42 protein-coding genes and 1 other RNA gene are annotated in these 56,849 nt (G+C 56.3%); 29 read left to right on the top strand and 14 right to left on the bottom strand.

Annotation, left to right across the window (positions count from 1 at the left end; all coding sequences use genetic code 11):
* A partial coding sequence (locus B3520_RS13610) for an NAD(P)-dependent alcohol dehydrogenase (protein WP_286876280.1) occupies positions 1–801 on the top strand: 801 nt, incomplete at its 5' end.
* Positions 802–842: 41 nt separating this feature from the next.
* On the opposite strand, the gene B3520_RS13605 is transcribed toward B3520_RS13610, so the two are convergent.
* The 3 genes from B3520_RS13605 to B3520_RS13595 are packed head-to-tail and all read right to left on the bottom strand — an operon-like array spanning position 843 to position 4,968.
* Positions 843–2,672, bottom strand: a complete 1,830-nt coding sequence (locus tag B3520_RS13605; RefSeq protein ID WP_286876278.1) for an SLC13 family permease — start codon at positions 2,670–2,672, stop codon at positions 843–845.
* A 7-nt stretch (positions 2,673–2,679) separates the two neighbouring features.
* Entirely contained in the window at positions 2,680–3,603 is a 924-nt protein-coding gene (locus B3520_RS13600; RefSeq protein ID WP_286806468.1) for a hypothetical protein, read from the bottom strand.
* Positions 3,604–4,968, bottom strand: a complete 1,365-nt coding sequence (locus tag B3520_RS13595) for a deoxyguanosinetriphosphate triphosphohydrolase (protein WP_286876276.1) — start codon at positions 4,966–4,968, stop codon at positions 3,604–3,606.
* Between the two features lie 319 nt (positions 4,969–5,287).
* On the opposite strand from B3520_RS13595, the gene atzF reads away from it, so the two are divergent.
* The 12 genes from atzF (at position 5,288) to B3520_RS13535 (ending at position 21,918) form a co-directional block, all read left to right on the top strand.
* Positions 5,288–7,063, top strand: coding sequence for an allophanate hydrolase (gene atzF, locus B3520_RS13590; protein ID WP_286876274.1), 1,776 nt, complete (start codon positions 5,288–5,290; stop codon positions 7,061–7,063).
* A 74-nt stretch (positions 7,064–7,137) separates the two neighbouring features.
* Positions 7,138–10,776 carry an urea carboxylase gene (uca, locus tag B3520_RS13585; RefSeq protein ID WP_286876272.1) on the top strand — a complete coding sequence of 1,213 codons (3,639 nt, stop codon included), beginning with the start codon at positions 7,138–7,140 and terminating at the stop codon, positions 10,774–10,776.
* Positions 10,777–10,993: 217 nt separating this feature from the next.
* Entirely contained in the window at positions 10,994–11,695 is a 702-nt protein-coding gene (locus B3520_RS13580) for a GntR family transcriptional regulator (RefSeq protein WP_286804953.1), read from the top strand.
* A gap of 98 nt (positions 11,696–11,793) precedes the next feature.
* A complete protein-coding gene (urtA, locus tag B3520_RS13575; protein WP_286804955.1) occupies positions 11,794–13,104 on the top strand; it encodes an urea ABC transporter substrate-binding protein in 1,311 nt (436 codons plus the stop codon).
* 83 nt (positions 13,105–13,187) lie between these two features.
* Positions 13,188–14,810, top strand: coding sequence for an urea ABC transporter permease subunit UrtB (gene urtB / locus B3520_RS13570; protein ID WP_123639076.1), 1,623 nt, complete (start codon positions 13,188–13,190; stop codon positions 14,808–14,810).
* Positions 14,811–14,844: 34 nt separating this feature from the next.
* Positions 14,845–15,990 carry an urea ABC transporter permease subunit UrtC gene (gene urtC, locus B3520_RS13565; RefSeq protein ID WP_123639077.1) on the top strand — a complete coding sequence of 382 codons (1,146 nt, stop codon included), beginning with the start codon at positions 14,845–14,847 and terminating at the stop codon, positions 15,988–15,990.
* On the top strand, positions 15,987–16,811 hold the full coding sequence (gene urtD / locus B3520_RS13560; RefSeq protein WP_286804957.1) for an urea ABC transporter ATP-binding protein UrtD: 825 nt from the start codon (positions 15,987–15,989) through the stop codon (positions 16,809–16,811). The genes urtC and urtD overlap by 4 nt, the downstream gene beginning before the upstream one ends.
* Positions 16,812–16,941: 130 nt before the next feature.
* Entirely contained in the window at positions 16,942–17,637 is a 696-nt protein-coding gene (gene urtE, locus B3520_RS13555; RefSeq protein ID WP_286804958.1) for an urea ABC transporter ATP-binding subunit UrtE, read from the top strand.
* Between the two features lie 143 nt (positions 17,638–17,780).
* On the top strand, positions 17,781–18,926 hold the full coding sequence (locus B3520_RS13550; RefSeq protein WP_286804959.1) for an OmpA family protein: 1,146 nt from the start codon (positions 17,781–17,783) through the stop codon (positions 18,924–18,926).
* Positions 18,927–19,109: 183 nt separating this feature from the next.
* Positions 19,110–19,467: a transfer-messenger RNA gene (gene ssrA, locus B3520_RS13545) on the top strand.
* Between the two features lie 185 nt (positions 19,468–19,652).
* Positions 19,653–20,894, top strand: coding sequence for an integrase domain-containing protein (locus B3520_RS13540; RefSeq protein ID WP_286804961.1), 1,242 nt, complete (start codon positions 19,653–19,655; stop codon positions 20,892–20,894).
* A 517-nt stretch (positions 20,895–21,411) separates the two neighbouring features.
* Positions 21,412–21,918, top strand: coding sequence for a putative molybdenum carrier protein (locus tag B3520_RS13535; RefSeq protein ID WP_286804963.1), 507 nt, complete (start codon positions 21,412–21,414; stop codon positions 21,916–21,918).
* A 512-nt stretch (positions 21,919–22,430) separates the two neighbouring features.
* Here B3520_RS13535 and B3520_RS13530 read toward each other — a convergent pair.
* The 7 genes from B3520_RS13530 to B3520_RS13500 all read right to left on the bottom strand — a co-directional run bounded on the left by B3520_RS13530 (position 22,431) and on the right by B3520_RS13500 (position 34,267).
* On the bottom strand, positions 22,431–23,069 hold the full coding sequence (locus B3520_RS13530) for a hypothetical protein (protein ID WP_286804965.1): 639 nt from the start codon (positions 23,067–23,069) through the stop codon (positions 22,431–22,433).
* A gap of 166 nt (positions 23,070–23,235) precedes the next feature.
* The gene (locus B3520_RS13525) at positions 23,236–26,337 is read right to left on the bottom strand and encodes a type III restriction-modification system endonuclease (RefSeq protein WP_286876270.1); all 3,102 of its coding nucleotides are present in this window, start codon (positions 26,335–26,337) and stop codon (positions 23,236–23,238) included.
* 106 nt (positions 26,338–26,443) lie between these two features.
* On the bottom strand, positions 26,444–28,102 hold the full coding sequence (locus B3520_RS13520; RefSeq protein WP_286804969.1) for an RNA-binding domain-containing protein: 1,659 nt from the start codon (positions 28,100–28,102) through the stop codon (positions 26,444–26,446).
* A gap of 11 nt (positions 28,103–28,113) precedes the next feature.
* On the bottom strand, positions 28,114–30,072 hold the full coding sequence (locus B3520_RS13515; protein WP_286804970.1) for a site-specific DNA-methyltransferase: 1,959 nt from the start codon (positions 30,070–30,072) through the stop codon (positions 28,114–28,116).
* Positions 30,065–30,808, bottom strand: coding sequence for a DUF4391 domain-containing protein (locus B3520_RS13510; RefSeq protein ID WP_286804973.1), 744 nt, complete (start codon positions 30,806–30,808; stop codon positions 30,065–30,067). The genes B3520_RS13515 and B3520_RS13510 overlap by 8 nt, the downstream gene beginning before the upstream one ends.
* Positions 30,808–34,077 carry a helicase-related protein gene (locus B3520_RS13505; protein WP_286876268.1) on the bottom strand — a complete coding sequence of 1,090 codons (3,270 nt, stop codon included), beginning with the start codon at positions 34,075–34,077 and terminating at the stop codon, positions 30,808–30,810. The genes B3520_RS13510 and B3520_RS13505 overlap by 1 nt, the downstream gene beginning before the upstream one ends.
* Positions 34,064–34,267, bottom strand: a complete 204-nt coding sequence (locus B3520_RS13500; protein ID WP_286804677.1) for a helix-turn-helix domain-containing protein — start codon at positions 34,265–34,267, stop codon at positions 34,064–34,066. Before B3520_RS13500 ends, B3520_RS13505 begins: the two co-directional genes overlap by 14 nt.
* A gap of 326 nt (positions 34,268–34,593) precedes the next feature.
* Here B3520_RS13500 and B3520_RS13495 point away from each other — a divergent pair, with 326 nt between their 5' ends.
* From B3520_RS13495 to radC, 5 genes are all read left to right on the top strand, one after another.
* Complete coding sequence (locus B3520_RS13495; protein WP_286804676.1) at positions 34,594–34,767, top strand: hypothetical protein; 174 nt, start codon at positions 34,594–34,596, stop codon at positions 34,765–34,767.
* 71 nt (positions 34,768–34,838) lie between these two features.
* On the top strand, positions 34,839–35,798 hold the full coding sequence (locus B3520_RS13490; protein ID WP_286804675.1) for a DUF932 domain-containing protein: 960 nt from the start codon (positions 34,839–34,841) through the stop codon (positions 35,796–35,798).
* Between the two features lie 104 nt (positions 35,799–35,902).
* The gene (locus B3520_RS13485) at positions 35,903–36,910 is read left to right on the top strand and encodes a YqaJ viral recombinase family protein (protein ID WP_286804674.1); all 1,008 of its coding nucleotides are present in this window, start codon (positions 35,903–35,905) and stop codon (positions 36,908–36,910) included.
* Positions 36,911–37,025: 115 nt separating this feature from the next.
* Complete coding sequence (locus B3520_RS13480; RefSeq protein WP_286804673.1) at positions 37,026–37,907, top strand: hypothetical protein; 882 nt, start codon at positions 37,026–37,028, stop codon at positions 37,905–37,907.
* 84 nt (positions 37,908–37,991) lie between these two features.
* Positions 37,992–38,501: a RadC family protein gene (gene radC, locus B3520_RS13475; RefSeq protein ID WP_286804672.1), complete on the top strand. Its 510-nt coding sequence runs from the start codon at positions 37,992–37,994 to the stop codon at positions 38,499–38,501.
* A 127-nt stretch (positions 38,502–38,628) separates the two neighbouring features.
* Here the strand turns inward: radC and B3520_RS13470 are convergent, their stop codons facing one another.
* Genes B3520_RS13470 through B3520_RS13455 form a run of 4 tightly spaced genes read right to left on the bottom strand, consistent with a single transcriptional unit; the run spans position 38,629 to position 45,289 of the window.
* Complete coding sequence (locus B3520_RS13470; RefSeq protein ID WP_286804671.1) at positions 38,629–41,751, bottom strand: efflux RND transporter permease subunit; 3,123 nt, start codon at positions 41,749–41,751, stop codon at positions 38,629–38,631.
* Positions 41,744–43,411 carry an efflux RND transporter periplasmic adaptor subunit gene (locus B3520_RS13465; protein ID WP_286804670.1) on the bottom strand — a complete coding sequence of 556 codons (1,668 nt, stop codon included), beginning with the start codon at positions 43,409–43,411 and terminating at the stop codon, positions 41,744–41,746. The genes B3520_RS13470 and B3520_RS13465 overlap by 8 nt, the downstream gene beginning before the upstream one ends.
* On the bottom strand, positions 43,395–44,750 hold the full coding sequence (locus tag B3520_RS13460; protein WP_286804669.1) for a TolC family protein: 1,356 nt from the start codon (positions 44,748–44,750) through the stop codon (positions 43,395–43,397). The genes B3520_RS13465 and B3520_RS13460 overlap by 17 nt, the downstream gene beginning before the upstream one ends.
* Positions 44,747–45,289: a DUF411 domain-containing protein gene (locus tag B3520_RS13455; RefSeq protein ID WP_265367062.1), complete on the bottom strand. Its 543-nt coding sequence runs from the start codon at positions 45,287–45,289 to the stop codon at positions 44,747–44,749. The genes B3520_RS13460 and B3520_RS13455 overlap by 4 nt, the downstream gene beginning before the upstream one ends.
* Positions 45,290–46,219: 930 nt before the next feature.
* Here B3520_RS13455 and B3520_RS13450 point away from each other — a divergent pair.
* The 11 genes from B3520_RS13450 to B3520_RS13400 all read left to right on the top strand — a co-directional run bounded on the left by B3520_RS13450 (position 46,220) and on the right by B3520_RS13400 (position 56,770).
* Entirely contained in the window at positions 46,220–46,648 is a 429-nt protein-coding gene (locus B3520_RS13450) for a MerR family transcriptional regulator (protein WP_265367061.1), read from the top strand.
* A gap of 51 nt (positions 46,649–46,699) precedes the next feature.
* Positions 46,700–47,320: a methyltransferase family protein gene (locus tag B3520_RS13445; protein WP_265367060.1), complete on the top strand. Its 621-nt coding sequence runs from the start codon at positions 46,700–46,702 to the stop codon at positions 47,318–47,320.
* A complete protein-coding gene (locus tag B3520_RS13440; protein WP_255357626.1) occupies positions 47,321–47,446 on the top strand; it encodes a hypothetical protein in 126 nt (41 codons plus the stop codon).
* Between the two features lie 19 nt (positions 47,447–47,465).
* Positions 47,466–49,940, top strand: coding sequence for a heavy metal translocating P-type ATPase (locus B3520_RS13435; RefSeq protein WP_286804668.1), 2,475 nt, complete (start codon positions 47,466–47,468; stop codon positions 49,938–49,940).
* Between the two features lie 49 nt (positions 49,941–49,989).
* Positions 49,990–50,265 carry a DUF2933 domain-containing protein gene (locus B3520_RS13430; RefSeq protein WP_008930133.1) on the top strand — a complete coding sequence of 92 codons (276 nt, stop codon included), beginning with the start codon at positions 49,990–49,992 and terminating at the stop codon, positions 50,263–50,265.
* Positions 50,262–50,627 (top strand): hypothetical protein, encoded by a 366-nt coding sequence (locus tag B3520_RS13425; protein WP_008930132.1) that lies wholly within the window; start codon positions 50,262–50,264, stop codon positions 50,625–50,627. The genes B3520_RS13430 and B3520_RS13425 overlap by 4 nt, the downstream gene beginning before the upstream one ends.
* Before the next feature lie 23 nt (positions 50,628–50,650).
* A complete protein-coding gene (locus B3520_RS13420; protein ID WP_286804667.1) occupies positions 50,651–52,165 on the top strand; it encodes a thymidine phosphorylase family protein in 1,515 nt (504 codons plus the stop codon).
* A 54-nt stretch (positions 52,166–52,219) separates the two neighbouring features.
* Positions 52,220–53,110 carry a ribose-phosphate pyrophosphokinase gene (locus B3520_RS13415; RefSeq protein ID WP_286804666.1) on the top strand — a complete coding sequence of 297 codons (891 nt, stop codon included), beginning with the start codon at positions 52,220–52,222 and terminating at the stop codon, positions 53,108–53,110.
* A gap of 6 nt (positions 53,111–53,116) precedes the next feature.
* Complete coding sequence (locus tag B3520_RS13410; RefSeq protein WP_265367056.1) at positions 53,117–54,040, top strand: DMT family transporter; 924 nt, start codon at positions 53,117–53,119, stop codon at positions 54,038–54,040.
* A 702-nt stretch (positions 54,041–54,742) separates the two neighbouring features.
* Positions 54,743–55,024 carry a DUF5676 family membrane protein gene (locus tag B3520_RS13405; RefSeq protein ID WP_008930126.1) on the top strand — a complete coding sequence of 94 codons (282 nt, stop codon included), beginning with the start codon at positions 54,743–54,745 and terminating at the stop codon, positions 55,022–55,024.
* Positions 55,025–55,087: 63 nt separating this feature from the next.
* A complete protein-coding gene (locus B3520_RS13400; RefSeq protein ID WP_008930125.1) occupies positions 55,088–56,770 on the top strand; it encodes a BCCT family transporter in 1,683 nt (560 codons plus the stop codon).
* Positions 56,771–56,849 lie beyond the last annotated feature (79 nt).

Genomic DNA, 56,849 nt, shown 5'->3' with positions numbered 1-56,849 from the left:
GTGGGTGTCGGCTGCATGGTGGATTCCTGCCGCACGTGCACCGCCTGCAACGCGGGTCTGGAGCAATACTGTCAGGAAGGCATGGTGGGCACTTACAACGGTAAAGACCGACACGATGGCAGCGTGACCTACGGAGGCTACTCAGACCACGTGGTGGTCAGTGACCGCTTTGTGCTGCGCCTGCCGGAAGCGCTGGACCCCGCCGCAGCCGCCCCGATTCTGTGCGCGGGCATTACCACTTACTCGCCTCTGAAGCACTTTGGTGTCAAGGCCGGAGACAAAGTGGGCGTGCTCGGCATGGGAGGCCTGGGGCATATGGGCGTCAAATTTGCCAAAGCGCTGGGCGCCGAAGTGACCATTTTCACCCGCTCCGAGAGCAAGGTCGGCGAGGCCAAACAACAGGGGGCCGACCATGTGGTGGTATCCACGGACGAGCAACAGATGGCGGCGGCTGAAGGGCAGTATGACTTTCTTCTGGACACCATTCCGGTGCAGCACGACCTGACACCCTATCTTAACTGCCTGGGCGTGGATGGCACCCACGTGCTGGTGGGGCAGATCGACACCATCGAGCCGAGCATCCACACCGGCGCCCTGATCGGCAAACGCCGGACCCTGGCCGGCTCAATCATCGGCGGTATCCCGGAAACCCAGGAGGTGCTGGATTTCTGCGCCGAGCACAACATCACCTGCGATGTGGAAATGATCAACATTCAGGACATCAACACCGCCTATGAACGCATGAAAAAAGGCGATGTGAAGTACCGGTTTGTGATCGACATGAAAAGCCTGAAGGGCTGATGCACCAACGCTCCGGGTATGGACTTATGGCTTGAGGGTCATCACAGTGGCCATACCCAGAGCAGCAGCGGCGTGCCCACCAGTACCACAATGATTTCCATGGGGAGGCCCAGCCGCCAATAATCCCCGAAGCGGAAACCACCCGGCCCGAGAATCAGGGTGTTGTTCTGGTGGCCGATGGGGGTCAGAAAGGAGCAGGAGGCACCGATTGCCACTGCCATCAGCAGGGTATCGGGGTTGACGCTGAGCACGGCGGCACTGCTGATAGCGATCTGGCACATGACCGCCGCTGTAGCCGCATTGTTCATGAAATCGGACAGGGTCATGGTGATGACCATCAACAGCACCACCGCCACGATGGCATTGCCGCCGGCGACATTTTCCAACAGGATTTGTGCCAGTAAATCCGCCGCGCCGGTCGAGGCCATGACCCCGGCAACCGGAATCATGGCGGCCAGCAACACGATCACCGGCCAGTCGATAGCCTCGTACATCGAACGCATCGGCAGAACACCGCTGACCATAAAGCCAAGCACCCCGGCGGCAAAGGCCACCGCCGCGGGCACCCAGCCAATGGCCGCGGCCAGAATGGCCAGCCCCATGATGCTCACCCCCAGGGCGGCCTTGCCTTTATCGGGAACACCAATGGAGCGCTCGGCCAACGGAATACAACCAAATTCCCTGCCAAAGGCACTGATCGCATCGCTTGAGCCCTGCAGCAACAACACGTCCCCGGCCCTGACCCGAATGGAGCGCAGGCGCTTGACCGAGCGCTTGCCCTGACGGGAAACGGCCAACAGGTTGATACCAAAGCGGGTCCGCAGCCGGATGTCGCTGGCACTGCGCCCGAGCAACGTTGAACCGGGCAATGCGGCCCATTCCTGGAGAGCACTGCCACTGTCGTCCCCCGACTCTTTCTCACTCTCTTCGTCGTCGGACGTCGGCGCTGAGGCTTGCTCCGTCTCATCGTCTGATTCGGTCTCAACGTCCTCTTCCAGCGCCAGGCCCAGACTGGAGAGCACCGCTGACAGCGCCTCAGGCTCCGCCTCGAGAACCAGGATATCCCCGGCCCGCAGCACGCGGGCCGGATTGGGCGCCTGGACTCTCAGGTCATTGCGCACCAGCCCGACGATCTGTGCTTCATCATTATCGAGCAGCGCCTCGGCCTCGCGCAGCGGTTTACCGACCACCTTGTTCTTCTCAGTGACCCGCACTTCGGTGAGGTAATGGCCGGTCTCAAAACTTTCGACCCCCGCCGGCTCGCGCCGGGGCACAAGCCGCCAGCCGATGACGGTGATAAACGCAACACCGGTCAGTGCGACCAGGGCCCCGACCGGGCTGTAATCGAACATGCGAAACGGCTCACCACTGAGATCAGCGCGGAAGCCGGACACAATCAGGTTGGGAGGTGTCCCGATCAGGGTGGTCATCCCCCCCAATATGGTGCCGAACGCCAGCGGCATCAGTACCACGCCAGGGGGGACCTCCTGCTTGCGGGCCAGTTGAATCGCTACCGGCATCAATAGCGCGAGCGCCCCGACATTATTCATAAAGGCCGACAGAAACGCGCCCAGGGCTGTCAGCATGGCGGCGCCAATGGCCAGGCCCGCATTTTTGGGCAAGAGCTTTTGGGCAAGTACATCTATCGCACCGGTGGACTGCAATCCACGGCTCAGAACCAGTACACAGGCAACCGTAATCACCGCACCGTGGCCAAAGCCGGCAAACGCGTCCTGCCCCGGAATCAACCCGGTGAACACACAGGCCAGCAAGGCCGCCAGAGCCACCATGTCATGCCGCCAGCGTCCCCACAGGAACAGGCCAATACTGGCGGCCAGGATTGAGAGAATCAGCGTTTGATCCAGGGTCATTGAGACGCTACTCCGTGGGCTCCAGGCGCAGGTTATCGAGATAGATCCAGCGGGGCTCGGTCACCCCTGAGGTAAAGAGTAGCAGACGGATCATCCGGGCCAGATTCATCCTGCGGGTTTCTGGCGCCGAGGCAATGTCCTCCAGCGGAATGCGGTAGTGGTTCCAGCCGGGAGCGACCTCCAGCCGGCCGTTGTACCGATCCGAAAACAGTCCTTCATTGCGATCATGGGTGGCGTCATTGATCCGCAGGGTCATGCGCAGCGTGTCATCGCCGGGGTTGAAAATGGACAGGCTTAGCGCCTGATAACCGCGCCAATCATCCACCAGCCGGCTAAGATGCGTGCCCGCGTAGGGGTTCTTGTCGGTACTGATCAGTCGCACCGCCAGACTGTACTCCCCCTGGGCCACGGGTTGGCGGACACGCTGTACATCGCCCTCCCAGAAAGGCACATCCCAGCGGGATTCAAAATCACCGAGAACCGGAAACTGGCGATGCTGCCGGTACTCGGCCAGGCCAAGCACCAGCACCGACTGCAATTGCCAGAGCACCAACACAGTGGCGATAACCCGACCGGACCAGACCCAGCGGGTCGCCGGCTGGCCCCAGAAAAGGCCCATCCAGGTACCGACCACGTTCAGGAGAATATCCTTCCCACTCGCCTGCCGATCCACCAGAGTCTGCAGGCCCTCGATCAGAGCGCTCAGCACCACGACCACCAACGTGAGTGCCAGCCATTGATGGGGCGCCCGCAGCGGCCAACGCCCCTGCCACCAGAACATCAGGCAGGCGAAGAACACCCAGTGCCCCTGCTCCCAAGCTTCCCGAATGACGGGCGCGGAGAGCCAGTCCGGCCCGCCGATAAAAAACAGCGGGCTGGCAATCAGTACGGGAATCAACAGCCAGTCGCGATGCTCCTTCAGGCGCTGCATTCAGTAGCGGACCTCGCCCATGCCATTGAATTGCTTGGCCAGGTTGGTGGCATAGTTGTCGGTCATGCCACTGATGTAGTCGATCACGGCCATCAGGGCCTGGTATTTATAACGCCCTTCCTGGGCGAACACCGAGGGGTGAAAGTTGTTGTCGCCCATCAGTGCCAGCACCCGATTGTCTTTGTAGGTGACCTGATCCGGATCACCCAGTAGGGCATCAACGGCCCCGCACAGGGTGCTCAGCAGGGTGCCGATGGTGTTGTAGGCACCGATTTCCAGCTCGACCCGTTTGGCGTGGTTGAAAATGCGCTGCTTGGCCAGATCCTTGGCGGCCTGCACGGCGGTACGGACATTGTCATCGCACAGCGAAATCAGATCACCCTTCACAGTCCCGGCCAGAAAATCTGCACGATGCTCCATGAAGGCGTCGGTACCGGAGTCAATCAGGGCTTCAATCACCTTGCCGCGCAAGATCGCCGGCTTGCGTCCGTCATCCACCTTATTGAGATTGCGTTCCAGTTCGGGAATCTGCACTGGAGGAATCACCCGGCGCAGAATGTCATAGATTTCCGGCCAACTGAGAATGCCCATCTCCAGGCCATCCTCCAGGTCCAAAATGCCGTAACAGAAGTCGTCCGCTGCCTCCATCAGGTACACCAAGGGGTGCCGGCAATACCAGTGCTCGCCGATCGGCAACAGACCGGTGCGCTGAGCGATTTCGTGAAAGTAGTCCAGTTCAGTCTGGAAGATTCCGTACTTGTTATTTTTGGGGCGTTGGTTCTGGACGCTGGGCGTCGCCGTCCAGGGGTATTTGATGGAAGCGCCCAGGGTCGCGTAGGTCAGGCGCATGCCTTCTTCGTATTGGTAGTACTCCAGCGTGGTCAGCACTCGCAGACTCTGAGCATTGCCCTCAAACAGTCGAACATCATCTCGCTCGGCTTCGGTCAACCCCTCCAGGTACACGCGCCCTTCTTTTTGAAACCAGTTTCGAATGGCCTCTTCGCCGGTGTGGCCGAACGGCGGGTTACCGATATCGTGGGCAAGACAACTCGATTGGACGATATCGCCGATGTCGGTGGGGAGTAACGGTCCCGGCAATTCCCCCCGGGCCTGCAGGGCATTGCCCACACGCATGCCCAGCGTGCGCCCGACACAAGCCACCTCCAGACTGTGCGTCAGGCGATTGTGCACATGGTCATTGGCCGCCAGCGGATGCACCTGGGTTTTGCGAGCGAGCCGCCGAAACGCCCCGGAGAAAACGATTTTGTCGTGATCCGAATAAAAGGGTGAACGCCCTTCTTCGCTTTTGGCCGGGCGCTGCCCGAGCCGCTCGGCACACAACAGTTGCTCCCAATTCATTGCCATAGCAGGTCCTCTGTACCCTTGGCCCGATTCTTCCGCAATGTACCCCATGTGTCTGGCGCGGCACAAACCAAACCGCCCCGTCCGACAGGCCGAGCGATGCACCAGCATTGCCCAGCCATCCTCCAAGCTGCCCAACCAGGGCGCACCCAACGCGCTTCCACCGGTGCACCACCCTCGGCTCCGGCAGCACCCAACCGTCATTAAGCCACTGATTCTAAAGCGGTTTAGGGGCCGAGCTAAACGCCGGTCAAACGCTGGCACAGTTTCTGCTGAATACCATCTTGCATACAAGATTGGCGATTAACGATGAGGAACCCCGATGACGTTACCCACCGGCTGGACGTTGAGCGAATGGCAGCACGCCTATGGCAAAGCGCAACTGGACCCCAAAACCACCCTTGGCGAGCTGCGCGATACACTCTCGGCCGATGACCCCGCCTGGATTCATATTGTTTCGCAAACCGAACTGAACGCCCAGATCGCCACCCTGACCTCCCCCAGCGAACAGCCCCTGTTCGGCATACCCTTTGTGGTCAAAGACAATATCGACGTGGCCGGTTTACCCACCACGGCCGCCTGTCCCGCCTATTCGTACACCGCCGAGCGGGACGCCACCACCGTGGCCCGACTCAAAGCGGCGGGTGCCATTGTTCTGGCCAAAACCAACCTGGACCAGTTCGCCACCGGACTGGTGGGCACCCGTTCGCCCTACGGGGCCGTACCCAACAGTTTCAATCCCGACTATGTGTCCGGCGGTTCCAGCTCGGGCTCGGCCGTGGCCGTCGCGCGTGGCCTGGTGCCCTTCAGTCTCGGCACCGATACCGCCGGCTCCGGGCGCGTACCCGCCGGGTTCAACAACATTGTCGGGCTGAAACCCACCAAGGGCCGATTCAGTATTCAGGGCGTGGTGCCCGCCTGTAAAAGCCTCGACTGCGTGTCGGTGTTTGCGTTGACGGTGGATGATGCCGATACGGTGGCCTCGGTACTGGAAGGATTCGATCCCGCCGATGGTTATTCGCGCCAGCCGCCGCACTCGGCCCGCTACTGGTCAAACCGACCCCGCTTTGGCGTACCCGATCGACACGACTGGTTTGGTGATTCCGAAGCCCAACGCGCCTGGGAGGCCAGCCTGAAAACCCTGCAGGCGGACGGTGTGGAGCTGGTGCCCATGGACTTCACCCCCATGCAGACGCTGGCGCAATTACTCTACGGCGGCCCCTGGGTCGCCGAGCGCCATGCGGCCATCGCAGAATTCATGGCAGAGCACGCCCAGGAAATGAACCCGGTGGTGCGCGGCATCATTGAACAGGCACAGAACTTCTCCGCCACCGATGCCTATCGGGCGGAGTACGCCCGGGCCGATCTGGCGCGTGCCATCCAGACCGCCATGGCCGAGGTCGATGCACTACTGGTGCCCACGGCACCGCGCCTGCCCACCATCGCTCAGGTCGAGGCCGACCCGGTCGGCGTGAACAGTCAGCTCGGCACCTGGACCAATTTTGTGAACCTGGCCAACTGCAGTGCGCTAGCCCTGCCCGCCGGTATTCGCGCCGACGGTTTACCCTTTGGAATCACCCTTGTTGCCCCCGCTTGGCAGGACCGGGCCCTCACGGATTTTGGTCGTCACTGGGAAGCCATTGCGCCCTGGAAGCGGGGCGCAACCGACCTGCAATCACCCGCTCCCACCGCGCCTTCAAAAGCGCCGCAGGATCACGTTCGCCTGGCCGTCGTCGGCGCGCACCTGAGCGGTATGCCGCTGAATCATCAGCTCACCGAGCGTCACGCCCGGTTGGTAGAACGCACCCATACCGCACCCACCTATCGACTGTACGCACTACCGGACACCATCCCGCCCAAACCGGGTCTGATCCGGGCCGATGAGGGCGCAAGCATCATTGTTGAGTTGTGGGATATCCCGGTCGACCAGTTCGGCAGTTTTGTGGCGCTGGTACCCGCACCTTTGGGCATCGGAACCCTGACGCTCGACGACGGACGCGAGGTCAAGGGATTCATCTGCGAAGGCGCCGCCGTGAAAGGCGCCCAGGACATTACCGAACTGGGCGGCTGGCGCGCGTTCATTGAGTCCCGAAGTTGAAGCCACATTGAACGCGCCATCCGAGCAACGCCCTATCCGCCCCGAACCCATACGCTGATACACGGAGAACACACATGTTTCACACCGTCCTGATCGCCAACCGCGGGGAAATCGCGGTTCGCATCGCCCGCACTCTGAAAACCATGGGCATCAAATCCGTCGCCGTCTACTCTGATGCCGACCGCAACAGTGCCCATGTGGATGCGGCCGATGTCGCCATCGCCCTGGGCGGTGAGAGTGCCGCCGACAGTTATCTCAAAGTGGACAAGATCCTGGCGGCCGCCAAAGAAACCGGTGCCCAGGCCATCATTCCGGGGTACGGCTTTCTGTCAGAGAACGCGGACTTCTGCGAACAGTGCGAAGCCGCCGGCATTGCCTTCTGTGGTCCCACGCCCCAGCAGATTCGCGAATTCGGTCTGAAACACACCTCCCGGGAAATTGCCGAAAAAGCCGGCGTGCCACTAACTCCCGGCACAGGCCTGCTCAACTCCCTGGACGAAGCGAAAAGCGCCGCCGAACGCATCGGTTATCCGATAATGCTCAAAAGCACCGCCGGTGGCGGTGGTATCGGCCTGACCCGCTGTGATAATGAGGCCGCACTCATTGAGGCGTTCGACAGTGTGAAACGCCAGGGCCAGAATTTCTTCAGTGACAGCGGCGTTTTCCTGGAACGCTTTGTCGACAACGCGCGTCATGTGGAAGTGCAGATTTTTGGTGACGGAAAAGGCAGTGTGCTCGCACTTGGAGAGCGGGACTGCTCACTGCAGCGTCGCAACCAGAAGGTGGTGGAAGAAACCCCCGCGCCGAGTCTGCCCGCCGCTACCCGGGAAAAACTGATGGCCGCTTCGGTGAGTCTGGGCAAGGCGGTGAATTACCGCTCGGCCGGCACCGTGGAATACATCTACGATCCGGTGCGGGACGATTTCTACTTCCTCGAAGTGAACACCCGCCTGCAGGTGGAACACCCGATCACCGAAGCCTGTACCGGAGTGGATCTGGTCGAATGGATGATCCGCACCGCCGCGGGTGATGCCCCCGACCTGAACCAGGCAATCGACCCCAAAGGCGCGGCCATTGAAGTACGCGTCTACGCCGAAGATGCAGTACGGGATTTTCAGCCCTCCCCCGGCACCCTCACCGACGTTCACTTTCCCGAGAACGCCCGTATCGACACCTGGGTATCCACCGGCACCGATGTGTCGCCCCACTATGACCCGATGATCGCCAAGATCATCGTCACCGGTAACGACCGGGCCGAGGCCATCGCCAACATGGTGGCAGCACTGGACGAAACCCGCATGGCCGGCATCGCCACCAACCTGGATTATCTGCGCCAGATCGTGGCGTCGGACTTCTTTGCCTCAGGCGATGTGGCCACCAACAAACTGGCCAGCTTCGAGTACCAGCCGCCGGTGGTGGAGGTCATGCAGCCAGGCACCTACACCAGCATTCAGGATTACCCCGGTCGGGTCGGCTACTGGGGCATCGGCGTGCCCCCTTCCGGGCCCATGGACGACTACGCTTTCCGCCTGGCCAATCGCATTGTGGGCAACCACGAGCACAGCGCCGGACTGGAGTTTACGATTGTCGGCCCCACCCTGCGCTTTCATACCGATACTGTGATCGCCCTGACCGGTGGCCGCACACCGGCGACGCTCGACGGCGAAGCCATAGAGTTCTGGCAGCCGGTCGGAGTAAAAGCCGGCCAGGTATTGGAAGTCGGCAAAGCCGTCAACGGCTGCCGGACTTACCTCGCGGTGCGCAACGGCTTTGATGTGCCCGAATATCTGGGCAGTCGCTCGACCTTCGCACTGGGTCAGTTTGGCGGCCACGCCGGGCGCGTTCTGCGCGCAACGGACATGTTACGGGTGAGCGACCCGGCGCTGCCCGCTTGCACCACGGCAGCGCCCACCCATTCACCCCAACCCTGCCCCACCGCACTGATTCCAGAGTACGCCCAGGAATCCGACGAGGGTCCGCGCGAATGGCACATCGGCGTGCTTTATGGCCCCCACGGTGCCCCGGACTTTTTCAAGGAAGAGTCCATTGAGATGTTCTTCAACACCGCCTGGGAAGTGCACTACAACTCCAACCGCCTGGGCATCCGGCTCAATGGCCCCAAGCCGAGCTGGACCCGCAGTGACGGCGGAGAAGCGGGCTTGCACCCGTCCAACATTCACGACACGGAATACGCCGTCGGCTCCATCAACTTTACCGGCGATATGCCGGTCATTCTGACCAAAGACGGTCCCAGCCTGGGCGGGTTTGTCTGCCCGGTGACCATTGCCAAGGCGGAGCTGTGGAAAGTCGGCCAGGTGAAGCCCGGGGACAAGCTTCGCTTCAAACAGTTGAGCTTTGATGAGGCGCTGGCCATGGAAAAGGCTCAGGATAAAGCGATCACCGATCTGTCCGAGCCTGAACCGGTGGGTGATTTCACTATTCCTGTACCGGACCACTCGCTCTCTCCCTGCATTCTTGCCGCCCTACCGGCCGCCCAAGGGCGCCCCGAAGTGGTTTACCGTCAGGCAGGCGATAAATACATCCTGATGGAGTACGGCCCACTGGTCATGGACCTGCGCTTCCGGTTGCGGGTACACGCCATGATGGAGGCCCTCAAGGAAAAGCCCATTGAGGGCATTATTGAACTGTCACCCGGTGTTCGCTCCTTACAGGTGAATTATGACAGCCGGGTTCTGCACCAGCGCGAGCTGGTCACACAGCTACTATCCATCGAAGAGACACTGCCGCCCGTGGACCAGATGCGCGTACCCAGTCGCATCATTCACCTGCCGATGGCATTCGAAGATTCGGCAACGCTCGAAGCGGTAGCCAAATATCGGCAATCGGTGCGTGATACCGCTCCCTGGCTGCCCAGCAACACCGAGTTCATGCGCCGGATCAACGGACTGGAATCCATCGATCAGGTGCGCGAGGTTCTGTTCAATGCCAGCTACCTGGTACTGGGGCTGGGAGACGTTTACCTTAGCGCCCCCTGCGCCGTGCCCATTGATCCCCGTCACCGACTGCTGACGTCCAAGTACAATCCGGCCCGCACTTACACCGCCGAAGGTACGGTCGGTATCGGCGGTGTCTACATGTGTATCTACGGTATGGACTCTCCCGGCGGCTATCAGCTCGTGGGTCGGACGCTACCTATCTGGAACAAGTTTCTGAAAAGCCCGGTATTTATCCATGGTGAGCCCTGGTTACTGCGTTTTTTTGATCAGGTGCGCTACTACCCGGTCACCGAAGCCGAACTCACCGAGCAGCGCGAAGCCTTTCGCGAAGGTCGTCTGAGCATCGACATAGAGGAGACCTGGTTCGATATTGCCGAGCATGAACGTTTTCTGGAAGAGAACGCTGAGAGCATCGCCGCGTTTCAGCAAAAACAGCAGGCTGCGTTTACAGAAGAGGTCGCGCTCTGGCAGGCCGATGAAGAAAAACAGGTGGAAGCCGCTCTGCAGGCCGGCCCCGCCATTGACCCCAACGATGTGGACGGTCATGCCGTGACCGCCGACATCAGCGGCAATATCTGGAAGCTCCTGGTGGAGCCGGGGCAATCGGTGGAGCCGGATCAGCCGTTGCTGATTGTGGAGGCCATGAAAATGGAGTTTTCCATCTATGCCGACCGTAAAGCCACCGTCAGTGCCGTGCACTGTGCCCCCGGAAAGCCGGTCAATGCGGGCGACATTCTGATGGTACTCGAAGACTGATCACCGTCAGCCTCGGGGCGAACATGAGGCAAATGACGTATTGCACGCATCATTTAAGTGCACACCCGGGAGCGCCTTAGAGCGCTCCTTTTTTTATTCTCCATAAAACCTGTTGTTTTCTCAGTCACTTACCGGATTTCACCACCAGATTTCGAGTTTGGCACAGTTCCTGCTGAATACCATCTTGCATACATGATCATATTCAAGGCGGACAGCAGTGAATCAAAAATCGGATCGCCCAAGTTTGACCGAGCGGGTCTACAGCGCCCTCAAGCAGGAAATTTTTGATTTCGTGCTGCTGCCCGGAGACCGCTTTACCGAAAGCGAAATCGCCCAACGCATGTCCGCCAGTCGAACCCCCGTGCGTGAAGCCCTGACGCTTCTGCAGAGAGAGGGTTTTGTCGATGTGATGTTTCGCGCGGGCTGGCAGGTCAAGCCGTTCGATTTTGAAAAGTTCGATCAGCTGTACGAGTTACGGATCGTGCTTGAACAGGCCGCAGTGCGAAAGCTCTGCGAGATGGAGGGAACCCCGGACCTGGACGCACTCAAGGAATTCTGGCTGGTGCCGGTCAGCGACCGACTGGACGACGGGCCCACGGTGAGCCTGATGGATGAACGCTTTCACGTTCATCTGGTGGAGGCTTGCGGCAACGAAGAGATGGCCCGGGTCCACCACAACATTACCGAACGGCTGCGCATCATCCGGCGCATTGATTTCACCCAGCGGCCACGGATTGAGGCGACCTATCAGGAACACGCAAAGATTCTGCGCACCATCATCAAGCGCCGCTCGGACGAAGCCCAACGCCTGCTGAAAACGCATATTGAGGAAAGTCAGGCCGAAGTCAGAAAGATCACGCTGCACATGTTGCACGAAGCCCGTCAGGGGCACCAGTTACCGAAGACATCCAACCCCTGACCGACAACCCGATTTCAGGAGAACGTACGCCACTGTACCCACAACAGGATGTTTACCCAGCAATACACCGTAAAACCGACATCAATGGAGAATGACTCATGAAGCTAGCTCAACTACTCAAACCCATTGGCACCCTGGCGGTCGCCTGCAGTATGGCTCTGACGGGTCTCACGGCCCACGCCCAGGAAGAAGACACCATTAAGGTGGGGGTTCTTCACTCCCTATCCGGCACCATGGCCATTTCGGAAACCACGCTGAAAGACACCATGCTGATGCTGATCGAAGAACAGAACAAGAAGGGCGGCCTGCTTGGTAAGCAGCTGGAGCCGGTGGTTGTCGACCCAGCCTCCGACTGGCCACTGTTTGCGGAGAAAACCCGCGAGCTGATCACCCAGGAAGAAGTCGATGCCATTTTCGGCTGCTGGACATCGGTTTCCCGTAAATCGGTTCTTCCGGTGATTGAAGAGCTTAACGGTATTCTTTTCTACCCGGTGCAGTACGAGGGTGAAGAGTCTTCGCGCAATGTGTTCTACACTGGCGCGGCGCCCAACCAACAGGCAATTCCCGCCGTGAACTACCTGATGAATGAAGTAGGGATCAAACGCTGGGTACTGGCCGGCACCGACTATGTGTACCCCCGGACCACCAACAAGATTCTGGAAGCCTACCTGAAAGCCAATGGCGTTTCCGACGAAGACATCATGATCAACTACACCCCGTTCGGTCATTCCGATTGGCAGAACATTGTGTCGGACATCAAACGCTTCGGCAGCCAGGGCAAACCGACGGCTGTGGTATCCACCATCAACGGGGACGCCAACGTGCCGTTCTATCGCGAACTGGGTAACCAAGGGGTATCGGCGGAAGACATCCCGGTGGTCGCTTTCTCCGTGGGCGAAGAGGAGCTGTCCGGTATCGACACCAAGCCTCTGGTCGGCCACCTGGCCGCGTGGAACTATTTCATGAGCGTCGATACCGATCAGAACGAAGCGTTCATTGAAAAATGGCACGACTTTATCGGTAGTGAAGAGCGCGTCACCAATGACCCGATGGAGGCGCATTACATCGGCTTCAACATGTGGGTGAAAGCGGTCGAGAAAGCGGGTACTACCGACACCGACGCTGTGATCGATGCCATGGTGGGTGTAAAGGTACCCAACCTGACCGGCGGCATCAGTGAAATGCTGCCCAACCATCACATCGAAAAGCCGGTTCACATTGGTGAGATTCAGGATAACGGACAGTTCCTGACCGTATGGCAAACCGAAGACCTCGTGCCCGGTGATGCCTGGTCCGACTACCTCGAAGGAAGCAAGGACCTGATTGCCGACTGGACCGACCCGGTCAACTGCGGCAACTACAACACCAAAACCAAACAGTGCCTGGGCGCCGCGCCAGCCGCGGAATAAACCAGAACGACAGGCCACAAGAAGCACCACCGCCCGGCGCAGCCCGGGCGGTGCACCCATTCTGGCAATAAGAGCACGCTGTTATGATTACCACTGGTCAACCAAGGACCCACGTTGGGCAACGGTTACTGCATTTTTTACTGCCACTGTTGCTGTGCATTGCAACGCCGGCGCTCGCTCAAGAGGAGAACGCCCTGGCCGAACAGACTCGAGCGGTCGCCCAGGCCAGTCTGATGCAACGGGACGACGCCATTGACGCCCTGGCGCAAGTCGCTCACCCGAGAGTTCCGATCGTACTGACGGCCCTGCTGGAAGGGAACCTGTACAGCGATGACGAAGACGAAAGCCGCATTCTGATTGAACGGCCCGATGGCAGCCTGGAGAACGCACTCACCGGAGCAAGCCTGGACGCCGCGATCGATACTAAACGCATTCCCGTCACAACGCGGATGCGCACCCAGATTCGCAACATACTCGCGCGCCTGAACCTCGATTCCGAAGATACCCAGACCCGCTACGAAGCAGTACAACGGATGATCAAAGAGGGCATCGACGAAAACAACATCGAACTATTGCAAGCTCGCAGCGATATCGAAGAGACGCGCCTGGTAAATGAAACCATTGAAACCGCCCTCTCTCTTTACGACCTCAAGAGCGACAACGAGCGAGTTCGCCTGTCCGCCATCCAATCGCTGCGTGGCTCACTGGTGGGCGAAGCCCGCAACGAACTGCGCCGTCTGCGCGATGACGACCCGGCGCCCGCCGTGCAGGAAGCCGCCGGAGAAGCACTGGCCTCTATCCAGACCAAACTCGAATTTTACCAATTCGTCGAAAGCATTTTCTTCGGCTTGAGCCTGGGCTCGGTCCTGTTACTCGCCGCCATTGGTCTGGCCATCACTTTCGGGGTAATGGGCGTGATCAATATGGCCCATGGCGAGCTGATGATGATCGGTGCCTACACCACCTGGGTGATTCAACAGCTGTTCCCGGGACAGATTGCCTGGAGCCTGGCCATGGCCGTCCCCGCGGCCTTCCTGGTCGCCGGACTGGTGGGCATTGCCATTGAACGAGGGGTGATCCGCTTTCTGTACGGCCGCCCCCTGGAAACCCTGTTGGCCACCTTCGGTATCAGCCTGATTCTTCAACAAGCGGCTCGCACCATTTTTTCGCCGCTGAACCGTAGCGTGACCTTACCTGACTGGATGAGCGGCTCGATGGTCATCAACCCGGCGCTCTCGCTCACCTACAACCGCCTGTACATTCTCGCCTTTGGCCTGATCGTGTTCTTCATGCTTATGGCCATTCTCAAACGCACCTCGCTGGGCCTCAAAGTGCGAGCGGTATCCCAGAACCGCCCCATGGCGCGCGCGGTGGGAGTGCGCGCCAGTTGGGTCGACGCCATGACCTTCGGCCTCGGCTCGGGCGTGGCGGGCGTGGCCGGTGTCGCCCTGTCGCAGCTGACCAATGTCGGCCCCAACCTCGGCCAGGCCTACATCATCGATTCATTCATGGTGGTGGTGTTCGGTGGTGTAGGCAACCTCTGGGGCACCCTGGTGGGCGCCATGGGGCTGGGCGTACTCAACAAATTCATGGAGCCCTGGGCGGGCGCGGTGCTGGCCAAAGTGCTGGTATTGGTGATGCTGATTCTGTTCATTCAGAAACGCCCCAAAGGCCTGTTCCCTCAAAAAGGACGGGCAGCGGAATAACCCCTGCCCTGCTGAAAGGTTTCGAGAGACACTTATGTTGACACAACGTTTACTACTCAGTGATCGGGGCGGCATGCTGGTATTGGGGCTGGTAGCCCTGATGGCGGTGATCGTTCCGGTCTGCAATATGCTGGTGCCGGAGAGTTCGCCCTTCCATGTTTCGACTTACCTGGTCACCCTGATCGGCAAGTTTCTGTGCTTTGCACTACTGGCCCTGTCGGTGGACCTGATCTGGGGTTACGCCGGCATCCTGTCCCTCGGGCACGGTGCCTTTTTCGCCCTGGGCGGCTACGCCATGGGCATGTACCTGATGCGTCAGATTGGTGATCGGGGCCAGTACGGCAATCCCGACCTGCCGGACTTCATGGTATTTCTGAACTGGGACAGCCTGCCCTGGTACTGGCTCGGTTTCGATATGTTCTGGTTCGCCGCGCTGATGGTACTGGTGGTGCCCGGCCTGCTGGCCCTGGTGTTTGGCTGGCTCGCGTTTCGTTCACGGGTGACCGGGGTCTACTTTGCGATCATCACCCAGGCGCTCACCTACGCGCTGATGCTGGCGTTCTTCCGCAACGAGATGGGCTTTGGGGGTAACAACGGCCTGACCGACTTCAAGGACATCCTGGGATTTTCCATCACTGACAAAGGCACCCGCAACAGCCTGTTTATCGCCTCGGCCATTATGCTCATTCTCGGCTACCTGGCTTGCCGCTATATCGTCACCTCTCGCATGGGGCGGGTGATTGTTTCCATTCGCGACGCCGAAAGTCGAACCCGTTTTTGCGGGTATAAAGTGGAAGCCTACAAACTCTGGCTGTTTGTGTTTTCCGCCATGCTCGCCGGCATCGCGGGCGCCCTGTACGTGCCCCAGGTGGGCATCATCAATCCCGGTGAATTCTCACCCCTGAACTCCATCGAGCTGGTGGTCTGGGTGGCGACCGGCGGTCGCGGGACGCTTTACGGGGCCATTGTCGGTGCCTTCTCCGTGAACTACGCCAAAACCCTGTTTACCACCTGGTCACCGGAGAGCTGGCTGTTTGTGCTCGGTGCCCTGTTTGTGATTGTCACCTTGATTCTGCCCAAGGGCCTGGTGGGTCTGTTTGATCGCCTCAAGCGCAAAGGCAACAAGACCGATCCCCAGACCGGAGCCGACCAAACAACCGAACCCAAGGAGGCGCCATGAACCTGATCAAGCAAGCCCATCAATTCAGTCAGAGGGCGCTACCCAAACGGGATCCGAATTTTGGTAAACCCCTGGATACCAGTCACGGCCCGATTCTGTACGTTGAAGGCGTGACGGTCAGTTTTGACGGCTTCAAGGCGCTGAACAATCTGAACCTGTATGTGGACGATGGCGAGCTGCGTTGCATCATCGGCCCCAACGGCGCCGGAAAAACGACGATGATGGATGTGATTACCGGTAAAACCCGACCCGATGAGGGCAGCGTGTACTTTGGACAACAGATTGATCTGCTGAACCTGTCCGAGCATCAAATTGCCCGGGGCGGCATCGGTCGGAAGTTTCAGAAGCCGACCATTTTCGAAGCGTTGACGGTATACGAAAACCTGGAGCTCGCCACCGCCGCCGACAAGCGGGTCTGGTTCACCTTGACCCGATCACTCTCGGCGGAGCAGACGGACCGGATTGATTCAGTGGTCCGCCAGATCGGTTTACTGTCAGAGGTTCAACGCCCCGCCGGTCTGCTCTCCCACGGTCAAAAACAATGGCTGGAAATCGGCATGCTGCTGATGCAGAGCCCCCGGGTGTTGCTGGTGGATGAGCCCGTCGCCGGATTGACCGGCGAGGAAACCGAACGCACCGCCGAGCTGCTGACCTCCCTCGCCGGCGATCACTCGGTGATCGTGGTGGAACACGACATGGCCTTTGTGCGCTCGATCGCCCGCCAGGTCACGGTATTGCACCAGGGCTCGGTATTGGCCGAAGGCACCATGGATCAGGTGCAGAACAACCCAAAAGTCATCGAAGTGTATTTGGGTGAATAGTGTGGGTAACGGCGGATACCGCCACTAGGTAGCGTAGGGCGGATCGGTCCGACGATTCGGAGCCCAGCGCATCCGCCGTAAATACCCCCTAAAACAACCAACGACCTGGACTGTAACAACGGAGACCCCCGTGCTAACCATCGAAAACGTCAACCAATATTACGGCCAAAGCCACATCCTCTGGGACCTGTCCCTGGAAGTCCGTGAAGGCACCTGCGGCTGCCTGCTCGGGCGCAACGGCGTGGGCAAAACCACACTGCTCAAATGCATCACCGGTTTGCTGCCCATTGCCGAAGGAAGTATCCGGCTCAACGGCAAAGACATCAGTAAACTCTCCACCGAAGCCCGCGCCCGGGCCGGCATCGGCTACGTACCCCAGGGCCGGGAAATATTTCCGCAGCTGACCGTTGAGGAAAACCTCAAAATCTCTCTCGGCGCGCGGGGCGACGGTCAGACCAAAGTCCCCGATCACATCTACGAGTTGTTCCCGGTACTGCTCGACATGCGCCACCGCCGAGGGGGCGACCTGTCCGGCGGCCAGCAACAGCAACTGGCCATCGGACGGGCCCTGGTGCTGGACCCGAAAGTTCTGCTGCTGGACGAGCCCACCGAGGGCATTCAGCCAAACATCGTGCGCGATATCGGCAACGTGATTGGCAAACTCAATCGGGAAATGGGGCTCACCGTTTTGCTGGTTGAACAGAAACTGCCGTTCGCCCGCAAGGTGGCCGATGACTTTTTTATCATGGAAAAAGGCCACACTCAGGCCTCTGGCGCGATTGCCGCTCTGGACGACCATCTGGTACAGAAGTATTTGAGTGTATAACCATGCCTCGGGCCGTCATCAACCGACCCTGAGAAAGGGGGTGACTTGAATCACATTGTTTCACCCCCATACACGGACTGTTGCTCAAGCCTGCTACACTTAGCAGGTATCAATTGCCACGGAATCACTCAGGAGAGACATTAATGGCACTTAAATTTGGAACCCCGCTTACAGCACTGGCCCTCGCGGCCACACCCCTTTCCCACGCCGACGACCACGACCTGCACCACCCCACCTTTGAACTCCATGGTGGCCTGGGGCGCACGGTATTTGACACCCCGCTGGAAGACACCGGTCACTATCAGCTTGGCCTGGGAATGAACCTCGGCGAACGCTGGGGCCTGGAATTGATGGCCTCGCAATTCGACACCGAGCAGAGTGAAACCGGTGTGGATATCGACGGCGAACAGTATCGCCTCGACGCGCTTTATCACCTGGCCGATCGCAATCAGCGCGCTCGTCCCTATTTCGCCTTCGGCGTTGGCGACCAGGAGCTGTCCGGCCCCACCCTGGCCCGGGCCCAGAACGACACCCTGATCAATGCCGGTGTCGGGGTCAAATACCAACTGTCCAAACGCTGGTTGTGGCGCACCGATATGCGCCTGTTCAACAACCTGGATGCCGAACACACTGACTTCGCCATCAGCACCGGCCTGAGCTTCCTGTTCGGTTACGACGACCGCCCCGCACGGTCAACCGCGCCCGAACCCGCTCCAACCACACCACAGGATAGCGACAACGACGGGGTGGTCGATAACCGGGACCAGTGCCCCGATACGCCCGAAGGAGCCCGCGTCGATGCCCGAGGCTGCGCCCTGGACAGCGACCGCGACGGCGTGCCGGACCACCGGGACAACTGCCCCAATACCGCCCGCCAATACCGGGTGGACGATCAGGGCTGTCCGGTTGAGCTGACCGAGTCGGTCTCCATCGAAATGCAGGTGCAGTTTGAGACCAACAGCGCCGAGGTTCGGGAGCAGTTCATGCCCGAAGTGCAGCAGGTCGCCGACTTTATGCGCCAGTTCGACCAGACCCGGGTCACCGTCGAGGGCCACACCGACAGCAGCGGCGCCGCCGCCTACAACCAGCAACTGTCCCAGCGCCGCGCCGACGCGGTCCGTGACGTGCTGATTGAGCGCTTTGGCTTGCCCGCAGACCGGGTAGAGGCGGTTGGTTATGGGGAGGAGCGCCCCATCGCCGATAACGACACCGCCAGCGGCCGCGAGCAGAACCGCCGCGTCGTTGCGGAGATCAGCGCCGATGTGACCCGCACCGAAACCAGAGACTGATTCAGGAAAGAAGGCGACAGCGGCCGTCTTGGGGGTAATGCGACCTTGCGTTACCCCTCACACGGCCCTACAATGCTCCCAATTCTGGAACTTCCGGCTTTTCCGGTAGTCTCATGAATCGCAGGGTTCGAGTTCGGCCAGCTTGACTGGCACTCTGCCCGACGCGACCAAATTCCCCTTTAAGGGGCCGATTTGGATTCGACGCCGGTGACGAAACTCAAGGTGCATGTCGTGATGGCAGCCAATCACGTTAATCCAAAGCTGCAACTTAATAGTTGCCAACGACGACAACTACGCTCTAGCAGCCTAAGAACCTGCTAGCGGTCAATAGCAAGGTGCCAGTACCGCGTTATTGACTGTCAAATAGAACTGGATCGCGGTGAAGTTCGCCTGTGGCGGATCCGTTAAAACCTAAACAGGATCGCGTCTTACGTCCTGCCCGTTGGGCTGTAAGAGGCTAAATCAATAAACGGAAACTAAGCATGTAGAGCCAAGAGCGGAGTATCGGCGGACGGGGGTTCAACTCCCCCCGGCTCCACCATCACCACATCTAAAGACGTCCTAGGACGTCTTTTTTTGTGCCTAAAATCAAGCAGTTACGTGGTTTTCCAGTCTATTAACGTCCGATAAGATCCAGTAACAACCGACACTGCGGGTATTCCAAGTGGTATTCCATGGCACCCAATGCTATATTTTGGAATACCAAATGGCAGTCTGGAATACCCAATGAGCACCTACACCACCACCCTGAAGGCCAAGCAGGTCGCCGCCGCCAAGCCTCGAGACAAAGACTACGTCCTGTCCGATGGGGGTGGCCTTCAACTCCGCGTGCGCGCCAATGGCTCACGTCTGTGGAACTTCAATTACCGTCACCCCATCTCCAAGAAACGAGTCAACATCGGGCTGGGTAGTTACCCCGAGATCAGCCTCGCTCAAGCTCGCGAAAAAACCAAAGAGAGCCGCGCGCTCGTTGCCCGGGGCATCGACCCCAAAGCGCACCGAGACAAAGAAGCACTACAAAGGAAGCTGGAGACGAGCAACACCTTGCGCAAGGTCGCCGAAGAGTGGATTGAGCTGAAAAAGTCCCGTGTGACCGCTGACCATGCAGCCGACTCCTGGAAGTCACTGGAGATCCATATTTTCCCCAAGCTGGCGCACACACCGATTACCGACGTTAGCGCTCCACAGGTGATTGATGTCCTACGCCCTATTGAAGCCAAAGGCAGCCTCGAAACCGTCAAGCGCCTATGTCAGCGGCTAAACGAAATCATGACTCACGCCACAAATAGTGGGTACTTACCAACCAACCCGCTCAGCGGCATAAGGGAGGCTTTCTTAAAACCCAAGAAGAAGAATATGCCCACCATCAAGCCGGAGGAATTGCCGGAGCTGGTACAAACCATCGCCAACGCCAGCATCAAGCGAGTCACTCGCCTGCTGATCGAATGGCAGCTGCACACCATGACACGCCCCTCAGAAGCGGCTGGCGCTCGCTGGGAAGAAATCGACTTCGCGAAGCAGTTATGGACAATACCAGCCGAGCGGATGAAAAAACGGAAAGAGCACATAGTGCCACTGACAGAGCAAAGCCTGGCGCTACTGGAAGCATTAAAACCGATTAGTGGGCACCGGGAGCACCTATTTCCATCTGATCGCAACCCACGAACCCACACCAATAGCCAAACCGCCAATATGGCGCTTAAGCGGATGGGTTATGGGGGTAAGCTTGTCAGCCACGGCTTGAGGGCATTGGCCAGCACAGTACTGAATGAAATGCGGCAGGACCCGGAGCTCATTGAGGTATGCCTGGCTCACGTTGACAGCAGCGTGCGGGGGGATTACAACCGGGCAGACTATCTGGAGGCTCGAAGGAAGCTCATGACGGTTTGGAGCAGCCAGATCGAAAAGGCGTCGATAGGCTCACTGTCCGCCTGTCAAAGCCCCCCTCTAAAGGTGGTGAATGGATGATAGTTGAACAGAAATCGCAATGGCTCCTAAAGGCCAGAGCTGGGGCCGAATAAAGCACGCGGCTCTCGTTGGCCTGTGAGTCCCGCAGCTCATACGCACTCGATTAAATGCGCTTTACTGGGTCCAAGCGCCAAGGCCGGACTTGAAATATATTCATAAGGCTTTGATATAAAAAGACTTTAATTGGTTCAAATAATGCTGATACCGTCGTCCCATTTGGGTAATTATTGAACCGAAATGGGTATTGAATCCGCCCTTCAAGCCATAACTGAAGCAGTTGAAAGCCCTTACTTCATGGCGAAAGTCTGGCCCTGTCGAGCTAAGTAGATAGTAGCGCGCACCCAGAGTCAGCACAATGGGCCACTATATCGGCAGACCTCTCAGCCACCGAGCACTCCTTTATGGAACGGTTGCGGTCATTCTCTGAGTACCCCCTATCTTGGCGGTGTATCATTTCCCCAGTGATGAATACTGAAAGATTTTTATATTATATATATGTTAATCTGGACACGGTGATATGCTTTCAAAAATTGTAAGTGGTGGACAAACCGGAGCGGATAGAGCGGCTCTGGATGCAGGTATTGAAGCCGGTTTCCCTATAGGTGGGAACTGTCCCGCCGGGCGTTTAGCTGAGGATGGCTCAATAAGTAACAAGTACAAGCTGACCGAAATTGAGGGTGGCTACCGGCAACGTAACAAAAAAAATGTGACGGACTCTGACGGAACCGCAATTTTCTACAGCTCATACCCGACTGGCGGCACTGAAGCATCAGTTCTCTTCTGCATCAAGCAAAAGAAACCTTACAAGCTAATTGATATTCAATTGATTGATCCCAGAAGGTCGGCAGAAGTCCTGAGCAGATTTATTGAAAACTTTGGGATCAGTACACTGAACGTAGCAGGACCCAGAGCAAGTAGCTGCCCAGAAATCTACGACCACGTAAAGCAATCGATAACCCTTGTCTTACGTGAAAGCCATAAGCCAAAGGGTACAACTGATCCCACAAGGCCTGGTGGAGCTTAGTTGACAAATGTGCCCGCAACAATCATTGCCCGCATTATGATAGTTTTTGGCTATCATTATTGCTTGGCGTTTTCCAAGCAGCCTACACTAACTCTTAGCTCAGGTAATTGAAGCTCTACCGCTTACGAAAACAGCCGGGAAAAGACGTCTCCAAAATTTCTGCAACTCCTTCTTTTCATTCTTAGAAAATCGAATTCCTCTGGAAAATATTAGACTATTGTGAAGTTTTTGATAATCAGACACTATAGCCTCGTGGCTGAGAACATTGCGTATTCTAATAGGGAGATCGTCACGCCACACCTTTTCTGCCTCCTTCATTTTAGACAGTCTTACGGCTCCAGAGAACTCAATTTTCTTCTTAAGAAAAATTTTTTTCACGTCTAAAATCTTACGTCAAACGCTCGACCTTGCACTTCATTAACTTCACACGGACTCACCTTAGAGCTCTAAGCTCTTCAAGCGCTCGAAACAGTCTGAAAATACAAGCTTCCAATCAAGCTAAAAGCAGTTATTCAAAGCTTCATCGTATTAGCTAATCGCTCCCAGTCGATCTCCTTGGAGTAGAGCAAAATATCAACCTCATGCCAGCTCAGACGCAAATATAGCTTCTCGACAAACTCCATAGTATCTCGGCTATAAAGCTCTTCCTGCAATTCAAGCTTTCTCCTTTTCAGCTGCCACTTTTGTCGATACTCCAGCGACATGGGATCGATGCCTTTGTGACGATCACGAACGTCAGAAATTGAATCGTAAACGAAGTCATAGTCCTCCGGAAAAAGGTGGGCATGAATGCTTCTAATTTTTTCTGAACGACACTTCAGAATTCTTTCAATTTCTTCTGCGCGAAATGCATACAAAATGGCTTCTATAGTGCCTGGGTCGCCATCGAAAGAGCCAAATGAAACACAAAGTTCATCGACTACGGCCTGGCCGATCCTAGCATGCTCTCCACCAGATTCACTCACTGCAGATCTAGCTATGAGATCGTACTCGTCCTCCATGCCCTCGTTGTGGCCACAACAAGTGTTCCCAGGATCCAGGTCATGTAGCACTTTAGAGACCTCACCGTAGGTCACCGGGCAGTCCAAATAAGGATGAGAATGCTTTTCCATGATAGCTTTCTGTTGCGCCTTTCTCTTACTTCGACCCATCGATTCTCCTCCACTTTACAAACGTTTTCTGATCGGATATCTAAGCCATTAAATACAATATAGAAGCCCCTCGTAAGGATACACACCCAGCCCGCCGAAGATTGCCGGATCCCGGACGCCGCATCAATAGTTGGCAGCTAGTTCCTACCCAGGCTTATTCTCTTGATCACACGCTAGTAGCCCGCCCAACAACGTCCATCAGCTTTGAGTAATCCGTAACGACATCGTATTTCACGCGATCTTCACTGATCCTTTGATTTATCTCGTCGAAGAACTTCCGGGCGCACTCGATCTTCGTTTTCTCGATCTCACGCAGCTTCATAGACGACATGGAGCCTTTGGTTTCGGCTATAAAGTAGATATGCCTGACACTTCCGGCGCTAAAGGATATCGCCCAATCGGGGTTATAGTCACCGACAGGCGTCGGGATCAGGAAGCCGCGCGGCAACTTGGCATACACGACGACTTCATGGCTCGTATCCAGCTCCTCTACAAACTTACTCTCCACATCGGAGTCCGTTATCGCATAATCGTAGACGTGGTTCTTGAGTTTCGCCGTAGCACGGGAGAAATCTTGGCCAGTCTGGTTGGCGGTGAAAATGTCGGCGTCGTAGCACTCACCCACCTCGTTGTATGCAAGGCGCTCAATCACCATGGTTGCTTTCTGTTCAGTAATAAGACGAGTAGCCTCCGCGATGAAGTGTTCAGGGTTCTTTTGGAACTGCGCGAAAACCGCCGCCTGTGCTTGACTAAGTATTGCCGCCGTGGTCTCTCTGGTCAAATGAGCGTTTTCAGCAATTTTTCCTACGAGATCGTACTTTACCAATGAATGAATAGAATCTCCGTACTCATTCTTGGTCTCCTGAACTGAAAATCCATCACCGCCACGAAGCTGCTCATCGGTTAAAGCATCCTGCTGAACACCCGCTTGGACGGTGTACTGCAAAGGGGTCACCCGCAACTCTTTGTCTAAAGTACCAACGCACTTTTTAACTAGCTCCTCCGAATCAAAATCAACCCGATATACAGCCTTGCGATTGATACGCTCCCACAGAGCCCGGAACTCCTTCTTCTCGAAGTTCGCGTTCAGGGGGTTGGTCTTGGGTTTACGTCCGTCATCCACCTTCGGTAGTTGAGCGTCGCTGAAGACACTGTCGATCAGTTGGAAAACCTGATAGGCATGAGGCTTCAGGTCTTCTGGCAGCTCTGCGAGCGTTCCGGAGTCCTTGGCATCATGGTATGCGTCGGCGATCTGGTCGGCATCGTCAGTGTAATCGTTCGTTATTAGGTAACGATAAATCTGTTTCGCCATGGCAGCGGTGACTTCGACCACCCCTTGATCTGTCGTGATCGTCTTTCCGGTGAAGTAGGCCTCTGTCGCCTGGCGTGGGCGCGACGACAAGGTCTCCGAAATCTCTTTCTGCAAACCCACCACGAAGTCTTTGTAGCTCTCACTCGCGACCACCGTAAGCACGTTGATATCGTGTACCACGGCCGGGTGATCCATGCGGTCACCATGCTGGTCGACGCTCAGGCGTAACCCACGCCCCACTTCCTGGCGGCGAGAAATGGTGTTGTCGCTGTGCTTCAGCATGCACATAACAAATACGTTCGGGTTGTCCCAGCCTTCGCGAAGTGCGGAGTGGGAGAAGATGAACCGCGTCGGTTCTTCAAAGGCCAGCAGGCGTTCCTTGTCCTTTAGAATCAGGTCGTAAGCGTCTACGTCATCGGAATCAACGGATCTCGCACCGACGGCTGGGTCCTTCATCCGCTTGGTCCTTTTGTCGATCGAGAAATAACCATTGTGGGTTCGACCGGGTTCAATATCTGCCAAATACTTCCGGTACTGCTCGTTATCGATAGCAAGCTCAGAAAGGTACTCGTTTTTCAGCAGATCGTACTCCTCCTCGAAAACCCGCGCGTATTCGCCTTTCTCATCAGGTGCGTCGTAGTCGCGATATTTTGCCACCTCGTCTATAAAGAACAGTGACAGCACCTTGATGCCCTGCGCAAAGAGCTGCTTTTCTTTGTCCAGGTGTGCCTTGATCGTCTCACGAATCTGTATACGACGGACGTCACGCTCCGTGACATCACCATTCGCCTCGCCGGCCTTCAGTATTTCCCCGTTGGTAAACTCCACTGTGTCGTTTCGTTCATCGATCTGGCTGATTGTAAAGCCTTGGTATTGGTCCAGCTCGCCAGAGATCGTAAACAAATCGTCGCGAAATGCCATCCGCCGAAGCTGTCGTTTGATCTCGCCCGACTTCAGCTTCACCTCCAACTCAATCCGAGCCACCGGGGCATGCTTCGAGATGTCGATACCTTCGAGATACAGGTAGGCACTGGTTCCAGCGAGCCCACGGGTTTGAATGCCGCGAACCGCGATTTTTTTCACCAGCTTTTGGTTATAAGCGTCGAGCGCGTCCAACCGGTGTACCCGGTTGTGTTGGGTACGGTGGGTAGCCGAGTAACGCAGGATAAACAGCGGCTTGAACTTCGGTAGGGCCTCCATGGTGGCCGCACCCTGCATCTTCTGTGGCTCGTCCAGAATCAAAATCGGCCGGTTCGACGCAATTACATCGATTGGCTTGCGCGACTGAAAGTCGTCTAATTCATCATAAATACGACGATTGTCCTTGCCCCGCGCGTTGAACGCCTGGATGTTCATGATCATCACATTGATTCCGGCATCCGAAGAGAAGCTCTCGACTTCATGCAGGCGCTTGGAATTGTAGATAAAAAACCGCGCCTTCTTGCCGTAGGTTTCAGTGAAGTGCTCGGCGGTCACTTCGAAGGACTTGTACACCCCTTCGCGGATGGCGATAGAAGGCACGACGATAATGAACTTTGACCAGCCATAGCGTTTGTTCATCTCGAAGATAGACTTAATATAGCAATAAGTTTTACCCGTGCCCGTCTCCATCTCCACATCAAGGTGAACGCGGGTCGCAGCCAGGGCGTCCTTCTTGTAAGCTGCGGGGGCGGGCACACGCTCACCCTTAGCATTAAAGGTCGTAAAGTCCGTCAATGACTGCGAGCCAGGTAGGTTCTGCCTACGCTGGACCTTCTGAATATTGTCCAGGATCTGCGCTTCGGTCAGCGCCAAGTCGGCGTTCTTGAAACCCTCCTCAAAGGCGCTGGCTTGCGCCTTGCGTCCGGGATCGATGCGATAATTCAGGCCCGAAGTCATGGGCTGTCCGGCGAAGCACTCCACCACATCGTTGACGGCGTTGGTCTGATATGACTGGACCTTGAACTTGAGTTTCATGGCATCCTCTTTCTGCATTCTTTCTGCATTTTGTTAGCTTCGACCACTTTGCAGAAAGGCATAACCAATTGATTTTTAAGAGAAAATGATATTTTAAGGAACATATTCATTCTGCAAGTTTCCATTCTGGCCTGCTTCGTGAACCAGCGTTAAAAATAACCCCTTGGCGTCTTAATTTGGTCAGTAAGTTGCTGATTTTTATTACTTTTTGCTCATTAGACAAGGCGTCGCTCAGCTTATCGAACAGTAATTTATCGATATCGGCGCGGCTGGCCCCGCCAGACTGCCGAAGGTAATCAGTGACCTGCTTGGCGTAAAACTCATCATCCTGGGCTCGGGTACGGATGTAATCCACCATACTCCCGGTGGCCTTGGCGACGCTGGCCGATACATGAAAGCGGGGCTTGCGCCCTTCAATCAGGCCGGCACGCTTCAGCCGGGCCACAGCCTCATCGGGAATCGGCAGCTTTTTCTGTACCCGGTCCAGAGCCAATACATCCGCAAGCGGCAGGTCGGTTTTCTGTATCAATAGCCGGCTATAGGCTGGGTCCACCACACCACCGTAGATGGTCAGGCTGACCGCACTGGGCTCCCCAAGCTCATAGTCCGGCATGGGAAAGTAACGCTTGGCCTGGCGGGCGTACATGTCGTGAATGCCGTAGCCCATGGTATCAATCATGTTCAGCTCAGCCATGGCCTGTGCCAAGAAGGGATTGCGGTAGCGGCGGGGGATGCGGTTGCCCTCCAGATAGTCTCCCGGAGCACCCTCGAAGAAACTGCCCTCATTCTCAAATATCAAGCGGTCGGACTGCTCAATCACCACGACCCGGCCATTACGGGTGTAATCTTGGTGCGCAATGCAGTTGTGCAATGCTTCCAGCACGATTTTCTGGTCATACTTGGAGACTTCAATCGGCATTAGCTCGTCTTGGGGCAACAAACGCAGCTGGATATTGCGAATACGCTGATACAGCTGGGTGGTGGTCAACAGAAACGGAGGTGCGAAGTGCTGATAGGCCCGCTCGGTCCCCTCCAGCTTCCAGGTCATCTGAGCTGGGTGCGGCGACAGGTGCCAGACTGCCTCGGGCTTGCCCAACAACAGCAGCGCCGTGCGCGTAACCTGGCCGTTCAAGGTAATGCGCGCCCGGTCCAGGAAGGTCGCCAGCGGCCAGCTCATAACCTCTTCGGGACTGAAGCGGTTGGCATACTTCCTGACAAAGGCCTTTCGCGCCCTGGCCAGCGCCGATTCGTCCAGATCGGTCAGACTGGCCGCCGGCACCAGTTGCGCGCTCCAGTCCTGCGCTAGGGTCTGCTGGCGAATCTCATCCAGCTTGTCCAGCCCTAGAGAACACAGACTTTCGCCCGCTCGGGCGTAATAGTGCCCTTTCCACGCAATCGGGATACCCCTTGGCGCTGCGGGAATCTCGAACAGCAACACCCGCCCGCCTGCATGCTGCAGCTCATGGATATCGCGGAAGGAAACGCTGGGCTCGGTGCTTTGCGCCACTTGCTGTTTAAGGCCGTGTAAGCGCTCTGGCTCTTGCCGGTAGAGAGTACCCACCACACCACGGGTTTTATTACTAACACCGAAGACCAGCCACGCACGCTCCAGCCCCCGCAGATTGGCTTCATTGCTGAGCGCCGAAAAATACTCACCAATCTTGTTGGTGTCGTAATCATTGCCAGCCTGCTTGAACTCCACCACCTCGTTCTCCCAGGTGCTGATCAAGGTCTCAAGCAGCGCATTCAGAGCTTGCTCGTCCATGCCGCGACTCCTTAGAGACTTCTGACTTCAGTGGTCGGCGAAAGCTGACGGAAGACCTGTTCCACGTTGATTTTTACCGCGTCGGAAACAAAGCCGTTGTCGCGAAAAACAACCCGCAGGGGCTCATGGCCAGCCAGCTCCTTAACCAGATCTTCTGTAACACCCTTATCGAAACAGGCAACCAGCGCGTTCTCGTCTACGAAGAAGACGGTTTTGCCCTGCACTGTTTCGCGGCGAATGGGTAGGGTCAAGTCAACGCCCCAGTCGACCAATACCTGGAATAGCAGGTCCTCTGGTGTGCGGTCCTCCTTCACGTTATCGACTGTATCGAGTAAATCTGATTGCCTCAGTTCGTCCGGGCGGTAATAGACATCCTTCATGTTCGAAGTATCGACCTTAAGCTCCCGGAAACCAACATCGCGATTCCAGGCAGGATGGTATTCGTTTTCAAGGATCTTCTTCCCTGCACGACGAATGCGTTCCTTTGCGAGTTCGGCGATATCACGGTATCCCGCTTTGTACGCGTTGGAAGCTGACCCGACCTCTTCGGGTAGCTGAACCATAATAAACTTGCGCGCACCGCCATCTTCTGCATTTAGGGTCATTACGGATTGCGCTGTCGTCGCTGAGCCTGCGAAGAAGTCTAATACAATAGAGTCCTCTCTAGTCGCTATTTTCAAAAGGCGAGCAATAAGATCTGGCGACTTTGGGAAGTCCATAACTGCAGCCCCGAAAAGATCTTTGACAGCTTTACGACCATAGTCGTTTGTGAACTCCTTGTCAGTCCACAACGACTTCACAAGACTTTTCGCTGTTTTCCCGTCATCACTATTCAAATAGTCCTTTCTATGAATACGCCATTCTTCACCGCGAGGTTCTGCCAACAAAAGGTGCGCTTCCGACTTTACCTTGTCCTTTCCCCAAGTCCAGCAAGTCTGAACGCCATTTGGCGCATCAGGCCAAACTTCGAAAGTAAAATCTTCAGACTTAGTGATTGAGACTGCGCCACTCTCAGGGTTTACATACAACGGGTAGTAAAGATTTGGCCTAGTCGTCGGATTAAACGCCTGATTTCGATTGCGCAAGCCAAGCAGGCGATATGGACCTCGATCGTCTGACCGATTGTATTCTTCAACCATGCGCCCCTCTTTCTCAAGTCCCCGGATAGCGGCGCCGTTCATGCCGTCCTTTGCAAACACTAAAATTGACTCGTGCGTCTTGGCGACAAATCTATCAAGATGTCGGCCTCGCGGATTAACCAAAACGGCTAGCTGAGCGATAAAGTTCTCATCACCAAAAATTTCACAGCCCAAACGGATTAGATTATGGGCTTCGTTATCATCAATACTGATAAACATGACCCCATCACTAGATAGTAGGCGCTTGCACAATAAAAGCCGAGAATACATCATTGTCAGCCAATCGCTATGAAACCTACCATTCGCTGATGTGTTGGCAATGAGTCGGTTTCCTTCGCTATCCTTTTGCTGAGAGCGAATGAGGTATTCTCCTTCAGCCTCCGAAAAATCATCTTCGTAAATGAAGTCGTTCCCAGTGTTATATGGCGGATCGATATAAATCATTTTTATCTTTCCCAGGTATGTCTCCTGGATAAGCTTGAGGGCTTCCAAATTGTCTCCCTCAATGAATAGGTTCTGCGTAGTACTAAAACGGGGGCTGCTTTCCGTGGAAGGTCGAAGCGTTTTTGTCACCGGCGAGTTTCCCAGTGCAAGCGCCTCTCGCTTACCGGGCCAGTCTAGGCGATAGCGTTCCTGAGGGCCCTCAACAATATGGCCGCTCAGCTCTTGCTTCAACTGATCAAAGTCCACCACTAGGCGCAGATTCCCGGTTGTCTCTTCGCGAGCCTCAGTTACGCAACCAGGGAAGAGCTTCCTAATTTTGGCGATGTTCTGTTGGCTAAGGTCGGGACTATGCATTTTCAGTTTGTTGGTTTTCGGTTTTTCAGCCATGTTTCTTCTGTCCTTCATTCGTTGATTCGATCAAGGCATCGAGCTCCGCCTTCAACCCCCGTAACTGGCGGTTAAACTCTACCTTTCGGTTAAATTGCTTTTCCCGCTGAACGCGGGCTTCCAGCCGCTGGCATTCGCGCTGCATTCCGACGACCCGGCTGTGGCGCTCCACCAAGGCCGCCATGGACTCGCCCGAGCGGGTCGACACCGGAATCAGTAGCCGCAATACCTGCTCGTACAGCCGAGGTAAATCCAACGCAATTGGCAGCGGCGCCCGTGGCATGTCCGCTGGCAGCCAGTCAGTGGCGAAGTAGTCGTCGATCACCCATTTGTTGGCGTCGGACTCACTGGGCCGCTTGTAGGTGGCCGCCACCCGAATGGCATCACGGGGCGCGCCGTCCTCGCGGCTGGCGGTCACCTCGAAGATCAGCGGAAAGCCGATGGCACGGTCAATGCAACGCAGCACCTCAACCGGCAGCGCATCCGCCACTCCGGCCGGCTTCAGCGCTACTCTGAATATCTGGATCTCGGGCACTGCCCTGCTACCCTGCAGGTTCAGTGTCTCCGGCGCCAGCTTGTACTGCCAGGTGATTCTAGCGACCTGGGCTGTGAGTTGATCGCGCACCCTGCGGCCTGGCGTGCCTGCACCCACAATGCGGTTCTTAGGCACGACCCGACTCAGCCGCGCACGCTCAGGGTAGTCTAACAGCGCTGGGTGGCTGGCCTCTCCGCTCATCATGTCTCCTGAACGACGATGAAGGATAGCAGCTCGAAGTCATCCAACCCAGCGATGGGGTTGGTGAGTGCACTGGTGCGCGAACCTGTGAAGAGGCTGTCCAAATCCTTCTCGTCTTGCACCTGAATGATGCTGCGGATAGCCTGGTCGAGCAGGTCGGAGTAAAAGTACATATTGCGACCGTCGTCTGTGGCCCGGTTAAAGGGCTGACATGCCGCTTGGATAGGCTCAGTGCGCCCCCGGCAAGCGGAGCGGGCCAGGTCCAGCAAAGGCTTGACTTCGGTATGGTTGGCAATGATCTCGCCGTCGTTGGCGATGTAGACCAGGTAAAACGGGTGCAGCCGGTTCTGTTGCTGAATGTTAACCGCGTGGTTACGGTTGCGCAGGGTAAAGATCGCCCCCGGCACCAGGTCACTATCCCAGTTTGTCGGCACGACAGCGTGCAGGCCGCTGGGCAGGTTAGCCAGCTCGCCATGAGTTTTGATGTAGTTGAGCAGGTCCATGCGGAAGTCGTTCAGCCCCAAGTCCGTGATGGAGACGCCTGTTTTAACGTCTTCCATATCGATCACTTCTTCTTGGAGGCGGCGAAGCTGCTCTTTGCGGTAGGCGATTTCGCTGGATTCGGTGTTGAGCAGGTTGTCGTCGCCAGTGGCGGTGGCATCGACGATCACCATGCGGTTCTCGACACGCTCTTTGAGGTTAATGTATTCGTCCAGGCTGATGTCCGGCCAATAGTTGACGAGCTGGATACTGGCATTCGGCGAGCCGATTCGGTCGATGCGGCCGAAGCGCTGGATGATGCGCACCGGGTTCCAGTGGATGTCGTAGTTGATCAGATAGTCGCAGTCCTGAAGGTTCTGGCCTTCGGAAATGCAGTCGGTGGCGATCAGGAGGTCGATCTCGTTCGGCTCATCCGACAGGACATGGTGTTTTTCCTTCGCCTGCGGAGCGAACAAGGTCAGTAGAGACTGGAAATCATAGCCCCGGCCAAGCGTGGATTTGGGTGCTTCGGAGCCAGTGACGATAGCGCTGTGCAGTCCGTGGTCTTCAAGAATCCCCGGCACCAGCTGGTTGTAGAGGTAGTGCGCAGTATCGGAAAAGGCCGTGAAAATGACGATCTTCCGGTTTTCGGGATTGATGGGCGCATTGATCTTGTTGTTGAGTTGCGCTTTGATGTGCTGCAGTTTGGCGTCGTCTTCCGGAGTTACTTTTTCCATCTCGGCCAATAGCGCTGCGAGAACGCCAAGATCAGCCTCAAGGTCCCGCTCCCAGGACGGCAAGTCCATGTCGGCCAAGTTGATGCGCACCTTTCCACCGATACTGTCGTCATCAGCGGGCAGCCATTCCTCATCTTCGGGCTCTGCATCCTCAAAACCGGCGGTGACATCCGCGAAGCCGGCATCGCGGCCAGTTTCCTTATAGGTGGCGATCTTTTCCAGCGTGCGAGTGTGATTATCCTGCAGTTTTTTCAAAGTCTTACGGAATGCTTCTACCGAGCTCTCCAGGCGCTTGAGCAGGTTAGTGGTCATCAGAGCCTGAAGACTGCGCTCCCGGTCCGCCTGCTTGAGCCGGCCGCCACCGCTGGACACCTCGGTGTCGTAAAGTGCCTCGTACTTTGCTAACCGGCTGGGCAAGATGTAATTCACAGGGGCATAGACCGCGAGCTTGACCATGGTCAGTTGCGCGTAGATTTCATTGAAGCCGATGACATCGGTACGCTGCGTCAGTGGCGGATGGAAGGCCAGGGGCTTGCGGCGCTCAGGGAAACTGCCAATCTCTGTCGTATCGTAGAAGTGCTCGATGTGTTTTCTGGATCGGGCGATGGTGACACTGTCCAGCAATTCGAAGAAGTCAAAGTCCAACGCCTCCAGAATCGCCCCTGCGGTGCGCTCTTCCGGCGGCATCCTAGACCAAGCGTTGAATGCAGTCTGTGCGCGGCGGAATATTTCCTCAATGTCTGTTTCTGTCCGCAGCTTTGCGGTGAGCGCATCGGATTCACCCTCATAGGCAAGAGCTAGCTGGTTTCGCAGGTCGGTAAAACGGTTGTTGACCGGCGTTGCGGAAAGCATTAAGACCTTGGTCTTGACCCCTTCGCGGATCACCTTGTTCATCAGACGCTGGTAGCGGGTTTCTCGGTCTTTGAAAACATCGTTGTTGCGGAAATTGTGCGATTCGTCGATCACCACTAGGTCATAGTTGCCCCAATTAACCCGGTCCAGTCGGGTGCCGAAGGATTCCCCGCTAGTACGCTGAAGATCGGTGTGGCAGAGGACCTCGTAGTTGAATCGGTCCTTAGCCAGGGGGTTAGTGGTGAGATTGCGGTTATAATTTAACCAGTTGTCAGCGAGTTTCTTGGGGCAGAGGACCAGTACGGAGCGATTGCGCAGCTCGTAATACTTGATGACCGCAAGGGCTGTGAACGTCTTCCCAAGGCCTACGCTGTCAGCCAGGATGCAGCCGTTGTAAGTTTCCAGCTTGTTGATGATGCCGGTGGCCCCGTCACGTTGGAAACTGTACAGCTTGTTCCAGATAAGGCTATCCTGATAGCCGGTCCGGTCGTTGGGCAGGACATCTTCGCTGATGTCTCCCAGAAACTCATTGAAAATGTTGTAGAGCATCAGGAAGTAAATGCGCTCGGGAGAATTTTCTTGGTACACCGATGCGATGTGCTCACACAGCCTATCGGTCACATCTTCAATTTTTTCGGGATCACTCCAAATCTGGTCGAACAAGCGCAGAAAGTTGGCCGTGTACGCCGGGTCATCAAACCGATTGACGAAGTTGGAGACGGCGTCGCCTTGCTGATAACCCAGGTCGACGGCGGTAAAGCCGTGCAGGGGCTGATAGACCGCCTCTTCATTTTCTGCCTCAACGCAAGCGAACTGTTGCATGGGTGCTTTGCTACGATTGGATCGGAAAACAGCCTTACGCTGCATCCAGTCAGCGCATTCCCTAGCAATGGCTCGCTGGGTCAGCTGGTTCTTCAGCTGAATTTCAAACTCACTGCCGTAAAAGCTCCGCTCCCGCTCGGCCTTTGGGATATGAAATTCCCGGCGGACCTTGCGACCGCTGTCAGTGACTTCGTCGGGGACGAATGTCGGAGAGGTGAAAATGAACTCCAAGGATTCAATGGATTCGAGCTGCTCCTTCAGTTCCGCAAAGGCGTAGATGGAGAAACAGGACGCCGCAATCTTCAGCTTCGCACCTGGCTCGATACTGCTTCGAAGGTCGTCCCCGAGAAGGTCGTTGATATTATCAATCAGCTTCATGGGAACTCCGTGGCATTGCCGAGTGCGTTTGCTGATCAATCCAGCGCTCGATATCCTGGCGCCGAAAACGCCAACTATTGGCCACTTTGAACGCCGGGATTTCTCCCTTAGCGGCGAGTCGATAGACAGTACGCTCGTGGACTTTGAGGAATTCCGCCACCTCTTTAAGAGTGATTACGTCGCCTGCCACCTGCCGAGTCCCGTGTCAAAATAGTACAATAGGGGACAATATAGGCCACGAGCATTAAATGTCAAATTAACCGCCAGTTTGATGTGAGCCCGCGTTTTCAGCACGGCCAAGCCAAAATTTTTCAAACCTATATCACCCCCATGACCCCGGCCCCAGCACGCCGGTAAACCCTGGTTGATATAGGAGATACGGCTATGCACACCGCATGCCCTCGTTGTAATTCCCACCGCATTATTCCCAGCCGCTATGGCCGCAAGGTCGGTGGCACCGTTGGCACTACTGCTGGCGCTATCAGTGGAGCCATTAGTGCTACCAGTGGCGCCCGATTGGGCTACACCGTCGGCGCGATCGCGGGCCCGGCGGGTGCCGCCTCTGGCGCGGTGCTTGGCGCCATTGTGGGCGGGCTCTCGGGCTGCGTCGTCGGCGTGAAGCTCGGCGACAAGCTTGATGAGGAGGTATTCCAGGCCTACCGCTGTCTGGGCTGCGAGCACCGGTTTTAACCCACCCCCACTGATCAAACTTTGCTCAGACCTTCGTGGGTCTGGGCTCTTTATTCCGTAGGAGAACCACTATGGCACACCTCGTTGAAAACATGGCCTATGTCGGCCAGACCCCGTGGCACGGCCTCGGCCGTCAATTGGATTCCGGCCTTCCCGTTGATGACTGGGTCATTCAGGCCGGCATGGACTGGGAGATCCAGGAATCCCCGGTGCGCTTTATTGCCGGGCAGCGTGAGTACCTGGGCGAGATCAAGCCCTTCGACGATCACAAGGTCCTGTATCGCTCGGACACCCACGACCCACTGTCGGTGGTGGGCAACCGCTACAAGGTGGTCCAGCCTCGGGAGATTCTGGAGTTTTACCGGGACCTAACCGAACGCTCCGGCTTCGAGCTGGAGACGGCGGGAGTGCTCAAAGGCGGGCGCAAGCTCTGGGCCCTGGCCCGCACCGGGCAGTCCACCACGCTCAAGGGCAAGGACACCACCAAGGGCTATGTGCTGCTGGCCACCGCCTGTGACGGGACCATGGCCACCACCGCTCAGTTCACCAGTGTGCGGGTGGTGTGTAACAACACCCTGGCTGTGGCACTGGGCAGCGGCGCGGGTGCGGTGAAGGTGCCCCACCGTTCGGTGTTTGATGCCGAGGCGGTCAAGCAGTCGCTGGGAATTACCGTCTCCGCGTGGGATGAGTTTATGTACCGGATGAAGCACTTGAGCAACCGCTCCGTTAAGGACAGTGAGGTGCGCCACTTCCTGCTGCGGGTGATGGGCGATCCAGATACAGCCTCCATCAGCAAGGGCACCGAGCGCAATATGGCTCGCGTGCAAGCGCTGTATGACGGCCAGGGCCTGGGGGCGGATCTCGCCTCTTCCAAGGGCACCGCCTACGGCCTGCTCACTGCCGTCACCCAGTTCGTGGACCACGAGCGCCGGGCACGCAGCCAGGACAATCGGCTGGACTCCGCCTGGTTCGGTCAGGGCGCAGCGCTCAAAGGCCGGGCTCTGAACCAGGCCCTGCTGATGGTCGCCTGAGCCCACGGCTCCACTCTTCCTTCTTTACTTACCGTCAAACCTCATAGAAGCCCCAGCCACCGACACGCGTGGCTGGGGCTTTTGTGCGTTTGGGAGACTCGACAATGAAAGCACCCCGTATTACCTCACCCAAGCAACGGCCTGCCCTGCGGCTGGTCTCCACCAAAGATCTGAGCCGGAACGACTGGCTCAAGGTTCGCCAGACCGGCCTCGGCGCCAGCGACGCGGCCGCCGCCGTGGGCCTGAACCCTTACCAATCCCAGCTTGAGCTGTGGATGATCAAAACCGGCCGGGAGGATCAGCTCCCCTCGGTCGATCCCGATGATAATGGCTCCCCCATGTACTGGGGCCATATTCTCGAACCGATTGTGGCCACCCACTACACCAAGCGCACGGGCAACAAGGTGCGCCGGGTGAACGCCGTCTTGCAGCACCCCGATAAAGACAAAGCCTGGATGCTGGCCAACCTGGACTACTCAGTGGTGGGCGCATCCGATGTTCAGATACTCGAATGCAAGACCGCCGGGGAGTTTGGGGCTCGGCTATGGCGCGACGGCGTACCGGAATACGTGCAGTGCCAGGTACAGCACCAGCTGGCAGTCACCGGCAAAGCCGCCGCCGATGTCTGTGTGCTGCTCTGCGGCCAGGAGATTCAGGTGCACCGCATTGAGCGGGACGATGCGCTGATTGCTCGATTGATCGAACTGGAGCGCAAGTTCTGGGACTACGTGGAAACCGACACCCCACCCCCAGCGGATGGCTCGGAGTCGGCCGGGGCCGCCTTGCGGTATCTGTACCCCCAGGACGACGGCGAGACGGTGGACTTCACCGATGACCCGCATCTGTGCAACGTGTTCGATCAGCTGGTGACGGCCCGCCATAAGCTCAAAACCTTGACCCAGCAGGAGGAGCTGCTCAAGCAGACTCTCCAGCAGGCCATGAGCGAGGCAACCCGAGCCACCTTTGCGCGGGGCTCGATCTCCTGGAAGCGGAGCAAGGACAGCAAAGCCTTGAATACCGATGCCCTGATGCGGGACCTGCCGGAGCTGATGAACGAGTACCACACCACTCGCCCCGGCAGCCGGCGCTTTCTGGTTCGCTCGACTGACTGAGCGGGTGTGTCCGCGCTCAGCTCTACGACTCCCTTCTATCCACTCCTTCTTTATCCATTCCCTTGGGTGAGCCGTTCTGCGGCTCGCCCTTTTTTAACGCTATGAGGATACCGCCATGATTAAAGGCCTTGCGATTACCCCGCCGGTCATCGGCCGAATCAGTATTGGGCGCGTGACCGAAAAGAACGGCATGCGTCTGCCGGAGAAAGACGATCAATTTACCTTAACCACCCAGGTGCAGAGCCCAGAGGGATGGTTGCTCCATCCACTGGATGCTGAACTGCGGGACCAGACTGAGACCGGCAAGCTGCGCACGATTCCGGTCACCCTGCCCTTTAGCGACCCCGACCTGAACTTCCGGGCCGAGTACACGTTGTTTGACCGAAGCACCGGTCGACCGGTCTGTGCCGGGGACGGCGAGCAATGTCGGCGTCGCCACGAGGAAGTCATGGAGCAGTTGCCCTGCCCGGCTCCCGCGCATTGCCAGTTCGCCGCTGGTGGCAAGTGCAAGCCCTACGGGCGGCTGAATGTGATGGTGGGTGACTACGACCCTCTGGGCACCTTCATCTTCCGCACCACCGGGTTCAACAGCATCCGTACTTTGATGGCTCGGCTGAGGTACTTCCAAGCCGTCTCCGGCGGACTGCTGGCCTGCCTGCCACTGGAGCTTCGCCTGCGCGGTAAAAGCACCACCCAAAGCCATAGGACACCGATCTTCTATGTCGATCTCGGTATCCGCGAAGGTCTGACCCTGGAAGCGGCTATCACCCAAGCGCGCGAAACCGCTCAACAGCGACATGAGTCTGGCTACGACCAGGACGCCTTGGATCAAGCGGCACGGTCGGCCCTGGCTAACTCCGCCTTCGAGGACGACGAGGACGAAACCCCAGTTATTCTGGAGGAGTTCTACCCCGACGCCACTACGAAGCCACCGGCTAACACCGCGCACCCCCTCTCCCTGGCCGACAAGCTCGAACAGCGTACAAAAGCGCAATAACCCTTTTCTCTCCCCTGACCGGCCCACTCATACACCGGCGGCGTTCATTCGCTGCCGGGGGCCGCCCTATGCGAGGACATTCTGATGAAAGACACAAATACCCCGGATACTCTGCCTTTCTACCCACCCGCCAACAAAGGCGACGACCACCATGGCCTGTCTGAAGCACTGGTACTAGACTGGGCTGAGGTGATCCTGCAGGAGCGCTTCCTGCGCAGCAACTACTTGGTCAGCCCCGACTTGGCCCGCCGCTACCTGCGGGTGGCGTTTGGCAAAGAAGACCGGGAAGTCTTCGGCATGGTTCTGCTGGACAACCGCCACGGCGTGCTGGATATCGCCAAGCTGTTCTACGGAACCATTGACGGCGCTTCCGTCCATCCCCGCGAAGTGGTGAAGACAGCGCTGAGCCACAACGCCGCTGCGGTACTACTGGTTCACAACCACCCCAGCGGCAACCCCGAACCCAGCACCGCCGACCGGCGGCTGACAGAGCGGCTGAAGGAAGCCCTTCAGTTGGTGGACGTTCGGGTCATTGACCACATGGTGGTTGGGAGTGATGAGGTGGTGAGTTTTGCGGAGCGGGGGTTGATATGACACCACTGGTACGCTCGGTCAATGCCGAGCGTACCAGTGGTGTTCAACTCCTTTTTTTGCAGTCTTCCCCAAACTTATACTCAAGCCTGAGAAAATATCCACTCCATCAGGAATCAATTTAGCAATACTAACCCTTTAACGCATGCCCTCTCCAAAGGTAATACACAACCGGCAACACCAGCAGAGTCAGAACCATCGCGCTCAACATACCGCCCACCATTGGAGCCGCAATTCGGCTAACAACTTCTGCACCTGTGCCAGAGCTAAACATAATGGGCAGCAAGCCAGCAAAAGTGGAAACCCCCGTCATCATCACTGGTCTGACACGTAGCCCAGCTCCGTGTGTCACGGCTTGAATTAGTTCCTCTCGACGGAATGGCGCTCCTTTCTCTTTGCAATCACTTACGAATTGACTGTACGACTGATTGAGATAGGTCAGCATAATGACGCCAATTTCTACCGCGACACCCGCGAGAGCGATAAACCCGACCGCCACAGCTACAGAGAAATTGAAATTCAAAAGGAACATTAACCAGATGGACCCGATTACAGCAAGCGGCAAGGTTCCTAGAATTATGGCTACTTCAGCGAAGCTCCTGAAGTTCATGTACAGCAGTATGATGATAATAGCCAAAGTCAGCGGTATTACATAGGTCATCTTCTCCTTGGCGCGCTGCATATATTCATACTGGCCGGACCAGGTTACCGAATAGCCCGCCGGCAAATCCAGTTGTTCCTGAACGGTCACCATGGCCTGCTCAACGTAAGTGCCTACATCCACGCCTTCGATATCCACAAAAGTCCAGCCGTTGAGCCGTGCATTTTCACTCTTGATTGCCGGGGGGCCTTCCTCTACATATACCTTTGCCACATCGCCAAGTGCAATACGCTCTCCGGCGGGCGTAACAATGGGCAGCAATGCCAATTGTTCCGGCGAGTCCCGGTAATGCTGCGGGTAACGCAAATTGATCGGATAGCGTTCAAGCCCCTCAATCGTCTGCGACACATTCATTCCCCCAATGGCGGTAGCCACCACCTGCTGCACATCGGCAATATTCAGGCCATAGCGTGCCGCCTGTTCCCGCTGAATATCCACCTTGATATAGCGACCACCGGCCACCCGCTCAGAGTAAACCGAGGCGGTTCCGGGCACATCTTTAAGGACTTGTTCCAACTGCTGGCCAATGGCCTGGATTTCTTTCAAGTCCTCGCCCGCCACTTTAATACCTACCGGCGTTTTGATGCCGGTCGCCAGCATGTCAATTCGGGTTTTGATGGGCATCACCCAGGCGTTGGTCAGGCCGGGGAATCGTATTAGAGCATCCATCTCCTTTTTGAGTTTCTCTGTGGTCATGCCCTCGCGCCACTGGTCTTTGGGTTTGAGCTGTATGAAGGTTTCAATCATAGTCAGTGGCGCTGGGTCAGTCGCCGTGTCGGCACGACCGATCTTGCCGAACACGGTTTTGACTTCCGGCACCGTAGCAATCAACTTATCGGTTTGTTGCAGTAACTCCCTGGCTTTTCCGATGGACAGCCCCGGATAAGTGGTGGGCATATACATCAGGTCGCCCTCATCTAAGTCAGGAATAAACTCACTGCCGATTTGATTGACTGGCCAGATCCCAATCAAAAGTATCACAACAGCCATTGCAAGCGTGGTTTTGGGGAACCGCAAGACGCCTTTGAGCAATGGCATATAGCCAGCAATCAGTAGCCTGTTTACCGGGTTCTTGCTTTCGGCGACCACCTTTCCTCGAATGAAATACCCCATCAAAACCGGAACCACTGTAACAGCGAGCGCCGCACTGGCCGCCATGGCATAGGTTTTAGTAAATGCCAGCGGACTGAACATCCGTCCCTCCTGGGCCTCCAGGGTAAACACCGGAATAAAGCTTACGGTGATAATCAGCAGACTGAAAAACAATGCGGGGCCCACCTCCGAAGCCGATTTCGCCACTACTTGCCAACGGTTTTCCGGCGTCAAAGGCGTCCGCTCCATGTGCTTGTGCATGTTCTCGATCATAACGATGGCACCGTCAATCATCGCGCCTATTGCAATCGCGATACCGCCCAGCGACATAATGTTGGCGTTCAGACCTTGAAGATGCATCACGATAAAAGCCGTCAAAATGCCCAACGGAAGGCTGATGACAGCAACCAGTGATGACCTGACATGAAAGAGGAAAATGACGCAGATCAGCGCCACAATGGCAAGTTCTTCGAGCAGACTTTTCCATAAACTGTCAACGGCCCGGGAGATTAATCCGGAACGATCATAAACGGTGACAATCTCTACCCCTTCGGGCAAACCGCTTTTGAGCTTTTCCAGCTTTGCTTTGACGCCGTCAATGGTTTTTTGAGCATTTTCTCCCGAGCGCATCACCACGATACCGCCCACAGTTTCACCTTCACCATTGAGCTCAGCTATGCCACGGCGCATCTGTGGACCCACCTGGATCTCAGCCACGTTTTTTAGTAGCAGCGGCCCGCCGTTAGCGTTCACACCCAAGGGAATGTTACCCAGATCCTCCACGCTTTGGACGTAACCCGTGGCGCGCACCATATACTCTGCTTCCGCCATTTCCACCACTGAGGCACCGATCTCCTGGTTGCCACGTTGAATGGCGTTCTGAATATGCGACAGCGGGATATCAAAAGCACGTAGCTTTTCCGGATTAACCTTCACCTGGTACTGCTTGACCATGCCGCCAAGGGCCGATACCTCAGAAACGCCGCTCACCGTTTGCAGCTCGTATTTCAGGAACCAATCCTGCAGGCTGCGCAGCTGGCTCAAGTCATGCTTGCCACTGCGATCCACCAACGCGTAGAGGTAGACCCAGCCAACCCCGGTTGCGTCCGGCCCAAGTTGTGGCCGGGCGCTTGGTGGCAGTGTGGGAGCCACTTGGGACAGATACTCCAGCACCCTCGAACGGGCCCAGTAGGCGTCAGTATCATCATCAAAAATGACATAGACATAGGAATCGCCAAAAAAAGAATAGCCCCGCACGGTTTCCGCGCCCGGCACCGATAGCATGGCCGTGGTCAGTGGATAGGTGACTTGATCCTCCACCACCTGCGGCGCCTGCCCGGGGTAGTTGGTCTTAATGATGACCTGTACGTCGGATAGATCCGGGATCGCGTCTACGGGGGTATTCTTCACGGAATAGAGGCCCACACCCACCAGCATCAAGGTGCCCAGCAGCACGAAAAATCGATTGCTGATGGACCAACGAATGATGGACTCAATCATGACGATGCTCCTCGTTGTCGTGATGATCGTGTTCCATGGCGTCCTGGCTCATGCTGTCGTGGTCCGGCATAGACATCTCATCGTGGCCCTTCTCGCTCGGTTCCGGCATCGAGCCCTGGCCTCCCCCTTTATGCTGGCTGTGGTCCATTTCAGAAGATTCGGTATCGCCTGAAGATCCTTCACCGGGGATGTGAACTTGGCTCAAGCGGTAGTCACCGCCGCTATCGTTGACGATCTGTACATGCAGGCGCATCCCCGGCTCGAGATCCTCCATGCTGACGCCTTCCTCGACCATGAAATCCATGGTCATGGCGGGCCAATCCCAATCTGGTATCGGCTCGTGCTCGAGAGTGGCCATACGATGATCGGGCATCAGGCTGAGAATACGAGCGGAAACCCAAGTCGACGAGGGTTCAATGTCTTCTTCAACAGAGGCCTGTTCGCTCTGGTCGGGACGCGGCGTCATGCGTTCCAAATCTGCGGTTTTGCTGGATTCCGAGTCGATCAGGAATTGTGCGGAGGTGACGACACGCTCCCCTTCATTTAAGCCAGCCAGAATTTCCACGTGCCGCTCTCCGACGCGCCCCACTTCAACGACTACGGATCTAAACCTGCCCTCTCCTAGTGCCAACACCACGCGTGCTTGACTGCCGGTACGAATCAAGGCTTCACGTGGAATCAACAGGGTTTCCGCTCCCGCCTCGGTTTCAATGACCATCTGCGCGAACATGCCTGGTTTCAAGAACCCGTCGGGGTTGTGGAAGTGCACCCGGACCTGGGCTGTACGGGTTTCGGCATTGAGTGACGGATAGAGGTAATCTACCTGCCCTAACCACTCGCGACCGGGTAGATAGTCCAAGCGCATACGCACAGGATCGCCCTCACTGACCAGGTTCGCCTGGCGCTCAAACACCTCTCCGATCACCCAGATGTGCTCCAGCTGACCTATGCTCATCATATTAGTGCCGGGTTTGATGAACATGCCTTCACGCACCGAGAGATTCTCCAATACACCGGACTGAGGGGCCACGAAAGTGATGTGTTGATTAATCCTTCGGGTTTCACGCACCCGGTCGATTTCATTCTGAGGTAAATTCAACGCCAACAGCTGGTCTACCGCGGCACCTACAGCCACTGAATTGTCGCGCTTTAGCGCCATTAGCAGCTCTTCTTGGGCGTTGACCAGCGTGGGCGAATAGAGCGTGTACAAAGGTTCGCCTTTTTTGACCGGATCGCCAACCGCTTCAACGTAGAGCTTCTCAATCCAGCCCTCAACTCGCGGGTTGACATGCACCAAGCGATTCTCACTGTATTGCACATACCCGACGGTTCTAACCTCCGGCTGAAGTCTGCCGGAGTCAACCCTAGCGGTACGCACCCCGAGATTATTGACCACCACGGGGGAAATTTTGACGGTCCCAGGCTCATCCTTACCACTGCCCTCCTCATAAACCGGAACAAGGTCCATGCCCATGGGCGATTTGCCGGGTTTGTCGCGCCGATATTCGGCATCCATGGGTGCCACCCAGTACAGCGGTTGCCGTTCGCCCTCAGTGGCTGTAGTCCCATTTTCGTTGACGTCACTCAACAACCAGAATCCCGATACACCGAGCAACGCACCCACGGTTGTACCAAGCAGTACTTTAGTTAATGTATTCATTGTTTACCTTCCTAAAACGGTTCGATTGCCCTGCATCGTCCGACGAGGGCTCGGCGAGCAGGTAATTGATTTGGGCCATTATTTTCTGACGCTCCACCGCGATCACAAGTGCTTCGACTTTGGCATTCAGTTCGGCAATGCGCGCCCGGACGGCCTCGGCGAAGTCTCCGCTATCGTTGCCATAGGCCGCCAACGAAGCCTCTGCCTGGTCGGCCATTTGCGGTAGCAGCTGCTCGGTGTACAGCGCCAAGCGCTCATCGAGCCGCGTCAGCTGAACGCTCGCCGTTTCCAGTTCTGCCATCAGTTGGCGACGAAGCAAGTGCCTTTCGGTTTTGATGGCTTCGGCTCGATTCACGGCGGCGCTGACCTCCCTGTCCTGGCGGTTGCCTGTGAAAATGGGAAGATCGAACGTCACGCCAATTGAGAACAGATCAGACCGCTCGCGCCCCATGGGATCGCGGGCGCGAGAGCCGTACTGGGCGGTCAGGCCCCACTCGGGTTTGTATTTCTGTTCTGCCAAATCGACGCCGGTTTGGGTCGCGTCAATGCGCTGCTCCAGCGCCATCAGAGCTGGGTGATGGCGGATCAACTGGTAGCGTGCGTGTTCGTCAGCGGCCTCGATAGTCGGTATAGTAAGCGGCCTGGCGAGTGATGGCGTCGGCAGTATCGGCGCTAAGGGGACTCTTGCAGCAGCCCCGATCCATTCAGACAGGCGGCGCTGTGCGGCCTCTTTCTGCTGCTTTAGCGTTGTCAAGCGATCATCCAGACGGGTTAGCTCCAACTGCGCGCGAATGACATCCTGCTGACGGACCTGACCCAACGCCGACGAATAATGGGCCTCGGCAGATTCCACCAGTTGCTCGAACAACCCCCGATCCCGCTCGATCAATCGAATACTTTCCTGTGCCCTGTAGGCCTCTAGCCATAACTGACTGGCCGTTGCTTCCACCTTGGCGCGGCGATCTATCCTCAGCAGAGGGTGCTGTCCAGCAAGCTGCTGTTTTTGCCGTTTGGCAAGCGCCAGACTGTCACCACGTGGGAACATTTGCGTGACACCCACCGACAACTGAGTCATAGCCTCCTGGTTGATGTCGAAGCTATCTACGGGGAAATTGCCCGCCATCAGACTCACGCGGGGATCCGGCAAGCTCGCTGCGGCAGTCGCCTCATCATTGAGCGCCTGCTGGGTGTGCTTGCTGCCAGCAAGCCAAGGATCTGCTTCGACGGCGAGGGCTACCGCTTCTTCCAAGGTCAGCGATTCCGAAACCGGCTGAGCAAGGGCTGTAGCACTGCCCAAACCAAGTGACATAACGGATAGCATTATGACTAGTACTCTCATAACTGAACTTCCTGTTGATCACCCGGCTGATATTGCTGGGCGGGGTTCTCTACACTGACAAACACTTCGGTGTTGCCATCTTTTTTCATCAGCAGGACCTGATAAGCCCTAAACCGATCTTCAGCCTCCATCCCCGGACTGCCAAGGGGCATGGCGGGTACAGTCAGACCCACAGCATCAGACGGAGGGTTGGCCAGAAACTGTTGGATGTAGCGCGCCGGGATATGCCCTTCGAAGACGTAGCCTTGTGACGATACGGAGGTATGACAGGAGCGGAGATTGGGTGCGATCCGATACCGATCTTTTATGAGTTTCAGGCTTGATGGGTGTTGGACATCTGTTTCAAAGCCCTCGACATCTATATGGTCAATCCACTTTTTGCAGCAGCCGCAACTTCGACTTTTGTAGACGGTGAGCACCTCAGCGCCACCAATGGCCCGATCAGGATTAACGAATCTCTCCTCCACTTTCCCACAAGCAACTAGCAAGGGCAGCGTGAGCAACCCCAGCATCAGAATTTTAAGGCGTGATGAATGCATATTTGCCTCCCATGACAAATCGCCACTTCGTGTTCAGGTTTCAATTAAAAGGCAGCGCCGCTTCGCCTCCCTTTGGGACGGCACATTACCTTTAGTACTTGGTTAGCACGGATTAATTGAGTGAAATCAGGCGATTGGAGGTCTTAGAAAAGGGAAAATCGGTGCCAGAGGAAGGGCAAGGTAGCGCAAACCTGAAGCCTCAGAACGAGTCCCCAATGACTCCGGGGTAGTCACGGAAGAAGTCAACATCTGAATTGACAAGGCACATCCCACCACCGCACAGCCAACCCCCGATTTATCGGTATCGCAGCACGCCCCCTCTGCAGACTGCACGCTCTCGACAGAGCCCATTGCTTGGTGATCAGTGTGCTCGGCAATATCTTGTAAGTTCATGGATAGCCCGCTCGCTCTATAATCCATAGTACAAAAGTTGACCATAGCCGTGGCAGAGGCCTGCCACAACAGCGGTATTATTAGTAGAATTAAAAGAACTGTTCTCCGGTTCACCCAACCACACCTTTGTCTGTTCAGAATCGGCGACACTCCCTATAATCTATAGCGTCTCGTCTATATTGCCCGCACGATCTAAAGTTCCTGTGCGTCGGTCTAACCCTATCGTTCTATCGCGTCACCCCTGCTCAAAAAGGCGGTCGCCCAAGCGTAAGATCTTTCAGCTACCATGATAAGAAAAATAAAACAACAGAAAGATGACGTCAAGATTACAAATTTGTAATCTATTCGTCACGTCCTGGAAATGGGCTAACCTTCAGACTCTAGTTTTAAGTTGACCTGTGACCAGGACACAGGTCTACCATACCGATATTGATAGTTGAACCTATGTCTTTAACGCAGGACCTTGACGTGGATCAATATGAGAGCTAACACCCAAGGTTACCCTGTTTACATTGCTGACGAAAGGGATGTGACCCTATGCGTGTTAACCAACTGGCTAATGAGACTGGGGTAAGTGTAGATACTGTTCGCTACTACACCCGTATTGGATTTCTGAAACCAACGAAGAACCCGTCCAATGGCTACAAGGAGTACTGTGCCAAGGAAAAGCGTCGAATGAGGTTTATCCTCAGCGCCAGACAACTCGGCTTTTCGGTGAGCGATATCGCCGAAATCCTGGAAACCGCTGATCAAGGTGAATCCCCCTGTCCTCTCGCTAGGGGGCTTATACAGAAGCGTCTGGAGGAGAACGAGAAAGGCTTCCAAGATAGTCAGCGACTACGGCAACGTATGTACTCCGCAGTCAGGGATTGGGAAACAAAACCGGACCGGGCGCCAACAGGCAACATGATCTGTCATCTGATCGAGGAGTTCAGTGAGAGCGGGGAGGATAAACGTTCAGTGTGACACAATCATTGAATATCTAAAGCTTATTGACACAAACAGAGGCACAAGCGCATGCATGTAGGAACCTGGGGTCTGGCAATTATCGTCACGGTTGTTGTCTCATGGCTGATGTACCGATATCTAGCTCCGGCCAGCTGGAAAGAATGGACGCGCGCTGGCGTGCTGCAGGCCTTTATTATCGCCTTCTACGCTGAAATGTACGGGTTTCCTTTAACGATCTACTTTCTAACCCGATTCTTCGGCCTCGATCTGGCATGGAACGAAGGCGGCAACCTCTGGGCGCAATTGTTCGGCACTCCTACCGCGCACGTCATAGCCATGCTGCTCGGCTATAGCCTGGTATTCGTAGGAGCAACTCTGGTCGCGGAGGGCTGGCGCCGGATACATCAAGCACGGCGCCGTGAGACTCTAATGACCGATGGCATTTACGCGATTGTTCGCCACCCCCAATACACTGGCCTCTTTCTCATCGTGTTCGGTGAAGGGGTTGTGCACTGGCCGACGATTGTCTCACTGATCGCCTTCCCAGTAATTGTCCTAGCCTACACGCTACTGGCTCTGAAAGAAGAGCGGCAGATGCTGGAACAGTTTGGTGATGAATATCGGGCTTATCGACAGCACGTCCCGATGTTCATTCCCCGCCTCAATAAGTTGCAGCAGCAGGAGTTTTGAATGAGCTTAGAATTCACAACCATTATTAGTGGTATTGTTCTTCTGGCGGTTTTTGCGCTGGTGGGCTGGAACCTACGAAGAAAGCGTTCGCGATCTGAAAAAGCAGGGGAAAAGAATGAGCGTTGACTCACAACCTTCGAGCGCTGTGGCTAAGCTGACTGTGCCGGGCATGGGGTCGGACCACTGTGCGGGTATTGTAAAGACCTCGCTACAGCGTCTTGACAGCGTCGGCGACATTACAACCAATATCGCTAGCCACCGCGTAGAAGTCACCTACGACCCCTCGACGGTGGACCTGGACGATCTCCGCAAAGCTGTGGAAAACGCCGGCTACGACGTCGCCGCAGCCAACACTTCGGGGGCGGGAAAGAACGCCCAGCTTATCGTGCCGGGCATGGGCTCAGACCACTGTGCGGGCATTGTGCGTGAATCGCTCCAGCGGCTAGAGGGCATTGAGAGTATCAAAACCAATATCGCCAGCCACAAGGTTCACGTCGTAATGACCGACGCTGGACCCAGTGTTGAACAGCTTAAACAGGCGGTTGAAAAAGCCGGCTACGATGTCGCTCAAGCCTCCTCCGAAGCAGCGGAAGATGAAGCGGAAAAGGATGCCGATATCGAAGACGCCTACTTGAATCAGGCTTTGAAACGCCTTTGGATCGCCGGGATACCGACAACACTGATCATGGTGTTGATGATCCCGCACATGTTCTGGAAACCGATCCCCGGTTATCTTTTGATTGTGGCCCTGTTGGCGTTTCCGGTGGTTTTTCTATATGGCGGCGCAGCCACTCACAAGTCCACCTGGCGCTCGCTCACCAACCGCACCTTCAACATGGATGTACTGATTTCCATGGGCAGCGTTCCGCCCTACCTGATCGGCCTGGCAGGCTTTTTCGTCACCATGACGTCATTCATTGAAATGGCCGCCACCATCATGACCTTTCACCTATTGGGGCGCTATCTTGAGGCCAAAGCCAAGGGCCGTGCATCTCAGGCGATCCGAAAATTATTAACCTTGGGCGCCAAGACCGCACGGGTCGAACGCGATGGCCAGGAGCAGGAAGTTCCCGTCAAGGAACTGCAACCGGGCGACATCATGGTGATCCGCCCCGGTGACAAGGTGCCGACGGATGGCGAAGTGGTAGAAGGCGAGAGCCATCTGGATGAATCGATTGCCACCGGCGAGTCGGTTCCAGTGTATAAATCTCCGGGCGATACCGTCATTGGCGCGACCATCAATAAAGAGGGACGTTTACGGGTCAAGGCCACCAAGGTGGGCGGCGATACCTTTTTGTCCCAGGTGATCAAACTGGTAGAACAGGCCCAAGGCTCGCGAGTGCCCATTCAGGAATTCGCCGACCGCATGACGGGGCGTTTTGTGCCCATCGTCATTCTGATTGCCCTGGCAAGCTTTGCGGTGTGGTTTGTTGCCGCCGACAGCCTGCGCCCCATACTTGCATGGGGCGCGGATTTTCTGCCCTGGGTTGATCAAACGGCGACCACCCCAGTACTGGCTATTCTCGCCGCCATTGCGGTTCTGGTTATCGCCTGCCCCTGCGCTTTGGGCTTGGCAACGCCTACCGCGCTGATGGTGGGCTCGGGTATTGGGGCCGAGCGAGGCATTCTGATTCGCTCCGGCGAGGCTATTCAAACCTTCAAAGACGTCAAGGTGATGGTGCTTGATAAAACCGGCACTATCACACGGGGCGAGCCCAAACTGACTGAAGTGGTTACGGCCAACAATGTCACAGAACAACAACTGCTGCAGTGGGCCGCGACGGTGGAAAATGCCTCTGAGCACCCCATTGCCCGCGCCATTGTCGAAGGCGCCCGCGAGCGTCAGGTGAGCCCGGGGGAGGTCAAAGAATTTCGTTCCACTGGCGCGCGCGGCGTTTCCGGCAGAGTCGATGGTACGATGGTACTGATTGGCAACCGCAAACTGCTGAACGAAGAAGGAATAAGCGGTCTAGAGGCCTTGGACCAAGAATTGGACAATCTGGAGGGACGCGGGCGCACCGCCGTACTGGTCGCGGTTGATGGGCAAGCGTGTGGCATTGTCGCGGTGGCGGATACCATCAAGGGGGAGTCGGTAGCCGCGATTCGCGGCATGCATGACTTGGGCTTGCATGTGGTGATGATCACCGGCGACAACGAACGTGCGGCGCGCGCTGTTGCCGAGGAGGTGGGTATCGACGAAGTGCAGGCCGGGGTACTTCCGGAAGGCAAGGTGGATGCAATTCGTCAGCTGCAGAAAAAGCATGGCAATCATGTCGCCATGGTCGGCGATGGCATCAATGATGCGCCAGCGCTGAAACAGGCAAACGTGGGTATTGCCATAGGTGCCGGCGCTGATGTGGCCATTGAGGCGGCCGATGTGACTCTGGTTCGCGGTGAGCTGACCGGTGTAGTGGAAGCCATGCACCTCTCCCGAGCCACCTTTGGGAAAATTGTTCAGAACCTGATTTGGGCGAGTGCCTACAATGTGGCCGCCATACCCATCGCCGCCATCGGATTGCTACACCCCATGATCGGCGTGATCGCCATGACCGTGAGCTCGTTATCAGTCATCGGCAATTCAATTCTTCTTAAGCGTGTAAAGCTGAGTGTCGATAAATGATTCGATTTCACACCGATAGAGGCCGCTACCTCGGCACTGGAGAAACCTAATGGCTAACAAACCCGGTTACTGGAACAGTCTTCACGGATTTGCGACGATCTTGTTGGTTGGCGCAGCGCTTTACTTTCTATTTGTAGAGCACGGAGCGCACGTCTTTCCGTTTCTCCCCTACCTGATCATTCTCCTCTGTCCGTTAATGCACCTTTTTATGCATAAGGGGCACGGTCACGGAGAAAGCGGGCATGGCGAACACAACCACCAGGACACGGAGCAAGCTTACCGCCGCGGCCTGGAAGAAGGCCGAAAGGAGGCTGACAGAAAATGAAGCATAAAGAGCATCGCCTGGGAGTTTCGGAAGTTAACTTGGTGACCCGTCACCTCGGGCTTAAGCGACCCATCAATACCGAGAAACTGACCGAAGCCATTGCGGAAATCGATCAGCTCTATGGCTTGGATGATATCGCCTTTGTCGAGACATCCGACCGGCTCGATTTCTCCTATGACGCATCGCGGCTATGCCTCCAGTGTGTGGAGGACATCCTTATCAAGTTCGGTATTCCAATCAAGCAGGATTGGTGGACGCGCTTCAAAGAGGAGTATTACCTGTTCGTCGACCAAAACGTTAAAGACAACGCCCAACATGAACCCTGGAGTTGCCACCGAGTACCTCCGCACAATCGAAAATAGAGACGCCATTAAAAGGGCCCTTGATGACCGAAGAGCATTACCTACTGAAACCGCGCCGACTGGGTATCGATAGCCATCAAGAGCTGGTGGTCTATATGCGCAATGATTGCCACGTCTGCCACTCGGAAGGATTCAATGCTCAAAGCCGAGTACAAGTCAACATTGGCGAGCGAAGCGTTTTGGCTAGTCTCAACGTCATACATGGAGACTGGCTTGCACCGGATGAATTCGGGCTGTCGGAATCCGCTTGGCACACCCTTGCCCCCCAGCCTGGCGAACTCGCCGGTTTCGTTCACCCGCCCACGGTAGAATCCATGAGCTCGGTGCGTGCCAAGATCTATGGAAAGCCACTGGAGGACATACAGTTTGACGCCATCATCTCGGACATCTGCAAAGGGTTTTATACCGACGTGGAGCTGGCCACCTTCCTGACCGCGTGCGCCAGTCGTGGATTAAACCGAACCGAGACCGCCAGCTTAACTCGGGCCATGATAAACGCGGGGGAGCGCCTTGACTGGCATCGCGATGTGGTCGTAGACAAGCACTGCGTTGGTGGCCTGCCCGGCAACAGAACCACGCCTCTTGTGGTAGCTATGGTGGCTGCAGAGGGTTTGATCATGCCAAAGACCTCCTCGCGGGCGATCACCTCTCCGGCAGGCACCGCCGACACAATGGAAACCTTGGCGCCGGTCGCCCTTTCCATTGACGACATGCAGCGCGTCGTGGAGCAGGAAGGCGGCTGCATCGCCTGGGGCGGTGCAGTCTCCCTGAGCCCTGCCGATGACGTTCTGATTCGTATCGAACGGGCAATCGATCTCGACAGCGAGGGACAACTAGTGGCATCGGTGCTGTCTAAAAAAGCCGCCGCTGGTGCCACCCATGTCGTGCTCGACCTTCCGGTCGGTCCCACAGCCAAGGTTCGCAGTGAAGAGGACGCCCAGTGTTTAGCAAGGCTGCTGCGCGAGACCGCTGAAGTGATCGGGCTGACTGTTCGGACGGTCATCACCGACGGTCGGCAGCCAGTCGGACGAGGCATAGGTCCCACCCTGGAGGCCCGAGATGTTCTGGCTGTGCTCCAAAACAAGGAAGACGCATCTGCGGACCTCAGGGATCGGTCTATCCAACTGGCCGGTGCGATTTTCGAGCTTGCCGGGCTTGTCGAAAAAGGCAGCGGCGTCAATCTGGCCGCGCAATCCCTGACCAGTGGTCGGGCCTGGCAAAAATTTAGAGCTATTTGCGAAGCCCAGGGCGGCATGCGCGTACTGCCGGTGGCGGCTCAGACTCAGCCGGTGCCAGCAAGTCGTCATGGCTTCATTACCGCCATCGACAACCGTCTACTGGCACGCATAGCCAAGCTCGCCGGCGCGCCAGCCACCCCAGCTTCGGGACTCGACTTACATGTACGCCTCGGCGACTGGGTCGAGGCCGGCCAACCTCTGTTTACCTTGCATGCCGAGTCCGCAGGAGAGCTTGCCTACGCGCTGGAGTACTTACGCAGTCGTCCCGACGTTATTTCTATCTCTGAATATCCGTCATAAGGCCTTCTCAATTCGCGTCCAATACCGCTCATTGATTTTAAAAAAGGACCAGGCATGACAATCCGTTGGAATGTGCTATTCAACCTCCACAGTGACAAAGAACTTGCTCTAACCCTTTGCGGGTCGCTGGATCTTCGCGAGGGTCAGTTCGACATGCGCCACTTCCCCGATGGCGAAAGCTATGTGCGGGTGCTGGATGAGGTTAAAGACCTCAATGTGGTGGTGCTGGCGGACCTTTATCAACCTGATCACCGAACCCTGCCTTTACTCCTGCTGGCCGAAACACTCAGGGACCTCGGTGCCAAGGAGATTCTGCTGGTGGCGCCCTACCTTCCGTACATGCGCCAGGACAAGCGCTTTCACGGCGGGGAGGGTGTGACATCGCGTTACTTCGCGCAATTGTTGTCCCGCTACTTTTCAGCGCTGGTCACCGTTGATCCTCACCTGCACCGCTACCATAATTTGTCGGAAATCTACGGTATTCCCACCCAGGTCGCTCACGCAGCGCCAGTAATTGCGGAGTGGATCGCCACCATCGTCGACAATCCGGTGTTGATCGGCCCCGACAGCGAGAGCGAGCAATGGGTCACTGCGGTGGCAAAGCAGGCAGGTGTGCCCTTTACCGTATTGAGTAAAACCCGACGTGGCGACCGTGAGGTCGAGATCAGTGTGCCTCACCTTGAGCAATGGCTGAATCACACTCCGGTACTGGTCGATGACATTATCTCCAGCGGCCATACCATGCTGGAAACCATGGCTCACCTTAATCGCCTTGGGCTGCCGAAAGTGGTCTGCATCGGCGTTCACGGAATCTTTGCGGAAGGAGCCGATATGGAGCTAATTGAAAAATCAGCTCGACTGGTCAGTTGTAATACGATCTCACATCCCAGCAACGCCATCAATATCGGAGGCCTTCTGGCCACCAGTATCCGCGAGTTGGCTTGATTCGCTATGAAGACTCAATCAAAAGCCGCGAACGTTGCTTGGATGGTGGTAGTTGTACTGCTCTGGGCCATCTGTTTTCCTTTCATCGTGACGGGGCTGCCGGACGCTCCCCCCTTGCTGTTTGCTGCCTTGCGCGCTTTTCTTGCGGGAGGGCTGCTCTTCGCGGTTCACTTGGTTCAGCGGCGGCGCGAGCCTTACCCTTTTAGCCCCCGAGACCTGGGGCTGTTGAGCTTAATCGGATTGTCCTATACAGCGATGGGATTTGGCGGAATGTTTCTAGCAGCAGGACACCTATCACCGGGACTGGCAACTGTCCTGGCAAGTACTCAGCCCCTGATTGCCGCAGCGATCGCCGCCGCTTGGCTCGGAGAAACGTTGAAGACCAAGGGCATAGCCGGACTTGTCATAGGTTTTTTGGGCGTCACCTTGCTTTCTTGGTCCGGATTCGACAATAACAATGCCGGTTATCTATGGGGAATTACCTGGGTTCTTGTGGGCGCCATCGGAATAGCCATCGGCAACATTTTATTAAAGAAGCGTGCCGGGGGATCAGTTGCCGCACCCATGGCCGTTCAGTTATTAATAGGCGGCGGAATACTCTTGCTTGCATCCGCGGTGGGCGGCGAACAGTGGGAGATTCGGTGGACATTTCGGTTCACCGGTTCCCTGCTCATTCTATCCGCTCTGGCGACAGCCGCCATGATGTATTTATGGTTCGCCCTGCTGGCCCGCGCACCCTTAAACCGATTGAACGTCTTCAGCTTTCTAACCCCGGCACTTGGGTTGCTAATTGGATTTATATTCTTTGAAGAGCGACTCCAACCCGTCCAAATTCTTGGAATAATTGTTGTCATTGTCGGTATAGCCATGATGCAAGGGAGAGGTGCCGTGGCAGTGGCAGCCGCCGACGAGAGCGCAACACCGCCTTAGTCGCTAGAGTCCTGCCTCCTTACTATACAGATGGAGTGGAAAACCCCGTAACAGGAGTAAAATGTGATAGAACGAATGCGCCAAGAAGCACCCACCAGCCGATTATCCGTAGTCTTGCCGGAACTCCCCCTGGCGGGATTTGGTTTTTTGACAAACTTTTTATGGGAGATGCTTCAAGTACCCTGGTTCATGGGTATGGCGAATTCGTCTCACGGCTCAGTGGTTTGGCTGTGTATACAGGCTACCGGCGGCGATGTGCTGATTCTACTGGCCAGCTTCTGGTTTTCCTCAATAGTCTTTGGACACCGTCGATGGCTCCTCGAGGGAAAACGAAAGCCTGCTATCACCCTTCTGGTTGCGGCACTTCTCGTGACCATCGTCATGGAATGGCTGGCGACTGGCCCGCTAGAGCGGTGGACATACGCAGACTCAATGCCGGTCATACCGCTGTTAGGCGTGGGGCTAGCTCCACTTCTGCAGTGGATTATTCTCCCGCCACTGATAATGTGGCTGTCGCACAGACATATGCTTGGCTGCATGGCAATTCGATCCAGTCGTGCGGTTTAGCTGCATAAGAGCACTGGCTCTTTGCGCCGGCACAAGCGCTTACGCCGGTCAAAAACTGAGCAGACAAAATCGCCGACACAAGCTTGTTTAAGGCAAAGAATTCAGAATTTCTGTAACGAGAAGAGGAAATTAGCTATGAACGATTCTACTGTAGTGAATACCCGTTTACGTACCGTCCCGCTAGGCAACACCCTGTCAGTTCTGTTAGTAATCAGCTATCTGCTGTGCGTAGGCTTTGGCCTGCTCGCCCCGGCGCAGATGCGTATGTACGAAGCTTGGGCGCCTTTATTGCCCGGCTTCGAATGGCTTACGTGGTCGGGATTTTTAATTGGATTAGTTGAAGCCTATTTGTACGGTTGGTACATCGCGGCTCTGTTTGTGTCTTTGTATCGCTGGTTCTCAAAAGAGAGACAATGATTATTTTTAATGGATCCTACGTCGAAACGGGTAGAAACGTGAGAACTGTCTGGTGAGCTATTTATGAACCGATTAACAACTTTCCTGAAGAGACACCTCGGTGATGTCGGGGTGGTTTTCTACACCTCACTACTCATTATTACCGCCTTTGTCGTCACCTCTGCCCTTCAGCCGGAAACTGTTGAAGCAATCGCCCAGAAAGTCCTCGATGCAACCGCCAAAAATGTTGGTTGGATGTACTTGATGGCAACCACCGGCTTTGTACTATTTATCTTTTTCCTGGCGTTCTCCAGGTTCGGAAACCTCCGCCTGGGCCAGGAGAACGAGTTGCCGGAGTTCTCCTTCACCAGCTGGCTGGCCATGATTTTCTCGGGGGGCATGGGCGTTGGACTGGTGTTCTGGGGCGTGGCGGAACCCATCATGCACTTGAACGTTCCGCCCCTGGGCCTTGCCGAGCCGCGCAGCGTAGAGGCGGCGCAGCTGGGCATGCGTTACTCGTTCTTTCACTGGGGTTTTCACCAATGGGCCAACTTTACCCTTGTGGGTCTGGCTATCGCTTATGTCCGTTTTCGCCACAATAGCTATGGTTTGATCAGCGAAACATTCCGCCCCCTGTTGGGAGAGCGAGTAGACCGCGGTTGGGGAAAAGCCATCGATATTCTGGCGGTAGTATCCACCTTGTTCGGGGTTGCAACGACTCTGGGGCTTGGCGCGCTGCAGGTCAATAGCGGCCTCTCCCGGCTGGGTGTAATGGATTACTCGACCACATCGCAGTTTATGATCCTGGGAGGGCTTGCAACGCTTTTTACCATATCGGCCATGACGCCACTCGACAAGGGCATACGCCATCTCAGTAACGCCAACCTTGTAATCGCGAGCGGCCTCCTGCTCTTCGTCCTGGTCACGGGACCCACGGCCTTTATTTTTGGTGAGCTCACCCAAACGCTTGGCGAGTATCTCGGAAACCTCATCGAAATGAGCCTGGTAACCGCCCCCCACTCCGACGAAAAGTGGGTGGAGCAGTGGACCATGTTTTACTGGGCATGGGGGTTAAGCTGGGCGCCCTTCGTGGGGAGTTTTATCGCCCGAATATCAAGGGGAAGAACCATTCGGGAGTTCGTCATGGGGGTAATGGTCATTCCCGTCGCCTTGAGCATGCTGTGGTTCTCAACCTTTGGTGGTTCCGCCATCCATTTCGAACTGTTTGAAGGCGTCGGTATCGCCGATGCCGTGGCAGAAGAAGTTCCATCCGGTCTTTACGTACTTTTAGATCAACTGCCTTGGGGTGGGGTCGCCGCTGTTCTGGCGGTCATACTGGTCTCGATGTTTGTGGTCACCTCTGCGGACTCAGCCACCTTCGTACTGGGCATGTTCACCTCCAAGGGTGTACTAACGCCAACACGCTTTGTTCGAGTGCTCTGGGGCTGCTTGCAGCTGTTAATGGCCTCCGTGCTCTTGCTGAGCGGCGGGCTGAACGGGCTCCGCACTCTTTCCATTGTCGCCGCATTTCCTTTTATGTTGCTGATGGTCCTAATGGCTTTCTCTCTTCATAAAGACCTTGCGACAGACATTAGGCGCCGCGAAGAGAAAAACGCAATGATGCATGCCCGCATGGAGCAATGGCTGCTGAGAGAGTCTGAGCGGGAAGCGGAGCGTCAGGAAGAAGAGGAACTCCATCCAAGCGCCCCCGAGCAATGTCCGGGATTGAGCCGGACGGGACAATCGACCCCGATAGAAGAGACGTAGCTGGTGAACCAACAAGGGGCCAAGTTACCCTGGCCGACGCCCTTTCCTGGGCTTACGTGTAGTAGTTCAGACTTGATCT

The organism is Marinimicrobium sp. UBA4509 (assembly GCF_002388575.1).
Lineage (GTDB): Bacteria > Pseudomonadota > Gammaproteobacteria > Pseudomonadales > Cellvibrionaceae > Marinimicrobium > Marinimicrobium koreense.
The sequence above is the reverse complement of the archived record's forward strand: the minus strand, read 5'-3'. Positions and strand labels throughout refer to the sequence as shown.

What these genes read in the sequence shown, in the direction of transcription:
- B3520_RS13605 (WP_286876278.1), bottom strand. Translation starts at nt 2,672, where the DNA reads ATGACCCTGGATCAAACGCTGATTCTCTCAATCCTGGCCGCCAGTATT.
- B3520_RS13600 (WP_286806468.1), bottom strand. Translation starts at nt 3,603, where the DNA reads ATGCAGCGCCTGAAGGAGCATCGCGACTGGCTGTTGATTCCCGTACTG.
- B3520_RS13595 (WP_286876276.1), bottom strand. Translation starts at nt 4,968, where the DNA reads ATGGCAATGAATTGGGAGCAACTGTTGTGTGCCGAGCGGCTCGGGCAG.
- atzF (WP_286876274.1), top strand. Translation starts at nt 5,288, where the DNA reads ATGACGTTACCCACCGGCTGGACGTTGAGCGAATGGCAGCACGCCTAT.
- uca (WP_286876272.1), top strand. Translation starts at nt 7,138, where the DNA reads ATGTTTCACACCGTCCTGATCGCCAACCGCGGGGAAATCGCGGTTCGC.
- urtA (WP_286804955.1), top strand. Translation starts at nt 11,794, where the DNA reads ATGAAGCTAGCTCAACTACTCAAACCCATTGGCACCCTGGCGGTCGCC.
- urtB (WP_123639076.1), top strand. Translation starts at nt 13,188, where the DNA reads ATGATTACCACTGGTCAACCAAGGACCCACGTTGGGCAACGGTTACTG.
- urtC (WP_123639077.1), top strand. Translation starts at nt 14,845, where the DNA reads ATGTTGACACAACGTTTACTACTCAGTGATCGGGGCGGCATGCTGGTA.
- urtD (WP_286804957.1), top strand. Translation starts at nt 15,987, where the DNA reads ATGAACCTGATCAAGCAAGCCCATCAATTCAGTCAGAGGGCGCTACCC.
- B3520_RS13550 (WP_286804959.1), top strand. Translation starts at nt 17,781, where the DNA reads ATGGCACTTAAATTTGGAACCCCGCTTACAGCACTGGCCCTCGCGGCC.
- B3520_RS13540 (WP_286804961.1), top strand. Translation starts at nt 19,653, where the DNA reads ATGAGCACCTACACCACCACCCTGAAGGCCAAGCAGGTCGCCGCCGCC.
- B3520_RS13535 (WP_286804963.1), top strand. Translation starts at nt 21,412, where the DNA reads ATGCTTTCAAAAATTGTAAGTGGTGGACAAACCGGAGCGGATAGAGCG.
- B3520_RS13530 (WP_286804965.1), bottom strand. Translation starts at nt 23,069, where the DNA reads ATGGGTCGAAGTAAGAGAAAGGCGCAACAGAAAGCTATCATGGAAAAG.
- B3520_RS13525 (WP_286876270.1), bottom strand. Translation starts at nt 26,337, where the DNA reads ATGAAACTCAAGTTCAAGGTCCAGTCATATCAGACCAACGCCGTCAAC.
- B3520_RS13520 (WP_286804969.1), bottom strand. Translation starts at nt 28,102, where the DNA reads ATGGACGAGCAAGCTCTGAATGCGCTGCTTGAGACCTTGATCAGCACC.
- B3520_RS13515 (WP_286804970.1), bottom strand. Translation starts at nt 30,072, where the DNA reads ATGGCTGAAAAACCGAAAACCAACAAACTGAAAATGCATAGTCCCGAC.
- B3520_RS13510 (WP_286804973.1), bottom strand. Translation starts at nt 30,808, where the DNA reads ATGAGCGGAGAGGCCAGCCACCCAGCGCTGTTAGACTACCCTGAGCGT.
- B3520_RS13505 (WP_286876268.1), bottom strand. Translation starts at nt 34,077, where the DNA reads ATGAAGCTGATTGATAATATCAACGACCTTCTCGGGGACGACCTTCGA.
- B3520_RS13490 (WP_286804675.1), top strand. Translation starts at nt 34,839, where the DNA reads ATGGCACACCTCGTTGAAAACATGGCCTATGTCGGCCAGACCCCGTGG.
- B3520_RS13485 (WP_286804674.1), top strand. Translation starts at nt 35,903, where the DNA reads ATGAAAGCACCCCGTATTACCTCACCCAAGCAACGGCCTGCCCTGCGG.
- B3520_RS13480 (WP_286804673.1), top strand. Translation starts at nt 37,026, where the DNA reads ATGATTAAAGGCCTTGCGATTACCCCGCCGGTCATCGGCCGAATCAGT.
- radC (WP_286804672.1), top strand. Translation starts at nt 37,992, where the DNA reads ATGAAAGACACAAATACCCCGGATACTCTGCCTTTCTACCCACCCGCC.
- B3520_RS13470 (WP_286804671.1), bottom strand. Translation starts at nt 41,751, where the DNA reads ATGATTGAGTCCATCATTCGTTGGTCCATCAGCAATCGATTTTTCGTG.
- B3520_RS13465 (WP_286804670.1), bottom strand. Translation starts at nt 43,411, where the DNA reads ATGAATACATTAACTAAAGTACTGCTTGGTACAACCGTGGGTGCGTTG.
- B3520_RS13460 (WP_286804669.1), bottom strand. Translation starts at nt 44,750, where the DNA reads ATGAGAGTACTAGTCATAATGCTATCCGTTATGTCACTTGGTTTGGGC.
- B3520_RS13455 (WP_265367062.1), bottom strand. Translation starts at nt 45,289, where the DNA reads ATGCATTCATCACGCCTTAAAATTCTGATGCTGGGGTTGCTCACGCTG.
- B3520_RS13450 (WP_265367061.1), top strand. Translation starts at nt 46,220, where the DNA reads ATGCGTGTTAACCAACTGGCTAATGAGACTGGGGTAAGTGTAGATACT.
- B3520_RS13445 (WP_265367060.1), top strand. Translation starts at nt 46,700, where the DNA reads ATGCATGTAGGAACCTGGGGTCTGGCAATTATCGTCACGGTTGTTGTC.
- B3520_RS13440 (WP_255357626.1), top strand. Translation starts at nt 47,321, where the DNA reads ATGAGCTTAGAATTCACAACCATTATTAGTGGTATTGTTCTTCTGGCG.
- B3520_RS13430 (WP_008930133.1), top strand. Translation starts at nt 49,990, where the DNA reads ATGGCTAACAAACCCGGTTACTGGAACAGTCTTCACGGATTTGCGACG.
- B3520_RS13425 (WP_008930132.1), top strand. Translation starts at nt 50,262, where the DNA reads ATGAAGCATAAAGAGCATCGCCTGGGAGTTTCGGAAGTTAACTTGGTG.
- B3520_RS13420 (WP_286804667.1), top strand. Translation starts at nt 50,651, where the DNA reads ATGACCGAAGAGCATTACCTACTGAAACCGCGCCGACTGGGTATCGAT.
- B3520_RS13415 (WP_286804666.1), top strand. Translation starts at nt 52,220, where the DNA reads ATGACAATCCGTTGGAATGTGCTATTCAACCTCCACAGTGACAAAGAA.
- B3520_RS13410 (WP_265367056.1), top strand. Translation starts at nt 53,117, where the DNA reads ATGAAGACTCAATCAAAAGCCGCGAACGTTGCTTGGATGGTGGTAGTT.
- B3520_RS13405 (WP_008930126.1), top strand. Translation starts at nt 54,743, where the DNA reads ATGAACGATTCTACTGTAGTGAATACCCGTTTACGTACCGTCCCGCTA.
- B3520_RS13400 (WP_008930125.1), top strand. Translation starts at nt 55,088, where the DNA reads ATGAACCGATTAACAACTTTCCTGAAGAGACACCTCGGTGATGTCGGG.